The following is a 57,671-nucleotide window of genomic DNA, read 5'->3' as shown; positions in this document are numbered from 1 at the left end:
CATACTGATGCCGTCGTGCTTTCCCATAATCGGTGGGCCGTTGCGGAATGTCGGGCGCCCGTCTGGACGCCCCCGGATGTTCCGTGGCCAACCAAGATCCATCGACGTTGATAATGGCAGCGAGGGCGTTGCTTGATACGACCCCCACGATCCGGGGCGCTGCCGAGCAGCACCCCTACCATGTCGTTATCGTACACCCGACCCGGCCGCCTGCCAAATAATTTTTTTCAACAGCTTGAGCGGTGCAGCACAATCGCCCGGGGAATTCGCGCCAGATCGAGCCGAAGTGACACTGTCAGGCCTGCTTCCCCGGCCAATGCACTGACATAGTTGGCCTGACCGCGGCCGAGTTCAAGGATCGCCACTCCATCAGGCTCGAGGTGCCGCGGCAGTCGGGGCAGGATCGTGCGGTAGGCGTCGCAACCGTCGGCGCCGCCGTCGAGCGCGCGCCGGGGTTCGTGTCGGGCGACATCCGGCATCAGGGTCTCGATTCCGGCCGCCGAAATGTAGGGCGGATTGCAGATGATCAGATCGAACTGACTGGATATCGCATTGGTCCAATCAGCGACGATGAATTCGGATCGTTCGGCTAGACCAAGCTCGACAGCGTTGCGTTGCGCCAGGGCGGCCGCCGGTGGGCTGAGGTCCAGCCCGACGCCCCAGGCGGCGGGGAACTGGTGCAGCAGGGCCAGCAGCAGGCAGCCGGTGCCGGTGCCGAGATCGAGGATCGTGGCCGGCGGGGCACGGTTGGCGAAGGCGGCGACGGCGGCCTCGATCAGGGTTTCAGAGTCGGGGCGTGGGATCAATGTGGCGGCGGAGACCTGGAAGGGCAGGCTCCAGAACTCCCGCTGTCCGAGGATCAGCGCGATCGGTTCGGTTGCGGCGCGACGGGCCAGCAGGGTGCGGAACCGGGCGGGATCGATCGGGCGCGCCGGGTCTCGGATCAGGTCGTTCTGGGTCAGGCCGATTGCGTGGGCCAGCAGCAGTCGGGCTTCGAGGCGGGGGTTGTCGGCAATCGGGGCGAGTTGGGCGGCGCCGTCGCGGATTGCTTGGGCGATGGTGGTGGGGGCGATGGTGGTGGGGGCGATGGTGGTGGGGGCGATGGTGGTGGGGGCGATGGGCGGGCGCCGGGTCATTCCTCGGCGGCCAGCCGCGCGGCCTGGTCCTCGGCGGTGAGGGCGTCGATGAAGTCGTCCAGGTCGCCCTGGATGACCCTGTCGATCTTATAGAGGGTCAGGTTGATACGGTGGTCGGAGACGCGGCCCTGGGGGAAGTTGTAGGTGCGGATCCGTTCGCTGCGGTCGCCGGTGCCGACCTGGGACTTGCGATCGGCGGAGCGGGTTGCGGCCAGGGTCGAGCGCTGCTGTTCGTACATCCGGGCGCGCAGGATCTTCATCGCCTTGGCGCGGTTCTTGTGCTGGCTGCGTTCCTCCTGCATGGCGACGATGATGCCGCTGGGCAGATGGGTGATGCGGACCGCGCTCTCGGTCTTGTTGACGTGCTGGCCGCCGGCGCCGGAGGCTCGGTAGACGTCGATCTTGAGGTCGTCGTCGTTGATCTGGACGTCGACCTCCTCGGCTTCCGGCAGCACGGCGACGGTGACGGTTGAGGTGTGGATGCGGCCCTGGCTTTCGGTGGCCGGCACGCGCTGCACGCGATGCACGCCAGATTCGTATTTCAGCCGGGCGAACACGTTGCGGCCGGTGATTTCAGCGGTCGCGTCCTTGATGGCGCCGAGGCCGGTGTCGGCGTAGTCCAGGATTTCGAACCGCCAGCCCTTGGCGTCGGCGTATTTCTGATACATCGCGTACAGTTCGGCGGCGAACAGTCCGGCCTCGTCACCACCGGCGGCGGGGCGGATTTCCAGGATGGCGGAGCGGGCGTCGGCCTCGTCCTTCGGCAGCAGGGCCAGGCGGATTTCGTGTTCGAGTGCGGGGATCTGGTCTTTCAGTTGATAAAGCTCGGCTTCGGCCAGGTCTTTCATTTCGGGATCGGTGAGCAGCGATTCGGCCTCGGACCGGGCGCGTTCGGCGGCGCGCAGGTCGCCAATGCGGGCCACCACGGGCTCGATGTCGGACAGTTCGCGGGAGGCCTTTACGTAGGCGTCACCGGAGAGGGCTTCGGACAGCATGGCGCGCAGTTCGTCGGCGCGGGCGGCGATGCGGTCGAGCTTGAGGGCGAGATTCATTTCAGCCGGGACGGGAGGTGAGCGAAGGGGATGGGTTCCTGGCTACCGGTGGTGAGGTCCTTGACCTGGGCGACACCGGCGGCGAGGTCGTCATCGCCGAGGATGACGGCGGAGCGGGCGCCGGCGCGGTTGGCCCGCTCCATGCGGCGCTTGAGGTTGCCGCGATAGGCGATTTCGGCGCGGATGCCGTTGGCGCGGAGCGATTGCAGGATCTCGATGGCGGTGGCCTCGGCGGCGTCGCCGACCGGAATGACGGCGACCGGGGCGGGGACGGACGGGGTGGTGGGCATCAGCATGGCGAGGCGTTCGATGCCGGCGGCCCAGCCGACGGCGGGGGTCATCGGGCCGCCCATCTCGGCGATCAGGCCGTCGTAGCGGCCGCCGGCCATCACGGTGCCTTGAGCGCCCAGCCTGGCGGTGACGAATTCGAAGGCGGTGTGGCTGTAGTAGTCGAGGCCACGGACGATGCGCGGGTTGGTCTGGAACGGCACGCGGAAATGGATCAGGTGCTGGCGCAGTCTGTCGTAGAAGCTGGCGGCGGCGCTGGTGAGGTAGGGCTCGATGGTGGGGGCGTCAGCGACGATGCGGCGGTCGGCGTCGTGCTTGCTGTCGAGGATGCGCATCGGGTTGCGGTGCAGGCGGTCGAGGCTGTCCTGCGACAGGGCGTCGCGGTGGGCGGTGAAGTAGGCGAGGAGGGCGTCACGCCAGGCGGCGCGACTTTCGGCATCGCCCAGGGTGTTGATTTCGAGCACGGTGTCCTCGGCGACGTTGAGCGCCTTGAGGATGTCCCAGCCGCAGGCGATGACCTCGGCGTCGGCGAGCGGTTCGGCTGGGCCGATCAGTTCGGTGCCGATCTGGTGGAACTGGCGGAAGCGGCCTTTCTGCGGCCGTTCGTAGCGGAACATCGGGCCGGCGTAGAACACTTTGCGGGGCAGCGACTGGGTCAGGCCGTTGGAGACCAGGGCGCGACAGACCCCGGCAGTGCCCTCGGGCCGCAGGGTGATCGAGTCACCGCCGCGGTCATCGAAGGTGTACATCTCCTTCATGACCACGTCGGAGGTTTCGCCCAGGGTTCGGGCGAAGACGCGGGTGTCCTCGAAGATCGGGGTGATCCATTCGTCGAAGCCGTAGGTGGCGGCGACGCGGCGGGCGGTGCTGACCACGCGGTGGAAGCGGCGTTGGTCGTCGCCGATGAAGTCGTGGGTGCCGCGGGCGGGCTGCAGGTCGGTCAAACGTGAGGTCCTTGGTGTCTTGGTCGGTTTTGGGGGTCGGTTTTGGGGGTCGTTCTGTCTTCGCTTATATAGGGTGATGCGGATGGGTCCTATCGCGCATCGTCGGCTGGCGTCAGGTTGGCGCGGCGACGAGACCTCGCGAAGAAGTGTCAGTGTTTGTTGACGCTGCGAGCCGCAGGCGGGGCCGTCGCGATTGCGGTCTTGCGGGGTGAACCAATAATTCATGCAGTATTCGGGCAACAGATGGTAACGCCAATTACCAGGCACTCTATCGCCAAGCCAGGATAAGCAGGTCGCCGAACACGTCTCGGAGTTTTGGCGTCGTTCCGGATGCGAAAGCCTTTAACTGTAAACGGGGAGATCAAGCAATGTTCGATGCGACCAAGCTATTGGGTGCGCTGCTGGAGGGCCGGGCGCCAGCCTCGATGCCTGGACGCCTGGACGCTGCTTCGAGGCAGGGGCAGCAGGGCGGGTTGATGCAACAGGTGCTGTCGCAGCTTGGCGGCGCCAGTGCCGGCGGCGGGCTGGGGTCGCTGATCGGGGGCATGTTGGGCGGGTCGGGGCAGCAGGCTCCAGGGAGGCAGCAAGCGGGCGCGCAGCAGGCCGGCGGGGGATTTCTGAATAATTTTGGCGAGTATGCGCGCCGCGCGGCGGCGTCGCCGCGGGACCAAGTGGCACAGAACAACCCTGCGGCGATCGGCGGTCTGGGGGCGCTTGCCGGTGCGGTGCTGGGTGGCGGACGCGGCGCCATTGGCGGGGGAATCATGGCGATGCTTGGCAGCATTGCCTACACAGCGTTTCAGAACTCCTCGGATGGGTCGAGTGCGGCGCCGGCGTCTACTTCGGCGCCGGGCGGGCCTGCCGCCGCTGCCGGCGGGTCTGCTACGGCCGCGGGCGGGGCGCCGGCCAAGACCTTGGCGCAGGTTCCCGGTTACTCGGATCCGGCGGAGGTGCAGCGCAAGGCGCGATTGATGATTCGCGCCATGGTGCAGGCGGCGAAGGCGGACGGCACCGTCGATCAGGCCGAGACGGCTCGGATCACCGGCCACATCGATCGCGGCGGCGACGGGCCGGAGGCGCGGGCGTTCGTGGAGCACGAGCTGCGTCAGCCGGTGGACCCGGCGGCCCTGGCGCGGGATGTCAAGAGCCGGCAGGAGGCGTTGGAAGTTTACGCCGCGTCGGTGATGGCGATCGATGTCGATACCGATGCCGAGCGGGATTACCTGGCGAAATTGGCCAAGGCGCTGACGCTGCAGCCGGAAGCGGTTGCGCAGATCAACGCGGCGTTGAACGTAAAAGGCTGAGGGCGGTCGCCGCGGGGTCGAGGGCTGCATTGCCGTGGGGGCGGGGGCGTTGAGAGCCGGGGGGTAGACGAGGCGCGCGGGCTGCGCCACCCGGCGGAAGTGTGTTCAGCAACGCCGAACGGGATCCGAGACGTTCGGCTTTCACGTTTTGGCTTTCACGTTTTGGCTTTCATGGGGGGGTCCGTTATGTCGTCAGCGGTGCAAATCGGCCAGCCGATGCGTTACCTGGACAAGGCACTGGGTGCGTTGCGTGACCTGGGCATTCCGCTGCCCGAGGCGAGCAGTGCCGAGAGCCCGATGACTGGGCTGCTGAGCAAGATATCGTCGCTGGATGAAGACCGCGTGGCGCTGATCGCCAGGGTGTTGAACCAGGCGTCGATGTTCAACGAGGTGGTGCGCGAACAGATCCGCGGCATGCATATCGGCAACAGATACGAGACAATAACGACGGCGTTCAACTCCATCCGTGACGACGCGCGTGAGATGGTCAAGCAGGTCGAGGATGGCCGGATCAGCACGTTCGAGCGGTTGTCGAACGTGTGGCAGAAGGTGACCCGGGGCGATATCGCCGACCGGTTCGCCAAGATTCGCACGACCTATGTCGAGGTGTCGCGCGATACCAAGGACCAGATCGAGCGTGAGCACGCGATCCTGAATGCTTATCTGGATTTCCGCGGCGCGATGAAGGAAGCCGAGGTGATGGCGCTGGAAGTGCTGAAGAAGGCCGAGGCTTCGCTGGAGGTGGCAAAGGCGGGCACCGATGCGGCATCGCGCAAGATCGAGGCGGCGGCGGATGCCTCGGCGGTGGAGCGGGCGCGGCTGGAGTTGCTGCGCGACGAGGCGGTGCGGGTGCTGCAGGGCGAGGACGCTCGTTACCAGGTGGCGAAGGACCTGTCGGACAACATGACGGTTTCGTACAACGCGTCCGACGTGGTGATGGCGCGGCTGACGCAGACCACGGCGGCGAAGGAGCGGGTCTACCAGCAGTCGGTTTCGTTCTTTTCTACAAACGATACGGTCTTGACGGCTTTGACCGCGTCGTTCACCGGGATGCATGGGCTGGCGGAGAGCACCAAGACGCTGGACAGCATGAAGGCGGGGGTGAACCAGAGCCTCGAGGTGCTGGCCGAGATTGGCGGTCAGGTGCAGGAGGCGGCGATCCGTGCCGGCTATGGGCCGACGATCCGAGCGGATGCGGTGAAGCGGCTGGTGGATTCGGTGCTGGCGTATCAGCAGCGCTCGCACGAGATCATCGCCGAGATGCGGCAGGCAGCGACCCAGAACAGCGACGAGATCCGCCGCACGGTTGAAGACAGCCGGCGTCAGATCGCGCGTCTGGCGCAGGATGCGACGCTGTTGCCGGACCCGGTCGTCAAAGCGCCGCCGCATGCCGTCTGAAGCGGCCGAACTAGACTCGGCGGCGACCGCCGCGGACCCGCCGCCGCTGAACGACACGATGTTGGCGATGGACGTGGTCGATACGCTGCGTCACGCCGAGGGCCTGGTGGAGCGGGAGCTTGGGGCGGATCAGCGGGCGTCGGCATTGAAGCAGCGGCTGCGGGAAATCTACCGCACCCAGGGTATCGACGTACCGGAGCACATCCTGGATGAGGGTGTGGCGGCGCTGGAGCAGAACCGCTTCGTCTATCAGCGGACGCCGGCGAGCTTTTCCCGGCGGCTGGCGACGGCGTGGGCGACCAGGGCAGCGTGGGGCCGGGCGCTGGGGTTCGCGCTGCTTGCCATTGTCCTGCTGGGTGGCGGCTGGTGGTTCGGCATTCACCAGCCGGCGGAGCGGCGGCTGGTGGCCCAGCAGCAGGAACTGACAACGGGACTGCCGCGGGCGCTGACGGCAGAGGTCGATCGGGTGCGGGCGGCGAGTACCCTGCCGGATGTGCGGGCGCGGGCGGATCGGCTGGCGGCGGAGGGGCAGGCGGCGGCTCGGGCTGGCTCGCTGGGTGATGCCCGGGCCAGGCTGGCGGCGCTGCAGGCGCTGCAGCGGCAGGTGTCGCAGGCCTATACGGTGCGCATCGTGTCGCGGCCGGGGATGCCGTCGGGGGTGTGGCGGACGCCTTCGGAGAATCCCCGAGCGCGGAACTTCTACCTGATCGTCGAGGCGGTCGACGGCGCCGGCCGTCCGGTGTCGGTTCCGGTGACCAGCGAGGAGGATGGCCGTACCGCGAATGTCAGCATGTGGGGAGTCCGGGTCAGCGCCGACACGTTCGAGCGGGTGCGGCAGGACAAGATGCGCGACGGGGTGGTGCAGGATCCGATCGTCGCCACCAAGAAGGCGGGCGAACTGGATCCGCGCTGGAGCATCGCCACCAGCGGCGGCGCGATCCTGAAATGGTGAGGCGGCAAATGGTGAGGCGGGGGCGGGGGCTGGGATGATCAACGGTCTGCAGTTGCTCGACAATGTTGACCAGCGGCTGCGCCAGATCGAGGGCGAGGCGGCGGCGGGGCAGTCGGAGCTGGAATGGCTGATCGCGCGGCGCGACCAAGCGCGGGCCGAGGAAGCGGCGGCGCTGCGGGCGCTGGCCAGGATCCGGCTGGCCGCGCTGGGCGAGGGGTCGGTCGATCTGCGGCGGCTGGATGAGGCGGACGCCAAGGCGGAGGCGCTGCTGTCCAGGCGTCGGGCGGAGATTGCCGCCGCTCGGGAGGCGTTGCACGCGCGCGAGCCGGCGTTGGCGGCGGCGGAGCGGGAGCGGGAGCGGATTGCCGGTGCGCTGCGGGATGCCGACGCCAACGCCGAACGGGCGTTGTTGGCGGCGAAGGATGCGGTGCTGGCTGACCCGGAATGGCAGGCGAGGCAGCAGGCTGCGGAGGCGGCGTCACGGGTGGCGGAGCACGCCGAACAGAAGGCCGCGTTCGCGCTGACGGACAGCGAGGTGAAGGGCCGGCCGTATCTGGCGGACCCGCTGTTTGCCTATCTGTGGCGGCGGGGATTTGGCACTCCGCGTTATCGTTCCTGGCTGCTGGTGCGGTTGATCGACCGCTGGGTGGCCCGGGTGGCGCGGTTCGACGTTGCCAGGCGGGACTATGCGCTGCTGACGGATTTGCCGAAGCAGCTTGCGGCGCATGCCGAGCGGATGCGGGGCGTGGCGGGGACCGAGGCGGCCGAGGTGACGGAACATGCTCGCCGGATCGCCGGTCTGCCGGCGGCGCACGAGGTCGAGGCGCTGCGGCGGTCGATGGACGAGGCGGACACCAGGCTGGAGACGGAGCGGGCGGCGGTCGAGGCGGTGCGGGGCGATGTGACCTCCGCGGCGGCGGGTGAGGACTCCCTGACCCAGGAAGCGATGGGCGCGCTGGAGGCGGCGCTTGGGCAGCGCAGCCTGCAGTCGCTGCGGGCCGCGGCGGCGCGGACTCCGACGCTGGAGGATGACGCGATCGTTGCGTCGCTGGAGCAGGCGGGCGCGGTGCGGGCCGAGGCGGAGCAGATGCTGGTGCAGCGCCGGGCGGGGGTGAAGGCGGCGCAGGACCAGGTGCGGGAACTGCGCCAGGTGCGCGGCGAGATGCGTCAGCGCGGCTACGGGCAGAGCCGCTGGAATTTTGGCGACGGGGCGATGGTGGGGATGCTGCTGGGCGAGTTGCTGCGCGGTGCGGTGAGCCGGGGCGGGTTCTGGGACCAGATGAACCGGCGCCAGGTTCCCGACCCTTGGGGAGGTGGTGGCCGGGGACGTCAGGGGTCGGAGGGTGGCAACCGCCAAGGGCCGTGGAACCTGCCGCCGATGCATGATCCTTGGGGTCAACTCGGTGGCGGGGGGCGCAGCGGGGGGTTTGGTGGCGGCGGCTTCCGCACCGGCGGGCGGATTGGCGGCGGTGGTGGGGGCTTCAAGACCGGGGGGTCGTTTTAGAGCATGATCGGTTCAGGTCGAGCGATTCACGCTTTTGGTTATGCCACCCAAAGCGATCGCACTTTAGCGCGGCAGGGCGATCATCTCGGCCTCGACGATGCGCCGGAAGGCCGGGTCAAGGGCAGCGAGGTCGACGATGTCGACCTTGATCGTCAGGTCGGAGTCCGTCAGGGCATCCTGTAACCGGGAGATCGTTTCGCGATTGACTGGTGGCGTGCCGGTGAGCGCGAGATCGAGGTCGGAATAGCGGCGCGCGGTGCCGGTGGCGCGGGAGCCGAACACGAAGACCGCGGTGTCGGGCGGCAGCAGATCCGCAAGAATGGGTTGAAGGATCGCCAGGTCGTGTGGCGTCAGGTCGATCGTCTGGGTCACGCCAGCCGCGCGAGCAACTGGTCGCGGAGATACTCGGCCTCGGCGAGGAACGTCGGGATGGAAGCGGCGACCTGGCGGGCGGTGTCCGCCTGATAGGTGTGGCTGGTGAGTGCGCGCAGGTCGCGATAGCGGTGCCAGGCGGGCCAGTCTCCGGCCAGCAAGGCTTGCTGGTTGGCGGTGCGGATCAGATCCTGAAATGTCATTCGATCGACATCTTCGGGAGAGGCGGCGGTGCGCCGGATGTAGCGCCGCAGCAGGCGGTGGCAGAGTTCGTAGGTGAATTCAAAGCGCTGAATCAGGCCGTCGCGTAGCTGTTCGTCGGCTGGGTCGCGATGATGGCGGGCGAGACCCTCTTGCAGACGCGCGACGGCGTTGACCAGCGGCGTGATGTCAAGTTTGGCGGCGCTTGGGGGCAAGGGGCTATTCCGCGGCGATCTTGTCCTGTTCGGCGGCGGCCTTGATGGCGGCGGCCTTGGCTTCGACCAATTCGACGATGTGGTCCACCATCGAGGCGCCGTCGATGGTGTGGTCGGTCTTGCCGGCGCTGTAGATCATGTGGCGGCCGTTGCCGCCGCCGGTGACGCCGAGGTCGGTCATCAGCGCCTCGCCGGGGCCGTTGACCACGCAGCCGATGATCGACAGGGTCAACGGGGTCTCGATGTGGCCGAGGCGGTCTTCCAGGGTGCGGACGGTTTCGATCACGTTGTAGCCCTGGCGGGCGCAGGACGGGCAGGAGATCACCTTGACCCCGCGATGGCGGATGCCGAGGGTCTTCAGCATGTCCCAGCCGACGCGGACCTCTTCCTCGGGTTCGTCGGACAGCGAGACGCGCAGGGTGTCGCCGATGCCGGCCCACAGCAGCGAGCCGAGGCCGATCGCGGACTTCACGGTGCCCATGCGGCGGCCGCCGGCCTCGGTGATGCCGATATGCAGCGGGTGGTCGCAGACCTCGGCCAGTTGCTGGTAGGCGGCGACGGCCAAGAACACGTCGGATGCCTTGACGCTGATCTTGAAGTCGTGGAAGTCGTGCTGTTGCAGGATGTTGGCGTGATACAGCGCGCTTTCGACCAGCGCCTCGGGGTTGGGTTCGCCGTACTTTTCCAGCAGGTGCTTTTCCAGCGAGCCGGCGTTGACGCCGATGCGCATCGAGCAGCCGTTGTCGCGGGCGGCCTTGATCACTTCCTTGACGCGTTCGTCGCTGCCGATGTTGCCGGGGTTGATGCGCAGGCAGGCGGCGCCGCTGTCGGCGGCTTCCAGCGCGCGGCGGTAGTGGAAATGGATATCGGCGACGATCGGCACCTCGATCTGGGGCACGATCTGCTTGAGCGCGAGGGCGCTTTCCTGATCGGGGCAGGAGACCCGGACGATGTCGACGCCGGCGGCCTCGGCGCGCTTGATCTGGGCGACGGTGGCGGCGACGTCGTGGGTCAGGGTGTTGGTCATGGTCTGCACGGTGATGGGGGCGTCGCCGCCGACCGGGACCTTGCCGACATAGACCCGGCGCGACTTGCGGCGGATGATTTCCTGGTAGGGTCGGTAGGACATCGGGGTCTCCTGTCTGGTCGGACGCGCGCGCCCTGAGTCGGGCACGGGCGTTGTCGAGGATTCATCGGGCCGCGACATCATTGGCCTGAGTGAGGGCGGCCTGAGTGAGGGCGCCGCGGCGAGGCCCTGGGTTGACGGCCTTATTATGAGCTGTCCGGCGGCAATTCGCTACTGCCTGGGCAGCGCCGCTGCAAGTGCGGGCAGCGCGGACACGCCCGCGGGGCGAAACGGTGGCATGATATCATGCCCACCGACGGACCGCGGCGCTTCGTTGACACGCTGCCGATGGCGGAGAAAAATTTGCCGCAGGCAGCGTGATCGACGACCTGCCGTCGGATCAAGTCCATACCGTTACAGGCCCCGCCGAAAGCCCCGGGATTTCCAATCGGACTGGGCATCATTCGGTCTGTCTGGCGCGGCCAGTCTGTCCGGCGCGGCCAGTCTGTCTGGCGCGGGCAGTCTGTCTGGCGCGGGGAAAATATATCGAACAGTCCGCTGGTGGAGCGGACCAAAGCGTGATCTTTCGAACGATGAACCCAACCGGCATTTTCATACCCCGCCATTGGCCACCACCCTGCGATGAGGGTGCCGCGACCAGGCTCCTCGAGCGGTTTCGAGAGGTCGACGAAAACCGGCTGCTGAGCATACCGGGCGTTCTGCCAATGCTGCGGTGCCTGGGAGGCAATAGCCCGTACCTCGCTTCATTGGTGACGCTGGAACCCGGCCTGATCCATCTTCTGGTGACCGCGGGGCCCGCTGCCGCGCTGGCGCAAAGCCTGTCCGCCCTCGACCAGGTGTCTGTCTCCGCGGGGCGGCCCCAGATTGCCGCGGCGATCCGCCAAGCGAAGCGGCGGGTGGCCCTGATTGCCGCGATCGCTGATATCGGTGGGATCTGGCCATTGGAAAACGTGGCCGGGTCGATGTCGACTTTGGCGGAGTCGACATTGCGCCTATCGGTTCGCCATCTGTTCCGCTCGGCTCACGACGGCAGGGAAATACACTTGCAAGACCCCGGGCGACCCGATCTGAACTGTGGTTTTGTCGTGCTGGCGATGGGGAAGCTCGGCGGGGCAGAGCTGAACTACTCGTCCGATATCGACCTGATCCTGTTATACGACGGTACGTCCAATACCTATGCACGCGGCACCGCGGCGGCGCGGATCGGTTCGTTCACGTCCCGGTTGGCGCGGAATCTGGTGATGCTGATGGAGGCACGCGACGCCGACGGCTACGTGTTCCGCACCGATCTACGGCTGCGGCCGGATCCGGCGGCGACGCCGCCCGCGGTGTCGTTACATGCGGCGCTGGTTTACTACGAGACCATGGGCCAGAATTGGGAACGTGCGGCGATGATCAAGGCACGTCCCGTTGCCGGCGATGTTCCGCTGGGTCATCGCTTCCTTGAAGCGATCCGGCCATTCGTCTGGCGACGCGGCCTCGATTTCGCGGCGGTGGCGGACATTCACGCGATGAAACGGCGGATCGACGTGGCCGGGGGAACCGCGCTGGTCGGGATGGCGGATCCGGTGGCGCGCATCGCCGGCCATGACGTCAAGCTGGGCGGGGGCGGGATTCGGGAGATCGAATTCCTGGTGCAAACCTTGCAAATGATATGGGGCGGGCGGGACCCGACGCTGCGCATAAAGCCGACATTGCCGGCGTTGGTTCGGTTGACGCAAGTCGGCCATTTGCCGCGGGCCGCGGGCCGTCAATTGGCGGAGTCATATCGGTTTCTCCGGCGGGTTGAACATCGCATTCAGATGGTGAACGACCGCCAGACCCATAGATTGCCCGAGCCGGTCGAGGAGTTGGTCCAGATCGCCTGCTTCCTTGGGTATCAGGACGCCAACGCCTTCGCACTCGATTTTCTGCGCCATGTCAGCGTTGTTCGAGCCAACTACCGGGCGACCTTCGAGCAGGTTCCCGATCTGGCGGGGACCGAGGCGGTGGGGCCTGATCTGGACTTCCGAGGTGACGATCCGCAGCCCGCCGCGACGGTCACGGCGCTGCACGGCCTTGGGTATCAGGATGCGACGCGGATCATCATGGCTGTGCGGCAATGGCTGGCCGGGCGCGTCCGCGCCTTGAGGTCGAGCCGGGCTCGGGACTTGATGACGACCATGATACCCACGATGCTGATCGCCCTGGGGCGCCAGCCGAATCCGGACGAGGCGTTCAACCGCTTCGACCGTTTTATCAGCGCGTTGCCGGCGGGCGTACAGCTGATGTCGCTGTTCCAGCGCAATCCGATCCTGCTCGAGCGCATAGCCGCGGTGCTTGGGGCGGCCCCGATACTGTCGGAGCACCTTGCCAGATATCCAACCGCGCTGGAGGGACTCCTGGAGACGGAGAACGCCGACCCCAGGCGTCTGGTTCGCTCTCAGATGGCGAATGCGGTGACGTTGGAGGATGCTGTCCTGGCGGTACGAAGGACGGTGAAGGAGCGGGATTTCTTTCTGTCGGTGGCGACCCTGGAAGGGCGATTGGACGCCGATGCGTCCGGGCGGCAGCGGACGGCGCTCGCGGAGGCGGTTTTGTCTACACTGGTGCCCCGAGCGATCGCCGATTTCGCCTGCCGATTCGGCCATGTTCCCGGCGGCTCGCTTGCTGTCGTGGCAATGGGCAAAGCGGGTGGTCGAGAAATGATGGCTGGGTCGGATCTCGATCTGATGTTTATCTACGACTATCCCGTTGGAGTGGACGAAAGTCGTGGCGGCCGCAGCCTGCCGAGCGGCCAATGGTTCGGGCGAGCGGCGCAGGCCTGCATTGCCGCACTCACCGCGCCAGGAGCCGAGGGAAGGATGTATGATCTCGACATGCGCTTGCGACCATCGGGCAGCAAGGGACCGATCGCTGTGTCGCTGGGGGGATTCAGGCACTACCACGAATGGGATTCATGGACCTGGGAGCGCATGGCCCTGACCCGGGCTCGCGTGGTGGCGGGGCCGCCCGCGCTGCGCCGGCGGGTCAACGAGGTGATCGAGAGTGCGATACGGCGGCAACGGAATCCGAGGCAAATTCGGATCAACGCCCAGAAGATGCGGGAACGCATGGGGCGAGACTTCCGGTCGGACCGGCCCTGGGAGGTTAAGCTGCGCGTCGGGGGATTAGTCGATATCGAGTTCATCGCGCAGACGTTGCAACTGATCCATGCGGACGATTCCGGTTTTCGCCGCAGCCAGACCACTCGCGTGGCGCTCAAGCGATTGATGGACGTCGGCGCGATATCGAGGACAGATGGGAGCTTTCTGATCAAAGCTGAACGTCTGTGGCGCACGATCCAGGGCATGCTTCGGATTACCGTCGGCCGCGTTGAAACCGAGACCTTGCCGCATGCGTCAGCGATACCGTTGCTGCAAGCGACGGCAAAAGCAGGTGTAGCGGTGAGTGACGCTGACGATCTGTTGGAGAAATCGGATAAGATCGCGAAGGACGTACGAATGATGTTTGAGCAGTATGTGGGGGGGCCGGACCAATGACCGTGAAGGAAGGCGAGGCGGCGCCCGATTTCGACTTGCCGGCGACGGGCCAGCGCAGGGTCAGATTGAGCGATTACAATGGTAAACCGTTCATTCTGTATTTTTACCCGAAAGCGGATACTCCCGGCTGCACGAAAGAGGCCTGCGCCTTCCAAGAGGCGAGGCCGCAGTTCGAGGAAGTCGGAATAGACGTTGTTGGCGTGTCGGCGGATCCGATAAAGGCGATCGAGAGATTCGCGACGAAGTTTGGCCTGACATTCCCGCTGGCTTCGGACGAAGGCCATGTGATTGCGGATCGCTACGGCGCCTGGATCGAGAAATCGATGTATGGGCGGAAATACATGGGGATGGATCGATGCACGTTCCTTATTGGACCGAATGGCAAAGTGCTGAAAGTCTGGCGGAAGGTCAGTGTGACCGGGCACGCTGAAGCGACGCTGAAAGCAATGCGGGAATCCAACTCCGGTGCGGCCGGGTAAAGCTGAAAGCGGCGTATCGCCGTCGTCCTTGCATCGCCGGTGAGCGTCGTCTTTTGCCGATGCCGCCAAAAGCGATCGCGCGCCAGCCTGGCGGATCAGGCAATGATTGCTTGTTCGCGCGCCCAGGTGGCAAGTGCCTCGCGCAGCCCGAATCCCTGGGCGCGCCTGATCGAGGCCAGCACGGAGCGGAAGGCGCGCATGTCGATCTGGGCGAACATCGCCTTGATCGGCAGGATGGCGCTGGCCGGCATCGATAATGTGGTGACCCCCAGTGCGGCGAGCACCAGCGCCTCGAGCGGGCGGGAGGCGGCCTCGCCACAGATCGAGATCGGGACCCGGGTGGGCTTTGCGGCAATCACCAGTTGTTCGATCATGTCGAGCACCGGTTGTGACAGGAAATCGTAGCGGTCATAGAGCGACGGCGTGCCACGGTCGGCGGCGAACAGGAATTGCACCAGGTCGTTCGAACCGAGCGAGATGAAATCCACTGTCTGCATCAGTTGGGGGAGCTGCCACATCAGCGCCGGCACCTCCAGCATGGTGCCGATATGCAACGCCTGGGGGGCGGGGCGCACCCGCTTCGCCTCGGCCAGCAGCAGCGCCTTGGCGGCGGCGAATTCGCCCACGGTGGCGACCATCGGAAACATCACGCTGAGCTCACGGCCGCCGGCGGCCAGCAGCAGGGCGCGCAACTGGCGGCGCAGCAAAGCCGGGCGGTCGAGGCCGACGCGCAGCGAGCGCCAGCCCATCGCCGGGTTCTCCTCCTCGGTGACGGTACCGGGCAGCAGCTTGTCGGCGCCGAGATCGAGGGTTCGGAACACCACCGGCTTGCCGCCGGCCTCGTCTAGGACGCGGGCGTAGATCGCGGTCTGTTCGGCCACATCGGCGACCGAACCGCGGGCCAGCATGGCGATTTCGGTGCGGAACAAGCCGATGCCGTCGGCGCCGGTGCGGGCGAGCTGGGGCAGTTCGAGGCTGAGGCCGATGTTGAGCATGAGCCGCAGGTCGATGCCGTCGGCGGTGACGGCGGGGCGGTCGCGCCAAGTCGCCAGTTCGGCGTATTTGGCGTTGCGGGCGTCGAGCGCCCGGATGTAGGCGAGGCGAACCTCGGCTTCGGGGCGCAGGATGAACTGACCTTCGTCGCCGTCGACCACGGCAACGTCGCCTTGTTCGGCGCTGTCCAGCATGCCGCGCAGGCTGCCGATGGCTGGGATGCCAAGGGCGCGGGCCAGGATCGCGGCGTGGCCGGCGGGGCTGGCTTCCTCGACCGCGACGCCGGCGATGCCGCGGGCGTGCCAGTCCAGCAGTTCGGCCGGGCCGAGGCGGCGCGCCAGCAGGATGGCACCTTCCGGCACCGGGGCGCGGGGCGGGTCGCCGAGCAGGGCGGTAAGCAGGCGGTTGGCGAGGTCTTCCATGTCGGCCAGGCGTTCGCGCAGGTAGACGTCGCTGATCCGGCGCATGCGGTCGTGCAGTTCGCCGGCGACGCGCTGCACGGCGGCCTCGGCGGTCATGCCGCCGCGGATCACCTCAGCCACGCGGCGCAGCCAGCCGGCGTCGGAGGCGACCAGGCGGTAGGCGTCGAGTACTTCGCGTGAGGCGTTGACGTCGGCGGCGCGGCCGTTGCTGGGGACATCGGCGAACAGGTCGTCGAGGCCGCGCTGCATGCGGTCCACCGCCTGGTCGAGCCTGGCCTGTTCGGCGGCGAGATCCTCGGCGATCATGCGCACGACCCGGCGGGCGGAGCGCAGCAGGACGATGTTGCCGACGGCGAGGCCGCCCATCAGCGGGGCGCCGGTGAACACCCGTGGCACGGTGGCGTCCAGGCCTTTGGGTGAGGCGTCGGTGGCGATGGTTCCGGCCAAGGTCTCGGCCAGCAGCATGGCGACGGTTTCGAGGTCATCGACCTCGGGTTCGGTGAAATTGCGCGGGGTGCGGTTCTGCACCACCAGCACACCCAGGGTGCGGCCGGAGCGGCGGACCGGCACGGCGAGCAGGGAGGCGAAGGGTTCCTCGCCGGTTTCGGGGCGGTAGGCGAAGGCCGGGTGGTTTTGCGCGTCGGGCAGGTTCATCACCGAACCGGTGGCGGCGCAGAGGCCGACGATGCCTTCGCCGACGCGCAGCCGGGTGCGGCCGATGGCGTTGCGGTTTAGCCCCTCGGTGGCGGTGAGTTCGAGGATGTCGCCGGGGCGCTGGACGTAGATCGAGCAGACCTCGCTGAGCAGTTCTGAGGCGACCAGCCGGACCATGGCCGAGAGCGGGGCGGAACCATGGGCGCGGAGATCGCGCAGCCGGGCGAGCAGTTCCCGGTGACCGGTCATCGGGCACGAGCATTGGCGCCGGTCGGGATCGACGGGCCGTTGGTTACGGTTTCGTTGGCCGGCGGGGCGGCGTTGAGGTGCATGGCCAAGGGAGGGCGGTCCCGTGCTGGGTGGGCGGACAAGTTAGCAAACACCGGGCACTGGCGCACGCCGTTCAGCCAGCGTCGCGGGCGAGGGTTTCGGCGCGGCGTTCGGTGACGCGGATCATGATGTCGTGCAGCAGGTAGGCGAGACGATCGCGGCACCAGGGCTGGCCGGACAGCGCGTCGTAGTGGTCGGGCATCGCCAGGCCGGCCGGGGCGGCCGCGGTGAAGCCGGCCTGGCGCGCGTTGGCGACGCAGCGGAACAGATGATCGGCGAAGGCGATCACGCCGACGGTGCCGAGCGATGGCGGATCGGCCAGCAGGGCGATCGCATCGAGGACGCCCGCAGTGCTGAGATAGACCGGCTCGCCGCGGTCGTCGCGAATCGGGTTGATGGCGACGAGGCTGGCCTGGGGCATGCGGGTGCCGATCGCGTCGGCCACTTCCCATTGCGCGAACACCCGTGCGTTGGTGGCTTCGTGCAGTTGCAGCGTCAGGTCGGCGAGTTGCTGGTTCACCGGGCCGGGTGAGCGATTGCCGTTGGCATGCAGGCGGTTGCCGAAGGTGAAGGCGACGATGGTGTCGATGTCGCCGGCGGCGACCGTCGGTGCGGTCCAGTCGAGGCTGCACTGCCGCATGGCGGCGGCGAGTTCGGCGGCCATCCGGGGGTCGCGGAGTTCGCCGGTGAGATGATCGGTGAGGGCCCTGGCGAGGTCGCTGGTGGGGTCCCTGATCAGTTCCTTGGGCGGTGACAAATTGCGTCTCCGGTATGGGTCGAGGTGGAGGGAATGGTTGTCAATGGCCGTGTCGGACAGTACAACCGACGACAAACGCTTTCGGCGAATGAAGCGTGGCGGGGCGAAGCGATTTCGCGGGATCCCGGACAAGATAATGTGGGAGGGACGACATGCCAAGCAATACGCGTGGCCTGCGCCGCCGGCGTGTTCTGGGTGGCGGCGCGGCGGCCGGTGGCGTGATGATGCTGCCGGGCCGCGCGCCGGCGCAGGGCGGCAAGCGACCGCTGGACGGGGTGACGCTGAACGTATCGTGCTGGAGCGCGGCGTATCCGAAATACCTGGCGGCTTACATTCCGGAGTTCGAGCAGGCGACCGGCGCGAAGGTGAACTACGAGACGCCGTCGTTTCCGATCTACAACCAGCGCATGGATCTTGAACTGTCGACCGGCAGTTCGGCGTATGACGTCGTCAATATCACGTTCATCTTCATCGGCCGTTGGATCGGGGCGGGATGGGTGACGCCGCTGGATGAGTTCATCAACGATCCGAAGCGCACGCCGGCGGACTGGGACGCGGGCGATCTTCTGGCCGGCGTGGCCAACGCGTTCAAGGACAAGGCGGGGCGGGTGTATGGCATTCCGTGGATTGCCGACGTCTATATGGCCGGTGCCTCGCGTTATGACCTGATCAAGCAGACCGGCCACGAGATGCCTGGTGATTTTACCCAGCTCGAGGCGATGCTGAAGGCGGTCAACGACAAGAACGGCATTCCGGGCTTCCTGTGCGAGAACCACTATGGCTGGACCTGGATCGCCTACCTGCAGGGGTTTGGCGGCAACGTGTTCCGTCACCCGCCCGACGACCTGATGCCTGTGCTGGACAGTGCCGAGTCGATCGAGGCGGCGGATTATTTCGGCAGGCTGTTGCGGAATTACGGTCCGGACGGGGCGTTGTCGTATGTTTATGATCAGGTGCTTGCGACGTTGAAGCAGGGGCGGGCGAACTATTCGACCAATAACGAGATGTTTCTGGTGCAGCTTGCCGGAAGGGACAGCAAGGTGGCCTCGACCTGCGCGTTCTCGACGATGCCGGGCGGGCCGGCCGGGCGGTTCCCGCAGTTGGCGACGCATGGCTGGGGGATTCCGGTGGGATCGAAGAACAAGGACGCTGCCTGGCAGTTCATCCAATGGTCGATGTCGAAGCAGATGGTGGGGCGGATGTTCAGCGAGCGTGGCTATAGTTCGGTGACGCGTCGCTCGGTGATCGACTCGCCGGCGTTCAAGCAGAAGCTGATGCTGAACGGTTATGACGTGGCGAAGATCTACCTTGACTCGATCGAGCGCGCCGGCAGCGGCTACATGGCCTATCGGACGGTCCCGGTGTATCCGCAGGTGGATCGCGAGATCGATGCGGCGATCCAGGCGATCGTTTCGCAAGAGAAGTCGGCGAAGCAGGCGATGCAGACGGCGCAGGCGAATTCGATCGAGCAGATCAAGCGCTCCGGCGTGAAGCTCTGAGCATGACCGCGGTGCGGGGCTGGGAGGCCGAGCGCCGGCGGGGTTTCATGCTGGGGCTGGTTCCGGCGCTGGTGGTGCTGGCGGCGACGACGGTGGTGCCGGCGGTGTATCTGGTGGCGACCAGCCTGACGCCGTTTACGCCGGTCAACCCCGGCAGCGGGCTGGATTTCTCCGAACCGTGGCGAAACTATGTGGCGGCGATGCAGGATGCGCGGTTTCTGCGTTCGGTTTGGATCCAGGTGCAGCTGTCGGCGGTGACGGTGATCCTGCAACTGGCGATCGGCCTTGGGCTGGCGCTGCTGCTGGACATTCCGTCGCGGCTGCTGGAGGCGGTGAGGACGGCGTTCCTGCTGCCGATGGTGCTGCCTCCGATCGTGGTGGCGATCATCTGGAAGATCATCTACGCACCCGACATCAGTCCGATGCATCGGATGTTGCGGCTGGTGGGACTGCCGGTGCGATCGCTGGTTGCCAACGCACACACCGCGCTGTGGGCGGTGGCGGCGGCGGATACCTGGGAGTGGTTTCCGTTCACCATGCTGATGATGCTGGCGGCGTTGCAGATGGTTCCGAAGGAGCCGATCGAGGCGGCGCAGATCGACGGTGCCAACCGGGTTCAACTGTTCTGGTTCGTGCGGCTTCCTTATATCGAGCAGGCGCTGCTGGTCACCGCGCTGTTTCGGCTGATCGACAGCATCAAGGCGTTTCCGCTGATCTACATCCTGACCGATGGCGGGCCGGGCCGGGCCACCGAGGTGACGAACTATTACGACTTCGTGCAGACCTTCAACTTCTCCTACTGGGGCTATGGCAGCGCGGTTGCCACGTTGATGGTGGCGGGCGTTTTCGTATTGAGCTGGATCGTCGGGCGGTTCGCGGGCGATGACGGCATCGACCGCTGAGGTGGGGCGTTCGGGCGCGAGCCGCCTGGCAGTGCGCCGGGCGCGGCGGCGGCATCGCGGTTGGATGGTGCATGCGGCGGCGCTGCTGCTGCTGCTGATTGTGCTCTTTCCGGTGCTGTGGATGCTGCAGATGTCGTTCCGGTCGAGCGATGACGTGTTGTCGCCGGCGCTGCTGTTCACACCGACGCTGGAGAATTACCGAGGGCTGTGGACCGGGAACTTTCCAGGGTCGTTCGGCAACAGCCTGGCGGCGAGCAGCGCGGCGACGGTGTTGTCGCTGCTGCTTGGGGTGCCGGCGGCGTATTCGCTGTCGCGCTGGCGGCTGCGCGCCAGGCGGCGGATCGCGCTGTGGATCCTGGTGACCCGGATGGCGCCGCCGATCGCGTTCACGATCCCATTCTTCCTGGCGTTTCGCTACCTGCATCTGTTCGATACCGTGGCCGGGCTGGTGATCATCTACCTGACGTTCAGCCTGGCGCTGGTGATCTGGACGATGCGCGGCTTCTTCGACGGCGTGCCGCGTTCGCTGGAGGAGGCGGCGTGGATCGACGGGGCCGGGGTCTGGCAGGCTTTCCTGCGGATCACGCTACCGCTGTCGGCGCCTGGGCTGTCGACGACGGCGATCCTGTGTTTCATTTTGTCATGGAACGATTTCTTCTATGCGCTGATCCTGACCCGCACCCGGGCGATGACGGCGCCGGTGGCGATCGTTAACTTCATGCAGTACGAGGGCTGGGAGTGGGGCAAGATTGCCGCCGCCGGGACGCTGGTGATGCTGCCGGTGGTGGCGTTCACCGTCGTGGTGCGCGGGTACCTGGTTAAGGGTCTGATGGCGGGCGGCATCAAGGAGTAGGCTCGCTGCCGCCCGGCGCGATCATGCGATCGTTCGGTCGGATGATTGACGCGCGCTTTGGGCGTTCCGCCCGGCGCGATCATGCGATCGTTTGGTCGGATGATTCACGCGCCTTGGGCGTTCCGCCCGGCGCGATCATGCTCCGATCATCGTCGCCACCAGCCGCGTTTTGGCTCTGGCGGGGGTTCGCCGCCGGCGCCGATCAGGATCGGCCTGACCAGCGGTTCGGCAGGGGGCGGTTCGGCGGGGGGCGGTTCGGCGATGATGTTGGCGGCGTTACCGTTGGCTGGCGCGGCGCGCGGTGGCACCTTGTCGGGTGCCGGTTCGGTCGGCGGCAGTGGCGGTTCGGCGGCCGGTTCGGGGGCGCCTGCGTTCATGATCTCGGCCGCGGTCGGTTGCGCCGCGCGCGGATCGGATGCGGCGGGATGGGGGATGGCGGGATCGGGCGACGCGGCGCCGATGGTTGCCGGATCGATGTCGGAGGCTGCCGGATCCGGCGCAGTGATGTTGACGATTTCGGCGGCCGAGGCGGCGCGCTGCGGCGGCTGGGCTTCGGCCGCGCGTTCGGCCTGATCCATCACGTCGAAAATGTCGAACGCGCGTCCGCCGAACGGATCGGCCGGGGTGGGGCCGGCGTAGACCGGGGTGAGGTCGGGTTGATCCGCGCCCGGCACGGCCATCGGCGGCAGCTCGGGTTCGTTGTCGCGCCGCCGGCGGCGTCCGCCGCGCCGGCCGCGGCGACGATTGCGCGGATCGTCGTCGAGCCCGTTTGCGGCCCCGGCGGATGTCTCTGCAGGTTCGGCTGGTGCGTCGCCAGCGGGTTCGCCGGGATCATGCGATTCGGCGGGGCCACCCGATAGAGCCAATTCCGCGGCGGCGGACTCCGCCTCGGCCGGGTCGCCGGCGGTGTTGTCCTCGAGGTCGCTGCCCGCTGGCTGCTGGTCGTCGCGGCGGCCGCCACGGCGGCGGCGGCGGCGGCGTTTGCGGCGGCGGTCGGCGTCGTCGCCGGTGCCGCCATCCTCGGCGCGCTGTTCGGCGCTGTCGTCCTCGGCCTCGTCGTCATCGTCCTCGGCGCCTACGGCCTCCGCCTCGTCCTCGTCGTCCTCGGCGACGGCGGGGGGCGGCATCGGGCGTTCCGCGCTTACCGCGGCGGCTACCTCGTCGGGGGAGCGGGTGCGCAGTTTCTCGATGCGGAACTGCGGCGCGATCTGGGCGTCGTCGGCGGCGACGATGACGCGCATTGCGTAGCGCAGTTCGATTTCCTGCAGCCGCTCGCGCTTGTGGTTCAACAGATAGAGCGCGACCGGGGTAGAGACGTGGACGACGATCTCGGCGGAGCGGCGCTTGCTGCCCTCGTCCTCGATACCGCGCAGCACGTGGATGGCGGCGTTTTCGGTGCTGCGGACGTGGCCGGTGCCGCCGCAATGCGGGCACAGGATGAAGCTGGTTTCGGCGAGCGAGGGGCGCAGCCGCTGGCGGCTCATTTCCAGCAGGCCGAAATGGCTGATATGGCCGACCTGGATGCGGGCGCGGTCGTTCTTCAGCGCCTCCTTGATGCGGCGTTCGACCATCGCGTTGTGTCGTTTCGATTCCATGTCGATGAAATCGATCACGATCAATCCGGCGAGGTCGCGCAGGCGCAACTGGCGGGCCACTTCGTCGGCGGCCTCGAGGTTGGTGCGCAGCGCGGTTTCCTCGACATTGCGCTCGCGCGTGGACCGTCCGGAGTTGACGTCGATGGCGACCAGCGCCTCGGCCTGGTTGATCACCAGATAGCCGCCGGAGCGAAGCTGCACGGTGGGCATCAGCATGCCGTCGAGCTGCGCCTCGACCTGGTTGCGGGCGAACAGCGGCTGGCCGCCGTCACGCCACAGTTGCACCTTCTTGGCGTGGGTCGGCATCAGCATGCGCATGAAATCGTGCGCGGCGTGCCAGCCGTCCTCGCCGTCGACCAGGATTTCGTCGATGTCGCGCGAGTAGACGTCGCGGATGGCGCGCTTGATCAGGCTGGCCTCTTCATAGATCAGCGCTGGGGCGACCGACTTCATGGTGTGGTCGCGGATGTCGTCCCACAGCCGCAGCAGGTATTCGCAGTCGCGCTTGATCTCGGGTTTCGGGCGGTTGGCGCCGGCGGTGCGCACGATCATGCCCATGCCGCGGGGGATATCGAGTTCGGCCATCACCTCCTTCAGCCGGCGGCGGTCGGTGGCGGAGGTGATCTTGCGAGAGATGCCGCCGCCGCGCGGGGAGTTGGGCATCAGCACGCCGAAGCGGCCGGCCAGCGAGAGGTAGGTGGTCAGCGCGGCGCCCTTGGTGCCGCGTTCCTCCTTGACCACCTGGATCAGCAGGATCTGGCGGCGGCGGATCACTTCCTGAATCTTGTAGTTGCGCATGAAGCGCGGCGGCATGCGACGTTCGCGCTGGTCGTCTCCGGATTCGTGGTCGGCGCCGCCGACGGTTTCGGGCGGCGGCAGCGCCTCGATCGGGTCGCCGTTGGCATCGTCGTGATAGTGGTCTTCGGTGTCCGGATCGTCCTCGATAATCCGTTCGGCGGCGATCCGTTCGGGGACGGCCGCGGGTGGCGGCGTAGTTGGTTCGGCGAGCAGCGGCGGGACGGACGGTGTGGCCCAGGCCTCGGTGGCCGGCGCACGCGGGGAGGGTGGGGCGAACTCGGAGAGCGGGTCGGCGGCGATCAGCGGCGGGGTTGCCGCGAACGCCCAGGGTTCGGCGGCCGACGCTTCGGTTGCCTGTGCCGCCCCGACGTGGTCCGCCCACGACTGGTCCGCCCACGACTGGTCCTCTGGCGACTGGTCCTCTGGCGACTGGTCCTCTGGCGATTGGTCCTCTGGCGCGGGCGGGGCTTCGGACTGGGTTGCGCCGGGCGCGTCGACCGCGTGGGTCAGCGTCAGTTCGAGGTCGTCTTCCTCTTCCTCGCGGCGGGCCTCCTCGGCCTGCATTTCGATCAGACGTTGGCGGTCGGCGACGGGGATCTGGTAGTAGTCGGGGTGGATCTCGCTGAATGCCAGGAAGCCGTGGCGGTTGCCGCCATACTCGACGAACGCCGCCTGAAGGCTTGGTTCGACGCGGACGACCTTGGCTAGGTAGATGTTGCCCTTGAGTTGGCGCTTGGTCGATGTCTCGACATCGAAATCTTCAAGTCGGGTGCCGTCCAGCACCACGACGCGGGTCTCTTCCGCGTGCGAGGCGTCGATCAACATGCGTTTCGTCATTTAGTCGTGAACTCCGGTACGCCGCCGTGACGCTGAAGCCGGCCCTTGGATGGGTTGCGGTCAGCGAACGGCTGGCAAGGATTGCGGGAAGGGGCCCGCCCGAAGTTTCAGGACAGCGATGGTAATCGGAACACGCGGCGCAATGACCCCCGAAAGATCTGGCGAAAGATCTGGCCCGGGGGGGGCTGAAAGCGCTGCCCGGGTCACCCGGAAAGCCGGGTGGCGGTAAAAATCCGGGCAGGCGTGGCGCGACGTGCTTCATCAGTCCCTGGCGTTCGGATGGCGCGTTCCATGGAAACGCTGCCCCGTGTGAAAGTCTGGCGCTGGAGCTGCCTGCATGGCGGATCGGGCCGCGGCGGACAGGACCCCGGCGCGCCACGAAATCCAAGATGGCGGGCGCGACGCGGACGGCGACGTGGCCGCGGCGGAGCGGATCCTTCCCCACACCTGCCGGGCTGGCTCCGACCAGACCGTGCAAGGGACCACGCGCCGCCGGAAAAAAGCCAGGGAACCACGATTACGGGCGGTCCCCGGTCATCGCCGGAGCGGTATGACCATGAAGCAAACCGACCCGCGCCGCAAGCACATCGTTCAGCGGCGCCATTAAGCGATCGCAATCAACATTTAAGCTGCGGCTCTGCATCCGATATGTTAAGAGCGAACATGGTTTTCACGGAACCGTTCGCACGTCGGTTGCTGCTGCGCCGTTTCGCGGCGGGCGGGTCGGTGTTCGGCACGTTCCTGCTGCCCGCGGCGTTGCATCGGGCGATGGCGGGCCCGGCTCTGGCGTCACGGCGGGAAAAGCGGCCGCACGAGGCGGCTCGGCCGCCGCCGCTGATCATGCTCGATCCCGGGCACGGCGGGCGCGATCCCGGCGCGATCGGGCTATCGGGGACGTATGAGAAGCATATTTCGCTGGCCACCGCGCTGGAGCTGAAGCGGCAGTTGGAGGTGGGCCGGCGCTATCGGGTTGCGCTGACTCGCGCCGAGGATGTTTTCATTCCGCTGGACGATCGGGTGGAACGGGCGCAGCAGCGCGGCGCGGCGCTGTTCGTTTCGATGCATGCGGACGCGCTGGTGGATCACGCGGTGCGCGGGGCGTCGGTCTATACCCTGGCGCAGACCGCGTCTGACGTGCAGACTGCCGCGCTGGCGCGCAAGGAGAACAGTGCCGACCGCTTCATCGGGCGAAGCTGGCAGGGCACCTCGCCCGAGGTGGCGCAAATCCTGGCCAGCCTGGTGCGGCGGGAGACCCGGGCCGGATCGGCGCGGATCGCTCACAGCCTGGTCGACTGCCTGGACCAGGACCTGCCGATGCTGGAGAATCCGGATCGTCATGCCGGGTTCGTGGTGCTGAAGGCGGCCGACATTCCGAGTGTGCTCGTGGAGATGGGTTTCATGTCCAACCCGCGCGACGAGGCGGCGTTGCGCCGGGTTGATCACCGCCGGCTGGTGGCCGCGGCGATGCACCGAGCGATCGAGGCGTATTTTGCCGGGGTTGGCCATGTGGCGGAAGGATCCGGTCGCGGGCTTGGGTAGGATCCAGACGTTCGAGGCGCGCGATGCGTCGGTTTCGTGCGAGGCGGCAAGAGGCTACCAAAATGTGTGATCCGGTGGCTGGCGATTCGCCGCAAAAGCGTTCATATCGCGACCATGACAGGACCCCTGAGAGCCGGCGAGAAGCTGGCGCCGTCCGGCCGCGTTAAATCCGAGCGGGTAAATTCCGAGACGGGCGGTCCGCACGGCGGCGGGCCGGGAAAACCGTCGAAACGGCGCGCGGGGGTATTGGTGCGAGCGGCGCGCGGCATCGTCGGCGCGGTGCTGGGCGTGGTGTTGCTGGTCGGTGTGCTGGGTTCGGCCGGCGCCTACATAGCCTACAAGCATTTTAGTGCCGATCTGCCGGATGTGGACGGGTTGCGCAACTACCGGCCGCCGGTGATGAGCCGGATCTATGCGGGGGATTCGCGGCTGCTGGCGGAGCTGGCGTCGGAACGCCGGATCTTCGTGCCGGTGGCGGCGATGCCGGCCATCGTCAAGCAGGCGTTCATTTCTGCGGAGGATCGGAATTTCTACACTCATGGCGGGATCGACCCGATGGCGATCCTGCGCGCGGCGATGTTCGACCTGGCACATGCCGGGCAGGGGCGTCGGCCGCTGGGTGCGTCGACGATCACTCAGCAGGTTGCCAAGAATATGCTGCTGGACGGCCAGATGACGCTGTCGCGCAAGATCAAGGAGGCGATCCTGGCGATCCGGATCGAGCAGACCTTGAGCAAGGACCGCATCCTGGAGCTGTACTTGAACGAGATCTATCTTGGGCAGGGTGCGTATGGGGTGGCGGCGGCGGCGCAGACCTATTTCAACAAGCCGCTGGACAAGCTGACCCTGGCGGAGGCGGCGTTCCTGGCGGCGCTGCCGAAGGCGCCGAACAACCTCAATCCGTTCAAGTATCCTGAGGCGGCGAGGATTCGTCGCGACTACGTGCTGGACAGACTGGCCGAGGACCACGTGATCACTCCGGTGCAGCAGGCCGAGGCCAAGGCGGCGCCGCTGGTGCCGTCGGAGTTTCGGCGGCCGCCGCCGATCCCGGGCGCTGATTGGTTCACCGAGGACGTGCGGCGTCAGTTGGTGGCTCGGTTTGGCCAGGACGACACCACGCAGGGTGGGCTGATGGTGCGCACCAGCCTGGACCCTGCGCTGCAGGTCGCGGCCGAACGGTCGTTGCGGGACGGGCTGATGAACTATGATCATCAGCTTGGCGGCTGGCGCGGGGCGGTGGCGCACCTGGATCTGCCGGCGGTCGGATTCGAGACGCAATGGCCGGCGGCGCTGAACCAGCAGCCGCGTCCGCCCGGCATGCTGGCGGCGTGGAAACTGGCGGTCGTCGCGGCGGTGTCGGAAAGCACCGCGAAGGTGGAGTGGCTGAACCATCTGGGCGCGCGGCGGGCGGCGATGCTTGCGCTGCCGGATGTGGCCTGGGCGCGGGTGGTGCGGGACGGCAAGCCGGGTCCGGCGCCGCGGCGGATGGCCGATGTCGTGCGGGTGGGCGACGTGGTGATGATCAAGCCTCCGGCGGTGCAGGCTGAGCCGCAATCGGGTCCGGTGGTGCGGGTGCGAGGGCGGGTGCCGGCGGCGCCGATGCCGGCGGCGGCCAATCGGGCGACGTTGTGCCAGGTGCCTCTGGTGCAGGGTGCGATGGTGTCGCTGGATCCGCAGAGCGGGCGGGTGCTGGCGATGGTGGGGGGCTGGAGCTACGAACAGAGCCAGTTCAACCGCGCCACGCAGGCCTATCGTCAGCCTGGATCGAGCTTCAAGCCGATCGTCTATCTGACCGCGCTGGAGAAGGGCGTGTCGCCGAGCCAGCGGTTTCTGGATGCGCCGATCGTGGTGGACACACCGGATGGTCGCTGGCGGCCGGGCAACTACGAAGGCACGTTCGGCGGCCCGACCTCGCTGCGGGTGGCGCTGGAGCAATCGTTGAACCTGGTGACGCTGCGGGTGGCCCAGCAGGTCGGCATGAAGGCGATCGCCGACAATGCGATCGCCTTCCATGAGGTGGATTCGATGCCACTGGTGCTGCCGGCGGCGCTGGGCGCGGTGGAGACCACGGTGCTGCGCGAGGCCGGTGCCTATGCGTCGCTGGCGATGGGTGGGCGCGAGGTCATTCCCAGTCTGATCGACAGCGTGCAGGACGAGGATGGGCACGTGGTGATGCGCGCGCCCGGGTTGGACTGCGGCGGCTGCTCGGATCCATCGAAGCCGCCCGACGTGGTGGATACCAGGGCGCAGATCGCCGACCCCGACAGCGTGTTCCAGTTGGTGACGATGATGCAGGGGGTGGTGCAGCGCGGCACTGGCAAGCCGGCCGGAAAGGGGTTGAACCGGCCGATCGCCGGCAAGACCGGCACGACACAGGATTTCGCCGATGCCTGGTTCGCAGGATTCACTCCGGACCTGGTCACCGTGGTCTGGGTCGGCTTCGATACGCCGGCCAGTCTGGGCGACGGCGAGACCGGCGGCGCGGTGGCGGCGCCGATCTGGAACAGCTACATGACAACCGCGTTGGCGGGCCATCCGGTGCTGTCGTTCCCGATGCCACCGGGGGTTACGATGGCGCCCTGGGACAGCGGCCGGGGCGGGACGGTTATCGACGCATTCAAGGCGGATCAGGTTCCGGGCGCCTCGGCGCCGTTAGGCATGGGACTGGCCAGCGCGCCGACCTCGGATGCGGCGCAGCAGCCTTCGGGACTGCACGGCGGGGTTGATAGCGGGCTGGGCGGGCTGTATTGACGCAGCCCGTCCAACTTGAGCATCCGCTTAGCCATGTCCGCTGAATCCGACGCCCTGAACGAGCAGATCAAGCAGTCGATCGCGCTGCTGAGGAGGCATCTTTGACTGGGATGTCGCCGAGGCCCGCCTGGCTGAACTGAACAACCGCGCCGAGGACCCGGGCTTGTGGAACGACGCCGCGTCGGCGCAGCAGCTAATGCGGGAGCGCAACCAGATCGCGTCGTCCATGGATGCGGTGCGGGCGCTGGAAAGCGAGGTCGCCGACGCCGGGGAACTGATCGGGCTGGCCGAGGCCGACGGCGACGCGGCGATGGTGGCCGAGGCGATGACATCGTTGCGGGCCGCCGCCGAGGAGGCCAAGCGACGGGAGACCCTGAGCCTGCTTTCGGGCGAGGCGGACGGCAACGACTGCTACATCGAGCTGAACGCCGGCGCCGGCGGTACCGAGGCGCAGGACTGGGCCGAGATGTTGATGCGGATGTATATGCGCTGGGCCGAACAGCATGCCTACAAGGTGCAGTTGATGGAGGCCAGCGAGGGCGAGCAGGCCGGCATCAAGTCGGCGACGCTGCAGATCACCGGGGCCAACGCCTATGGCTGGCTGAAGACCGAGGGGGGCGTGCACCGGCTGGTGCGGATCAGCCCGTTCGACGCCAATGCGAGGCGGCAGACCAGTTTCGCCTCGGTCTGGGTGTATCCCGTGGTGGATGATTCGATCGAGATCGAGATCAACGAGGCGGACCTGAAGGTGGATACCTATCGCGCCTCGGGGGCCGGCGGACAGCATGTGAACAAGACCGAGAGCGCGATCCGCATCACCCATGTGCCGAGCGGGATCATTGTGGCGTGTCAGACCGATCGGAGCCAGCACCGCAACCGGGCGACGGCGATGGCGATGCTGAAGGCGCGGCTGTACGAGGCTGAGTTGCAGCGGCGCGAGGCGGTGACCGCGGCGCAGGAGAACGCCAAGACCGATATCGGGTGGGGGCACCAGATCCGCAATTACGTGCTGGCGCCGTATCAGTTGGTCAAGGACCTGCGGACCGGGTTGGAGAAGGGCAATCCGGACGCGGTGCTGGACGGGGACCTGGACGAGTTCATGGCGGCGGCGCTGGCGGCGCGGTCGGGGGCGACGCGGTCGGAGGCGAGTGCGCAGGCGCGGTAGGTCGATCCACCGGTCATTGATTGCCCTGGTTGGGCTGCGTCGCTCCCTGCGTCTGTAATGAGACTGGAATGAGAGCTGCCACCATCTGAGCAACTGCTGAGGTCTTCAGCGGACATCACGGCTGTGGATACATGGTCTGATCCAATGATCGAAGTTCTTGAGCGGTGGTCTGGCTGGATACTCGAAAGTAACGAGATCACGGCAGTTGTTCTTCCGGTATTTGCCACAATCGTCCTGAAACAGGGGGGAGGTGCCTAGGCCAGAAATCGTCCGCGCCCGCGCGGTCAAACGCACGTGGTGCAACCCGTTCTCGTACGCGGTGAAGCCTGGGATGTGAATGCGTTCACTCGAATTTATCAACTAAGGATAAATTTGGGCAGGCCCAACATTGCGATAGCTTACCGGCTTGATCGGACTTTGAGAGTCAGCGATCCAGTTGATTGCGGCACCATGTGGGTTCGCCCAGGCTACCGGATTTCCGTTGACGGAAAGCAGAAAGCGCCCGGGTAGACCTCCGTGGCCTGCCTTTTGCGCAATGGACGGGAAGACGCTCGGGGACTCGTTCGCGATCCAAAAGTCACACAGCGACGTGACCGAGGCGGCAAAGTCGTCGCGGTCGGTTTGCTCAGGCACGCAGGCAAGTACAGCGGTGTGGAACACTACAAGCGTCATGCCCCGTGGCGCCTCGGCGGCGAGGCTCGTAAGATCCTTCCGCAAATCCCCACGCACTATCCTTGGCCGGGCAGCCCGGGCCACGCGTATCGCGGCCTGGAGACTTGCCAGCCGTTGCTCCTGCTCAGGCCACACCAATGTTTCGAGCCAGGCCGTCTGCTCGGCATCGGTGACATCCAACGGGTTGAGGTCCAGCCCTGCCCGCCAAGCCACCCACGGTAGCGTCTCCGGTACTGGTGTCGCATCGTCCACCTGACACGAGAAGACGGGAATTTCCGCCGTCCGATTTGCCGGACCCAGTGCTTGGCCGCCATAGTCGTAAGCATAGTGGTCCGGCAATAGGCATAGGCCGGCCGAGGCGCCCACTTCGATCAGGGCCAGAGGTTGGGGAAGTTGTGCAAGAATCGGCAGAAGCGTCGCGCAGCGTGCGGGTTCGTTAGTCTGCGTCGAATGATCAAGTATGATGGCTTGAACCGACTCCCATTGTGCCCCGATAGCGTTGCGGAAGCTGCTCCAGCCTGCGGACACCCCAGCGATATGGCGGACCGCAACAAGCAGCAGGTTGGGTTGCCGCTTTGCAGGAGGCAGGGTAGCGAGGAGCGCGAGCACCTCCGGGTCGGCAGCCACCGCGCGAGCCAGCGTCTCATACAAAGGCGAGTGACCTCGGGCTTCCTCGTCGGCGAAGCGGCGGTACGAGGCTGCGATTCGGTCGTTCTCTGATTGTGTCACGCTATAATCTCACGCCGGCGCAAAGTGTTGGTCAACGGCTGCCGTGCTTTGACGTCCGCTGCGGTTGGCTTCGCGGGACACTAGACCTGAGGGCCCATGGCAGGGCAGAGTTCCCAGGCTCGAACTGAACGTCCAAACCGGCGGCAGGGTCGGCGGAACGAGGTGCGCGAAGATGCACCCAAGGGAGAACGTTATGGCTTCGACTTTGACATCGACTCCGGCGGCTGAGATCACCGCGCGGCTGGACCGATTGCCGATGACCCGGCACATGTGGATGCTGGTGCTGCTGATCTCGCTGGGCGGCTGGTTCGACACCTATGCGATCTTCCTGACCGGGTCGATCGCTCCGGGCATGTTCGCCGATAAGATCTTTACCCCGACGACGGTTTCGCTATTTGGGTTCACCGGGTTGGCGTCGTTCATCGCCGCGCTGTTCGCCGGACTGTTCATCGGCACGATGTTCTTCACCCAGGCGGCGGATCGGTTCGGCCGGCGCACCGTGTTCACCTATTCGCTGGTCTGGTACTGCATTGCCACCCTGGTGATGGCGTTTCAGTACACCGCGAACGGGGTGAACCTGTGGCGCTTCATTGCCGGGGTGGGCATCGGCGTGGAGCTTGTCACGGTCGATACGTTCATCTCGGAGCTGGTGCCGAAGCGGGCGCGGGGCAAGGTGTTTGCGATCCAGCAATCGATCGGCTTCATTCCGGTCCCGGTGGTGGCGTTGCTGGCCTGGTTGCTCAATCCAACCATGCTGTTTGGATTGTCGGGTTGGCGTTGGGTTGTGATCATCGGGTCGGTCGGCGCGATCATCGTCTGGTTCGTGCGCTTGCGGATGCCGGAATCGCCGCGCTGGCTGGCTCAGCAGGGGCGGGTGGATGAAGCCGACCGGGTGATGCGTGCGATCGAGGCGAAAGTGACGGCCGAGGCTGGCGGCACTCTGCCGGCGCCGGAGCCGCCGGTGGTGGAGGACCCGCGCAAGGGCAAGCTGTCGGAGATCTTCAACCCGACCTATCGCAGCCGGACGATCATGTTGTCGGTGGCCAATTTCTTTCAGACGATCGGCTTCTACGGCTTCGCCAACTGGGTGCCGACGTTGCTCATCGCCAACGGGGTCCATGTGTCGCAGACGTTGGAATACTCCTTCATCATCGCCTTCGCCTATCCGCTGTTTCCGCTGTTCAGCAGCATGTTTGCGGATCGCATTGAGCGCAAATGGCAGGTGTGCCTGTCCTGCATCGGGATCGCGGTGTTCGGCGTGGCGTTCGCGTTCCAGACCAGCGCGGTTCCGTTGATCATCATCGGCACGGTGCAGACGATGATGAACGCCTGGCTGTCGTTCTCGGCGCATAATTACCAGGCGGAGCTGTTTCCGACCCGGATTCGAGCCACCGCGGTGGGGTTCGTCTATTCCTGGAGTCGGTTCAGCACGATCTTCACCGGCTTCATCATTGCCGCGACTTTGCAACGGTTCGGCGTGCCTGGGGTGTTTCTGTTCATTGCCGGGGCGATGGCGGTCGTGGTGCTCTCGGTGGCGCTGTTTGGCCCGCGCACCAACCGGCTTTCGCTGGAGGAGATTGCTCGGCCGGTGGGCCAGGAATCATAGGTTGGAGAGGGTCGGCCGGTTCGCCGCGGTATCGCAGCCGGTGCATTGGTCAGCGAACGAGCGCGGGTTCGGCCGATGGACGAGGTCGGTGGAGCGCGATCCGTCCAGCACCTGGACGGTCATGGCGGCGAACACCGCGGCGACGAACATGCTTCCGGCGGCGATCGCGGCCCGTTCGGTCCAGGCGCGGAAGGCTGAAGATCGGTAGGCCAGTGCTAGTTGCCAAATGCCATAGCCAGCGAAAAACGCGCTCAGGATTCCGAGCACGACGGAGCCGATTTGATGGGGCATAGTGATATTACGTGGGGCGGGCGATGTCTGGATCACCCGGAACGGATCACGAAACGACGCCGCGGGTGCGGGGCTATGGCGCCGGTGCGGCTAGCGCGGGCCGTCTAGCCGGGGTTCGGAGCGCTGCGGGCGGATGATCTGGGGTTCGCGCCGGGGCGGGCGCATGTTCGGCGGGGGCGGCGGTCGTTCCTGCGGGTCGTCGTCATAGGAATGCGGGGTTGGGCGAAGATCCGGGGTCGGGCGAAGATCCTGAGTCTGGCGAAGATCGGGGGTTTGGCGCAGATCGGGGGTTTGGCGCAGATCGGGGGTTTGGCGAAGATCGGGGGTTTGGCGAAGATCGGGGTTCGATCGGAAGTCCGGGTTCGGTCGAAAGTCCGGGTTCGGGCGAAGGTCCGGGGTGGGGCGAAAGTCCTGGGCGGGAAAAAGATCCTGAGTCGCGGGCGGGATCGGCGGGCGGTCGGGGACCGGGGGGTCTCGCCGGCGCGGCTTATGATCATCGTATAGGTCGCGGACCGCGGGCGGGATCGGCGGGCGGTCACCGGCCGGGTTGTCGCGCCGCGGCGGCTGCGCGAGCGGGGCGTAGACATCCTCAAAATCCACCGCTTGCGGGCCGATCGGCAGTCGCAGCGCGACATGGCGGATTTCCTGCTGGATTTCGTCCAGCCGCGCCTCGATGACCTCCAGGCGGGTTTTGACGCCGAGCACGCTGAACGGCATGAACAGGAATGCGAGCGCATAGAGCAGCGCGGGCACCAGGAGCACGAGCGGCACCCACCAGGGCACCCAGTCGGGCAGCGCAAACGGCATGTTCATGCCCGAATCGTAGCATGGAAGGTTCCCGGCATGGGTGGATTTCTTGGCCCCTGCGTGCGAGTTTCGCCCGATGTTGCTGCTGATCCCCGGTCCGGTGACCACCCGTATCGAAGTCCGCCAGGCGCTGACGCGCGACATCGCGCCGTGGGACAACGCGTTTCGCGATTTCCTCGCGCGCCTGCGGGGCCGCATCCTGCGGCTTGCCGGGGGCGTCGAGGGCCAGCACGCGGTGCTGCCGCTGCAGGGCTGCGGGCACTTCATCACCGAAGCGGCGCTGCGCAGTTTCCTGCCGCCGGGCGGGCGCATCCTGGTGCCGGCGAGCGGGGCCTATGCTGATCGGATGATCCGGCTGGCGCGTGAGGCCGGGCGGGTCGCGGTGACGCTGCCGGTCGGGTTCGGGGAGCCGACCGATCCGGCCGCGGTTGCCGCCGCGCTGCGGGCGGACCCGACGCTGAGCCATGTCGGCATGGTCTATTCCGAGACCGGCAGCGGGGTGATTCACGACGTTCGGGCGGTCGGTGCCGTGGTGCGCGATGCCGGCAGGCGGATGATCATCGATGCGGTCTCGGCGTTCGGCGCGCTGCCGCTGGAAATCTCGGCCCAGCCGGAGGTCGATGCCCTGGTATTCACCACCAACAAATGCCTGGAGGCGCTGCCGGGCGTGGCGTTCGCGGTGGCGCGGATCGGCCGGTTGGTTGCCTGCGCAGGGGGTGCCGGCAGTTGGTCTTTCGATCTAGCGAGCATTTACGAGCATGCGGTGCGCAGCGGCTGGGGCAGCTTCCGGTTCACCCCGCCGGCGCAGATCCTGGCCGCGCTAGACGTGGCGCTGGACTACCTCGATGCCGAGGGTCAGGCGGGTCGGCTGGCGCGTTATACCGCCAATATGCGGACGCTGTACGACGGGGTGCGCGATCTTGGCCTGACGCCCTGGCTGCCGGCCTCGCGGCAGGGACCGGTGATCGTCAACGTGCATGCTCCGGCGGATCCGGCATGGGACCTGCAGGCCTTTGTCGACGCGTTGAAATCCAAGGGGATTCTGATAAGCAATTTCCATAACACGCCGTCTCCCACATTTCGCGTCGGCTGCATTGGGGCGATCACACCGGCCGACATGGCGGGCGCGGTCCGAGCGATGGATCAGGCATTGCGGGAAATCGGCATAACCCACCGGGAGGCTGCCGTTCCATGAACACCGACCTTGAGATCGCCCGCGCCGCCCAGCTTCGTCCGATCCAGCAGATCGCCGACCGGCTCGGCATTCCCGAGCGGGCGGTGGAGGCTTATGGCCGGCACAAGGCGAAGATCGGTCTGGGCTTCATTCGGGGCCTGGAATCACGCGCTGATGGTGCTCTGGTGCTGGTCACCGGGATCAGCCCGACGCCGGCGGGCGAAGGCAAGACCACCACGACGGTGGGCCTGGGCGACGCGCTGAACCGGATCGGCAAGCGGGCGGCGATCTGCCTGCGCGAGCCCAGCCTGGGTCCCAGCTTCGGCCTGAAGGGCGGCGCGGCGGGAGGCGGCCAGGCCCAGGTGGTGCCGATGGAGCAGATCAACCTGCACTTCACCGGCGATTTCCACGCCATCACGTCGGCCAACAATTTGCTGGCGGCGATGATCGACAATTCGATCTACTGGGGCAATCCGCTGGGGATCGATGCGCGCCGGATCAGTTGGCGGCGTTGCGTGGATATGAACGATCGGGCGCTGCGCAGCATCACCGGCAGCCTGGGCGGGGTGGCGAACGGGTTCCCACGGGAGGATGGGTTCGACATCAGCGTCGCCTCGGAGGTGATGGCGGTGTTCTGCCTGGCCAGGGACCTGGCTGACCTGCAAGTTCGGCTGGGCCGGATGATCGTGGCGCAGACGCGCGACGGCAAGAACGTGACCGCCGCCGACCTGAAGGCGGATGGCGCGATGTCGGTGCTGCTGAAGGACGCGGTGGCGCCTAATCTGGTGCAGACGCTGGAGGGGTCGCCGGCGCTGGTGCATGGCGGTCCGTTTGCCAACATCGCGCATGGCTGCAACTCGGTGATGGCGACGCGGTTGGGGCTGAAGCTGGCCGATGTGGTGGTGACGGAGGCGGGTTTCGGGGCCGATCTGGGCGGCGAGAAGTTCCTCGATATCAAGTGCCGTTCGGCTGGGTTGAAACCGTCCTGCGCGGTGGTGGTGGCGACGGTGCGGGCGCTGAAGATGCACGGCGGGGTTGCCCGCAACGCGTTGGGGCCGGAGGATGTCGAGGCGGTGCGGCGTGGCACCGCGAACCTGCGGCGGCACGTCGAGAACCTGCGCAAGTTCGGCCTGCCGGTGGTGGTGGCGGTCAATCACTTCACGTCCGATACCGAGGCCGAGTTCGCCGCGATCAAGGATGCCATGGCGGCGGTCGGCACCGAGGCGATTTCGTGCACGCATTGGGCGGACGGTGGGGCCGGCGCGGAGGCGCTGGCCAAGGTGGTGGTTGGCCAGATCGAGGCAGGCAAGGCGGCCTACCAGCCGCTGTATCCGCTGGAGCTGAAGCTGGCTGAAAAGATCCGCAGAATTGCCGAGGAGATTTACCGGGCGGGGGAGATCTCGGTGCCGGACGCGGTGGCGAGGAAGCTGAAATCGTTCGAGGATGCCGGGTTCGGGGATGTTCCGGTGTGCATTGCCAAGACGCAGTATAGTTTCTCGGCCGATGCGACGGTGATGGGCGCGCCGACCGGTCATGTGCTGCCGGTGCGCGAGGTCCGGTTGTCGGCGGGGGCGGGGTTCGTGGTGGCGATCTGCGGCGATGTCATGACGATGCCGGGACTGCCGCGGGTGCCGTCGGCGGAATCGATCCGCTTGCGTGAGGACGGGGAGGTCGAGGGATTGTTCTGAGTGACGGTGAGGTCACGGGGTTGTTCGGATTGGTGATTTTGCCGGATCGTTCGCTTGGGGTGGTTCTGGCCGGTGGGGTGGTAGCTGGTGTTTTTTGGCACCAGCATTTTTGTTGTTTCTACCGATTGAAATTAGCACGAAGGACGAACGAGTAGCACGGAGCCACACGGAGGCCGCGGTAGGGGGTCATCTTCCCTGTGGGTTTCGTGGTGGGATTCAGGCATCGGCGGATCGAGACAAAAACCACGGCTGTTGCGGCTGTGAGGCATGGTCTGTTTGCGGTGTCTTGGCCCTGGCGAAACTGCCGCAACGCTGATTTGGCTGATCGTAACGGTTAAAAAACGAGATGCAGGTCCGGCACGGCGAGGGGCCGCGATGATCGGCGGAGCGGTGATTTGGTGCGGACCTGGCGGTGCTACGGTCGCGCTTTTTGGGGTGCGAGGGGCTTTCGCATGAACAGGGTGCCGACGATGGGGGAGGCGTAATAGGGCGGGACGACCTCGAAACCCAGTTGGCGGTATAGGGCGTGGGCGGCGAGCATCGTTGGCAGGGTATCGAGGCACATCGTGCGGTAGCCGGCGCTTGTGGCGGCGTGGATCGCGGCTTCGGCGAGTGCCCGTCCGATGCCGGCGCCGCGGGCGTTGGGCCGGGTGTGCAGGCGCTTCATCTCGCAGGCGCTGGGGCCGACCCCGGGGGTTATGAGCGGGCGGACGGCGACACATCCGAGCGCCTGGTTTTGGTCAGAGAGGGCGAGCAGCAGGGCGCCGGCGGGCGGCGCGTAGGCGCCCGGGAGGCCGGCGCATTCCTCCGCGAAGCCCTGGTAGGACAGGTCCACGCCCAGGCCTTCGGCGTATTCGCGGAACAGCTCGGCGATCGTTGCAATGCGATCGGCGCGATCGGGGGCGATGCGATCGGGGGTGGCGGGCTCGACCCGGAAGTTGGGCACGGTCAATGCCTGGCGAAGTCGATCAGCGCGGCGAAGCCGGTTTCACTGCCGACCGCCAGCGTGGTGCCGTCCGGGCTCCAGGCCAGCGTGCTGATCGGGCCATGCTGGGGCGGCACGACCGGCAGGATGCGGGATGAGTTGATATCGGCGACCACGACCAGGCCGTCGGTGAAGCCGCCGGCGACGATCTCGTCCTTCGGGTTGCAGGCGAGCTGGGCGCAGATGATGCCATCGCCGCCCGCGAGTTCCAGTGGCGCCTTGCCCATCGGGCCGCCGCCGAAGAACGGCCAGATCACCATCGCATCGGCGCCGCTGCTGGCCATCCATTTGCCGTTGCGGGTGAACGACAGGCTGGCGGTCTTGGCGGGGTAGCCGCTCATGCGCATGTGCGCGCCGTCGGGCAGCTTCCAGCCGTGCAGGGCGTTTTCCTGCATCGCGGTGACCACGGCGTCGCCCTCGGGATGGATCAGGATGGTGGTGTGGCTGCCTTTCCACTCCAGTTTGCGGGGCGTATCGGTCTTCGCGGCGACGAACCAGAGCGAGGCGCCGTTGTAGTGCGAGGCGCCGATCCGCTTGCCCTTGGCGTCGAACACCAGGCCGGTGACGGTGGAGGGGTGGGTGAGTTCCTTCAGCACCCGCCCGGTGGTGTCGAACAGCCGCACCAGTTTGCCGGCGCTAGCGGCGATCAGGCCCTTGGTGTTGTCGATCGGGTAGGTGGCGACGTGCTCGACCCATTTGGTGCCGAAGTCGGCGACGCCGGAGATGGTTGCGTCGGCGGCGACGCGGACGAGTTTGCCATCGTCGCCACCGGAGATGAAGCCGTTGCCGGTGGGGTCGGCGGCGAAGTCGAGGGGGGCGCCGTCATGGGCGGTGACCTGGGTCCAATCGGTGGATGATCCAAGCGGGGCCAGCCATACGGTGCCGTCGCCGAGGGCGAAGCCGACGTGGCGTCCGTCGCGGGAGAAGCGGGCGGCGACGACGTAGGCGTCGAGGTCGCGGGAGACGCCGCGGGAGTTCAGCAGAAAGGCGGCATCGGCGGTTTGGCTCATGGCGCGACGTTGTCGCTTTTTGCCGCGGCTTGGCAAGGTCGGGTTGGCCGGCCCGGACCAAGCGCGACCATGCTGGCGCTGACCGGCCCGCAGCAGGCCGCCGCGGATGTTCCTCCGGGCCGAGCGGCCTACCCGAGCGGGTTCAAAAGCGAGCGGAACCGGGGGGTTTTTGCTGGAGAGCGCAGCCTGATTTGCCAGCCGTGTTGGGTCGCAAGGCGGCATACAAAGATCTATTGCTAAATCGGTATGGACTGGATAGGGCCTATTGGCGGGGAACGCGGTGAGATGACGGCGGTGCTATGGTGCGGACTGTCTCAACGAGCGGCGCCTCGCTTTTCTGGATGATCCGGCACCTATGGTTGCCATTCGTACGTACTTGTCGTTGGGCGAATGTCGGCGGAGGGACTGCCCAGTCTACAGCTACCCGCCGGCGTCGTCCCGCAGGGGGCCGGTTGAGTGGCCTAGGCGCTGGGTGCGGCCAAAAATAGACGGCTGCGAAGGAGCCAAGCGATGCTTCGGTGGGCGAGGAAGCGGCCAGCTACGACAACCGTTCGGCCGGGATCGACAGCCGTCTAACTACATTGACCTGGATGACGGGGACCAACGTTGCTTCAACGACCGCCGTTCTGTTCAAGCTGTTTCACTAGAGTCGAGCCCTGTTGGAAAGCTATCCTCACGTGGCCCTGATTCTCACCTCTTCTTCGTTTGAAGGTTGAATGCGGCCCGCGCCTCAACGATGTTCTCCAAGTCTTCGGGAGCATTCCTGGCGACTTCTGTTCTCGATTCTGAAGGCACGGTTTGCCGGGAGCGTCACCAATCGGCGGGATTCCGTCGAGTGATTGGGAGCTTATAGCCGACGCGCTCCGATTACCGGCCGAAGCCAAGCTGGCCTGCTTCAGCTACATCGAGGGATGCCTGTGCGGCTGCGTTCTGGCCTGGGCTACCAATCGCCGATGACCTACGAAGCAAGCCTGCAGCCCGAACAGCCGCCTAAGTCCACAAACCGTCCACGAGACGCTCCAGAAGATCGGCGTCGGAAAGCGTCTGGGCGGATGGCGGAGGGGTATACCAAGCGTATTAGCCCGCCGTTGAGATGCCGAGCACGGGCACTTCGGCGGCCGCGCGCACCTGTAGCAGATCATGCGGGCTGGCCGCCGCGAAGGCTTTTGCTGCCAGTCTGATTTTTTGCAGTAACTAGTTTGATATCGTATTAATACTCAAATGATAAAGAACTTTTCTGATGTCAAATAGGGTTTTCTTGAAAATCGATGTTGCTTTTTCGGTGCTGTTATCAGAAACAATCTTAAGTTGAGGTAACGCCAAGCGATACACGCAAACTTAGAGGAAAGCACAATGGGAACCAGACGCCACCTGCTGACCCGAAGTGGATTGGGCGCGGCCGCATTCGGCGCGGCGGCATCGCTGAGTTTGATCACCTCGAAAAAAGCAAACGCTGATGCGTTGAGCGACCTCGGCTTTAGCCCCGATACCGGCCCGGGCACGGTCACCTCGGATTATAACATTCTGAACTTCGCCTTGAATCTGGAATATCTGGAGGCCGAATTCTACCAGCGTGCGGTCACAGGTGCCGGTTTGTCGCCCGCCGATACTTCTGGAATCGGCACAACGGGCGTCGTCACAGGTGGCTCGCCTGTGCCATTCGCGACACCAGCGATCGCGCAATATGCAGCCGAAATTGCCGCCGACGAGTTGGCCCACGTGCGATTTCTGCGCGCCGCTCTGGGTCCCTTTGCGGTGGCGGAACCAAATATCGATCTTTCCACAAGCTTTACGACCGCGGCTGTCGCGGCAGGCCTGATTCCGCCGGGCGCGACGTTCAATCCGTTCGCGGACGAGACAAGTTTCTTGCTCGGCTCTTACATCTTTGAAGATGTTGGCGTCACCGCATATCACGGTGCTGCTTCGCTAATTCAAAGCAAGACATATCTCGATGCAGCAGCCGGCATCTTGGCGATCGAAGCTTATCATGCCGCGACCGTGCGCACGCTGTTGTTGCAAATGGGACAGGCCCCCGCCACCGCGGCGATCTCGGCTTTGCGGGCAGCGGCATCAGGCGCGGATGATGATCAGGGCGTCACCTTATATGGCGCCGCCAATATCTCGTTGGGGGACGGCAACGCGATTGCCTACAGTCGGTCAACAGCCCAGGTCCTCAACGTGGTCTATCTGGGCGGAGCCAGCGGCGGATATGGGTTCTTCCCTGCTGGGTTGAATGGCGCCATCGCCTAGGGTCGTTTGCCTTTTGGGCTCACGCCGTTGATCGGGACGCAGCCACCAAAATCCCGATCGCCGGCGCCTGACGGGTGTTGCCGTGATCGCCGCTGTCTCGCGGGGCAATCGCGGGTTGCTGATAGGGAAAGGTGCAAAACTGCTATTCGAATATTCGAAGGCTTTTGTTCCGAATCAGGCAGCGCCTCGACGTGTTGGACCTGCGAATCAGCTGACCCCCGAGATCAACTGTTACTTCCGGGTGACAGGGGGAGTGCAAAAGATGGGCGCATGAGCCACGCCGCTTCCTACACCCGTCTTCCGCATTTAATGCTGTCTGCGAAGAACCGAAAGGTGAGATCATGAAGTTCAGGCACGCACTTTTAGGCGCAACACTGCTTTCGGTGCCGTTAAGTGCCGAAGCTCAGCCTGCGAATCCACCGCCCGTAACCGGGCTCTATGTAAGTATCGGTGGTGGCGGTAATGCTCTGATGGACGAGCATTTGCTGGGAACCTCGGGTGCGGCATCGAACGCCAGCCTGCGATCACGTCTCGGCGGTGTTGGGGTTGTGGCTTTGGGATATGGCCTTGGAAACGGGATCCGGCTGGAATTCGAAGGAGATTACCGCACCAACCGATTTTCTGAAGGACGCGACTTCGGCTTTCCCGCCGCTGCCGGCGGCAACGAGGTCAAGTTCGGCCCGATGTTCAACGCAGTATATGATCTTACCGGCCTGATTAATTTCCCCTACGCCGCACCGTACGCAGGCGTCGGTGTGGGATATCAGTGGGCGCACTTTGATCAGGTCCATGCCTACAGCGGAACAACTGGTTTTCCACGCCTTGATTCCGACGATACGCGGGGCGCCCTCGCTTATCAGGCGATCATCGGCGCGGTCATTCCTTTCCGATTCCTTCCGTCCCTTGCAACGACGATCGAATATCGCTTTCTCGGGATGGCAGATCGGGATTATGACTTCACCGCTACCGCCGGGCCGGGCGCGGCGACGCCCGGCAAGTTGAAGTTTGGCAACGATTTTAACCATTCTTTGCTGATTGGCCTGCGATACAATTTTGGTGCACCACCGGCCCCAACACCGGAAACGCCGATGCCCGTAGCGGCGCCGGCGCCGGCCCCCGCACGCTCTTATCTTGTGTTTTTCGATTGGGATAAGTCTTCGTTGACAGATCGCGCTCGTGCCATTGTCAAAGAGGCAGCCGACGCTTCCACGCACGTGCAGACGACCCGCATCGACGTCAATGGCTACACCGATACATCGGGGACGCCGAAGTACAACCAGGGCTTGTCTGTCCGCCGCGCCAAAACCGTTGCGGCCGAACTCGTCCGGGACGGCGTGCCGCAAAGTGCTATTTCGATCCAGGGGCTTGGCGAAACGCATCTGTTGGTCGAGACAGGCGCCGGCGTTCGTGAACCGCAGAACAGGCGTGTAGAAATCGTGTTCCACTAACCTGATAGACCGTTACGACGATATAGACCGTTACGACGATCCGGCGGTCGGTCATCCGGGCTGGTAGTCACGCTGGTAACGACGTTGGTTGGAGGGCATTCGGAAGGGAAATTGGAGCAGTGGCTGGCGCAACTGGGCAAGCCGAAGCTGCTAGACCTGTAGTTTGCCGGGTCTGAAGTTCGCCGGCTGTTCGGTCCGCGCTACAGTTCGGAAACGGCCGACCTCGCGCGTAAGCCCAAGGTGCACAAGTCGGCCTCGATTCGAATTCCGGGGCACATTGTTTCGCTTATCGGTCGACAAGACCTCCAAGGGTCGCCTCGGTGCCACGAGGCGCGCTCAGGCATCAATCCGCGGCGCAGCTTTCGAAGCCTCGGCGCAGTTGCGGGCGGTTCAGGTTGCGGCCGATGAACACCAGGCGGCTGGTCCTGGGGTCGGCGGTTTTCGACGGCGGGATGAAGTCCCCGTCGGCGATCATGTGCACCGCCTGGAAGGCGAAGCGGCGGTCTTCATTGGCGTAGTGCAGGATGCCCTTGGTGCGCAGCAGGTCGGCGCCCTTGTCCTGCAGCAGCACGCCGATCCAGGCGTTGAATTTTTCCGGGTCGATCGGCTTGTCGAGCTCGAAGCTCATCGACGACACGTCGTCGTTGTGTTCGTGCTCGTCGTTGTCGAGGAAATCGGGATGCAGCGCCAGGATGCGCGACAGGTCGAAGGCACCGCGGTCGAGCACCTGGGCGATCGGCAGTTCGGCGCGCTGGGTGCGGTGGATGATGGCGAAGCGGTTGATCGAGCGGATGGTGGCCTCGACCGCGTCGAGTTCGGCCGGCGTCACCAGATCGGTCTTGTTCAGCACGATGACGTCGGCGAAGGCGATCTGGTCGGCGGCCTCATGGCTGTCGGCGAGGCGGGCCGGCAGGTGCTTGGCGTCGACCACGGTGACGATGGCATCGAGGCGGGCCTTGGCCTTGACGGTGTCATCGACGAAGAAGGTCTGCGCGACGGGTGCGGGGTTGGCGAGGCCGGTGGTTTCAATGATGATGCCGTCGAACTTGTCGCGCCGTTTCATCAGGCCGCCGACGATGCGGATCAGGTCGCCGCGCACGGTGCAGCAGATGCAGCCGTTGTTCATCTCGAAGACTTCCTCGTCGCTGTCCACGACGAGGTCGTTGTCGACGCCGAGTTCGCCGAATTCATTGATCACCACGGCGTATTTGCGGCCGTGCTGCTCGCTGAGGATGCGGTTGAGCAGGGTGGTCTTGCCGGCGCCGAGGTAGCCGGTGAGCACGGTTACCGGCACCGGAGGGTTGGCTTCGGCCATGGGATTGGCTCCTGAGCTGTCTGGGGCACCAATATAGGTGTGGCGAGGGGCGTCAACCAGCGGCGGGGAGCAGGTCGCGACGCAGGGCTGCCAGTTGGGCGGCGATTGCCGCGACGTCGAACTGTCGGGCGCGCTGGCGGCCCGCCTCGGCGAGCGCGGCCCGCCTTGCCGGGTCGGCGGCGAGGCTGCGGATGGCGGCGGCGATGGCTTCAGGGTGGTCGGGATCGGCGTAGAGCGCGGCGTCGCCGGCGACCTCGGGCAGGCCGCCGCGGTCGGAGCAGATCAACGCCGCGCCGCTGGCCAGGGCTTCCAGGGCGACCAGGCCGAACGGTTCGGGCCAGCGGCTGGGGACCACGACGATGGCGGCGCGGGCCATCGCGGCCAACACCTCGGGGTGGTCGCGATAGCCCGACATGCGGACCCCGGCGGTGGCGGCGGCGGCGCGGATGGTACGGACGAAGCCGGTGTCGGGGCTGTCCGCGCTGAAGCGGTCGGCGCCGATGATCTCGGCGGTCCAGCCGGGCAGGTCGGGCAGCGCGGCGGCGCAGGCGGCGACGAAGGCGTCGGGGGCCTTGTCGGCAACGACGCGGCCGGCGAACAGGATCAGGTTTTCGCGCGGGCGGTTTGGTGGCAACCGGGCCAGGTCGAGGCAGTTCGGCAGCACCACCGGGGGGTGGGCCGGCGTAGGTGCTGGCCGGGACGAGTTGGCCGGAGGGTTCCTAGCGGGGTCAGCGGCGAGGTTCCGCGCCGGACCGGCGACAATTTGCCGCGCCGCATCGGCGACGCTTTCCCGCGCCGCATCGGCGACGCCGTCAAGCAGGCGTTGGCGCAGATAGTCCGAGGATGTCATCACCCTGGCGAGCCGGCGGAGTAAATCGGTGCGTTGCGCCGGGGTGGCGGCGTCGCGCATGGCTTGGGGGTCGTTGTTCAGGATGAGGCTGACCGGGATGGCGGGGAGCCGGCGGGCGAGAGCGAGGGCGATCTCGGGGCGATTGTGGACCTCGATCAGCGCGGGCATAAGGTGTTTCAGGATGACGGCGACGGCGGCGGCGTAGCGCCGGTTGGTGTTGCCGAGGGTCCAGGGCTTCGGATTGACCGGGCGGAAGTCGATATCGGCGAACACCGGGCCTTGCTGTTTGCCGCCGAACACGACGGTGCGGAAACCTTGGGTCTGCACCAGGCGTTGCGCCAGCAGGCCGATCGCGCCGGTTCGGCCGGGTCCGAACCCCTCACGCGGGGGCAGCACCACGGCGACGATTGGCGAGGCTTGGGCGCCGGGAAGGCGGCAGGGTGGCGTGTTTTGCGGGCCGGGTGCTGCCACGGGACAGGGTCAGCTTCTCGGTTGGGCGCGCGATTCCGCCATCGCCCAGCCCAGCAGCAGGAAGAACCAGCCGCCGACCGGCATGCTGGTGAAGGCGGTGGTGGACTGGATCGGCCAGAGTTGGATGAAGATCGCGGCGAACAGTGCGACCCGGCGTGGTTCGGGGTCGAGCCACAGACCGCGGCCGAGCGGCAGCAGCCACGCCACTGCCATGGCGCCGAACAGGGCTAATCCGATGAAGCCGCCGTCGTCGAGCGCCTGCAACCAGTAGTTGTGCGGGTGGTCCCAGCAGATTTTCGCGCCGCCGCCGTTGGGCTCGCTGCCGTCGAAGCTGGGGCGGAAGTTGGCTGGCCGCGGGCAGCCGGTTGCGAAGCCGTCGAATCCCATGCCGGTGAACGGGTGGTTCAGGCCGACCTGCCAGGCTCGGGTGTAGAGCTGCCCGTACGGCGAAACGGCGAAATGCTCCATCTGCGCCGAGAATTTCTCGACCAGGCGGAAATAAGCGGACGGCGCCACGACCGGGGAGGCGGCGAGCAGCAGCGCGCCGGCGATTGCCGCGGTCAGCACCAAGGGGCGCAGGCGGCGGATCAGGACGGCGACGATCAGCAGGCCGAACAGGGTCAGCATCAGCGGCATGCGCTGGCCGATCAGCACCATGATGACGACGCTGCCGAGCAGCAGGGCGTAGGCGGCGGCGGTGGCGGCTTTGTCGCGGCGCTGCAGCAGGTTGGCGGCCGGGGGCAGCACCGCGGGGATGATGATGCGCGCCATCGGCGGGCCGGCGCGGGCTTTACCGAACGGGCCGGTGAGCACGCCCTCGCCGGCGGGTGGCAGGCCCAGCAGGTTGCGACCGAAGATGTCCTGGATGACGCTGTTGAGCACGATCCAGGCGGCGGAGGCGGCGACCAGGCGCCAGATCCAGAGGCGGGCGGCGGCGGTGCGCAGGACGAACCACTCGAGCGCGGCGACCAGCAGCAGGAAGCGAACGGTCATCAGCGCCTGGAGAAGCGAGCGGGGGCCGCCTTCGCCCAGGGTGGTGCCGGAGATCGGCAGCGAGCAGAACACCAGCCAGCCCCACCAGGCGGTGGCGAACCAGAGCCATCGGGTTCCCAGCCACGCCCAATCGCGGGTCATCGTGGAGCGGGCCAGGAAGCACAGATCGACCACGGCGATCGCGACCTCGGCGATGCCGTGGGCGTGCAGCAGCAGCAGCGGCAGCAGCATGACGCCGACCAGCGCGGTGCGCTCCAGCATCGAGATGGGGCGGGATTCGGTCGTGCCGGGCATGGCGCGGGTGGTGCCAGACAAGCGGCCGGGCGGCAAGTCGAGACGACCGGGCGGAGAGGTCGGGATGAGACGCTCAGATGGGACGCTGATGGTTCAAATCAGGCGGACAGTGCCGCCTGATTTGAACCACTGGTTCCTGATTTTGTAGGCCAATTCACCTTTCCGCATGGGATGCTTCCATCGGGATCGGACCACGAGATGGAACGGGTGCCGATCGGCGTGCGATTTGTCCGACCGAGGATCCAGGAGGGTTTGCGATGAGTATTGCGATTATCGTCGTCGTGGTGGCGGTATTGTTGGTTCTGGGTCGGTCGGTGCGCATCGCCGCGGAATGGCAGCGAGCGGTGATCTTGCGGCTTGGGCGGTTTCACGCGGTCTCCGGCCCGGGCATCTATCTGGTGTTTCCGCTGATCGATTCGGTTGCCCAGGTCGTCGACCTGCGGATTCAGACGACGATGATCACTGCCGAGCAGGCGCTGACCCGCGACACGGTGGCGGTCGGGGTCGATGCGATCGTGTTCTGGCAGGTGGTGGATGCCGAGGCGGCGGCGATCCGCATCGCCAACTATCGCGAGGCGATCGAGCGGGTGGCACAGACCAGCCTGCGCGAGATGATCGGCGCCACCGACCTGTCGAGGCTGCTGTCGGACCGCAAGGCCGCCGACGAGCAGCTTCGGGTGACGATCAGCACGAAGACCACCAGTTGGGGGGTGACGGCGAGCAGCGTCGAGATCAAGGACGTGGCGATTCCACGGGAGCTGCAGGACGCGATGAGCCGGCAGGCTCAGGCGGAGCGAGAGAAGGCGGCGCGGGTGACGCTGGCCTCGGCGGAGCAGGCGATCGCCGAACAGATCCTGGAGGCGGCGAAGCTGTATGGCAGCGATCCCAACGCGCTGAAGCTGCGGCAGATGAATCTGCTGTATGAGATGAACAAGGATCGCGGGACGACGGTGCTCATTCCGACCGATATGGCGAACAGCCTGGGGACGGTGGTGGCGCTGGGGCGGGCGGGGCAGGAAAATTCTGCCTGATTGGCGGGCATTGAGGGGAGCGGCCGGCTAGGTTGCCCAATTATGTGGCGTAAATGTCACAAAATGGTCAGACATTTAACAAATGCTGCGTCGCAGCAAAATAGCTCTTGCACTCGGCGCGTGCAAAGGCCACAGTGTGATCTGCAGGCGCGTTTCGACGCCCTGCTTTCTTGGACGTTTCCTCCCTAAACTTCGGCGGTGCCAAAAGCACCGCCGTTTTTTTGTGTGCTTTTTTGTGTCTGGCCGTTTGCCGGGCGGCGCGGCCTTGGCGTGCGCGATTTGCCCGTTGGGGCGGGGTTGAAGCCAGTGGCCCGATCCCGACAGAAGTATCCCATGCGGTCGGGTGAATGGGCCCACAAAATCAGGGGCTGGTGGTTCAAATCAGGCGGCACTATCCGGCTGATTTAGAACCACTAGAAGGTATCGTCGGAGCCGCCGCCGCCGCTGTCCCAGCCGCCATCGCCGCCGCCGCCGCCGGTGTTGTCCCATCCACCGCTATCGCCGCCGCCGCCGGTGTTGTCCCATCCACCGCCGTCGCTGCCGCCGCCGGTGTTGTCGGTCCAGGACGGGTCATTTCCCTGGCTGGACTGATCCCAGCTTCCACCGTCGTTCGAAGCCTGATTGTCGGGCGCCGCCGCGCCGGATTGATCCCAGGTTCCGTTATCGACGTAGTCCTGGGCCGAGGCGGCCGGATTTGCCCATGGGCTGGCGGCGGCCTCACCGCCGAGGCCGCCGGCACCGAAGCCGCCGCCCAGGCCGGAGTGCGGCGAGAACAGGTTCATAAGGGCGTTTCCCGCCACCATGCCGCCGGCGACTCCGGCGGCGGTGGTCAGGGCGGAGCCGAGGAAGCCGGAACCGCCGCGCTGCTGGAACATGCCCTGCTGGTAATTGGGCGGATATTGCGGCGGTGGCGCGGATTGCTGATAGTTCGGCTGTTGCTGGCCGCCGGGATAGCCGGGTGCGCCTTGCGGGCCGCCGCCTTGGCCGCCGCCCCCTGGGCCGCCCCAGCGCGGATCGCCTTGCGGCTGCGCGCGGTTGCCGCCGCCGAACAGGCTGCTGAAGAAGCCGCCGCCGCCGCTGCGCTGGCCGAATTGCTGGGCCTGCTGGGTGGCCTGCTGCGCCTGTTGCAGTTCCCACTGCAGGCGCTGGATGCGGTTCTGCGCCTCGACCAGGGCATGCTCCTGGACGAAGGCGAGTTGGGTGATGCGGTAACGCGCTTCGGGGTTCTGGGTAAAGGCCTGGCCGATGAATTCATCGGCCTCGCGATCGATCGGCGGCAGCGCTGGCTGGGTTGTCGGGACCGATCCACCGGGTACCGATCCACCGGCGCCGAAGGACGGCTGCGGAGCGCCCCCGACTCGGGCGATGAACTGGCTGATGATCTGGCGTTCTTCGTTGGTCATGAGGTGCCCCCTTCGAGGTCAGGCAAAGTTGACCCGAACGGCTGCTATGTGGCGCCAAGGACGGTTTTGTTCAATGGCGGGGGATGATCGGGCCAATGCGGCGGTTCTCGATCACCGGGCAGCGATCCATCACCACCGTGAGGCCGGCGGCGCGGGCTCGTTCGGCGGCGGCCTGATCGATCACTCCGAGTTGCATCCAGATGGTTTGCGCGCCGAGGCGGACGGCGTCGTCGACCAGGGCACCGACATGGGCGGATGCGCGGAACACGTCGACCATGTCCAGCGGTGCGGCGGCGGCCAGGTCGGCGACGACGGGCTGGCCGTGGATGTCCTGGCCGGCGAGGCTAGGGTTGACCGGGGTGACCTGGTAGCCGCGGTCGAGCAGGAACCGCATCACCTCATAGGAGGGGCGCCATGGCTTGTCGGAGGCGCCGACCAGGGCGATGCGCCTCGTGCCGGCCAGGATGTCGCGGATGGTGGCGTCGGATTGGCCGTCGGTCATTGTTAGTCCGTTGGCGTTGTCAGTCCGTTGGCGTTTTCAGTCCGTTGGCACTGTCAGTCCGTTGGCATGGTGAGTCTGTTTGGCGGGGTCAGAGCAGCTTGTCGAGGGTAATCGGCAGGTCTCGGATGCGTCGCCCGGTGGCGTTGTGGATGGCATTGGCGACCGCGGCGGCAACGCCGGTGATGCCGATCTCGCCGATGCCGTGGGCGCCGAGCGGGGCGTGTGGGTCGGGACGGCCGGTCCAGATGATATCGATGTGCGGTACATCCAGATGGGCGGGCACGTGATACTCGGCGAGTGAGGGGTTCATGATGCGGCCGCTGCGTTCGTCGAACTGGGTCTCCTCGGTGAGCGCCAGGCCGATCCCCATGATGATGCCGCCGCGGAACTGGCTGGTGGCGGTGAGTGGGTTGAGGATGCGGCCGGTGTCGAACGAGCCGAGGAAGCGGCTGACCCGGGTTTCGCCGGTGATCGCGTTGACCCGCACCTCGCAGAACTGCGCGCCGTAGGAATGCATGGAGTGTTCCCCCATCTCGGTCGGCATCGGCGCGTCGGCCTGGGCCGAGACCTGCTCGCGGCCGGCGCGCGCCAGGATCGAGGCGTAGCTTTCGAAGCGGGCTGGCTGCTCGCGGTGGCCCAGGCCGGCGTCGCGCGGTTCCACCTGATCGGGCTGCAGGCCGGCCAGGGGTGAGGCGTTGCCGGCGAGTTGCAGCAGTTGGGCGACCAGTTCGCGCGTGGCGGCGGCGACGGCGGCGGCGATCGAGGCGGTCTGCGACGAACCGCCGGCGAGCGTGCCGGACGGCATGGCGGTGTCGCCGTACTCGAAGGTGACGTGTTCCGGTGCCACGCCGAGGCAATCGGCGGCGACCTGGGCCTGCGCGGTCGCGGTGCCCATTCCCATCTCGTGACTGGCCATCTCGACCCGGGCGTGTCCGTCCTTGGTCAGGGTGATGCGGGCGGCGCCGCCGGGCATGCGGTAGTATGGATAGGTCGCGGTGGCGACGCCCATGCCGATCAGCCACTCACCCTCGCGGCGCGATCGGGGGACGGGATTGCGGCTGGCCCAGCCGAAGCGTTCGGCGCCTTTGGCGTAGGCCTCGACGAGGTGGCGCGAGGAGAACGCCAGTCCGCTGGTCGGGTCCTTTTCGGGTTCGATCCGGCGGCGCAGTTCGATCGGGTCAATGGACAGGGCCTCGGCAAGTTCGTCGAGCGCCGATTCCAGCGCGAAGGTGCCGACCGATTCACCGGGAGCGCGCATGAAGGTGTTGGCGACCATGTCGATGTCGGCGACGCGCTGCTCGAGGCGGAAGCTGTCAGCGGCGTAGAGGTGTTTTGCCGGGAAGGTGAACTGTTCGGGACAGTTGTTGTGCGTAGTCATGGCGACGGTGCCGGTGTGGATCAGGGCGGCGAGGGTGCCGTCGGGTCTGGCGCCGAGGGCGACCCGCTGGCGGGTGGTGGTGCGGCCGCCGGTGATGCGGAACACGCCGCCTCGGGTCAGGCCGATGCGGACCGGGCGGGCGACCAGTTTGGCCGCGGCGATCGCCAGGATCTGGTGGCTCCACAGCCCCTTGCTGCCGAAGCCGCCGCCGACGAACGGCGAATGGATGCGAATCTGGTCTTCCCGCAGGCCGAAGATACCGGCCAGGGTCCAGCGAGTTGCGTTGAGCATCTGGGTGGCGTCGTGGACGATCAGTTTGTCACCGTCCCACATGACCGTCGCGGCGTGCGGCTCAATGGCGGCGTGGCTATGGCGGGGGGTTTCGTAGATGCGGTCGACCTTGTGGGTTGCGGCGGCGAGCGCGGCCTCGGCATCGCCGATCTCGAGCAGCGGCGGTTCGCCCATGACGTTGTCGGGGTGTCGGGCGTGGGCCGCGGCCTGGTCGAACGAGAGGCTGGCCGGTTCGGTTTCGTAGGTGACGTCGATCAGCGAGGCGGCGTGGTCGGCCTGGTCCTGGGTCTCGGCCAGCACCAGGGCGACCGGCTCGCCGTTCCAGTGGATTGCGGCGTCCTGCATGACCGGCAGGCTGCTGGCGCCGCCGGCGAGGGGTTCGGTGAAGAACAGCGCCGGGGGCGCCATGGCTGGGGCGTTGCGGTGGGTCATCACCAGGGCGACGCCGGGGGCGGCCTCCGCGGTGGAGGTGTCGAGCGTGGCGATGCGGCCGCGGGCGATGGTGGAATAGACCAGGGCGGCGTAAAGCATGTTGTCGAGGGGCACCTCGGCGGCGAAGCGGGCCTCGCCGCGCACCTTGCGCGGGCCATCGACGCGCGGCAGAGCGTTGCCGATCGAGCCGTGCTTGGTGGGGTCGAGGGTGGTGACCGGCGTGTAGCCGACCGTGTCGGGGGCGGTCATGCGGCGTCTCCCTGCCTCAGTGTGTCGAGTACGGCGGTGATGGTGCGTTTGGCGAGTTCGACCTTGAAGCCGTTGTGGCGCAGCGGTGCGGCGTTGGCGAGTTCGGCGTCGGCGGCGGCGCGGAAGCTTGCCTCGGTGGCGGGCTGGCCGCGCAATGCCTGTTCGGCGGTCGAGGCGCGCCAGGGCTTGTGGGCGACGCCACCGAGTGCGAGGCGGACGTCGCGCACCGATCCGTCATCGGCGAGGTCGAGGGCGGCGGCAACCGACACGAGCGCGAAGGCGTAGCTGGCTCGGTCGCGGACCTTGCGGTAGGTGGAGCGGGCGGCCAGGGGCAAGGCGGGGAGTTCGACTGCGGTGATCAACTCGGCGGGGTCGAGCACGGTCTCCTGATCCGGTCGGTCGCCGGGCAACCGGTGCAGGTCGACCAGCTTCAGGGTGCGGACGCCGGAGCGCCCGCGCAGGTGGACCACGGCGTCGAGCGCGGCGAGGGCCACGCACATGTCCGAGGGGTGGGTGGCGACGCAGGCGGGGGACGCGCCGAGGATGGCGTGAATGCGGTTGAAGCCGTCGATCGCGTCGCAACCGGCGGCGGGGCTGCGTTTATTGCAGCGCGCGGCGTGGTCGTAAAAATAGGCGCATCGGGTGCGCTGCAGCAGGTTGCCACCGACGGTTGCCATGTTGCGGATCTGTCCGCTGGCGCCGGCCAGGATGGCTCGGGCGAGGACCGGATAGCGGGCGCGGATGGCGGGGTGGCCGGCGACGGCGCTGTTGGTGGCGGCGGCGCCGATCAGGACGCTGCCGTCCGGGCGCGGTTCGATGGTGCGTGACAGGGTGGTTACGTCGATCAGGGCTTGGGGCTGCTCGACGGTTTCGCGCATCAGGTCGACGAGGTTGGTGCCGCCGCCGAGGTATTTGCCGCCGGCGGCGGCGGCGAGGCCGATCGCGTCGATGGCGTCGGTCGGGCGGGTGTAGCTGAACGGGATCATGGCGCGGAGTCCGCGGCACAGGTTTCGGCGATGGCGGCGATGATGCCGTTGTGGGCGCCGCAGCGGCACAGATTACCGCTCATGCGTTCGCGCAGTTCGTCGTGGGTCAGGCTGACGGTGTCAGCCGTGAGATCTGCGGTGACGGCGCTGGGCAGGCCGCGCTTCGCCTCGTTCGCCATGCCGATCGCGGAACAGAGCTGGCCGGGTGTACAGTAACCGCACTGGAAGCCGTCATGCTCGATGAACGCCTGCTGCAGCGGATGCAGTTCGCCGGATTGCGCGAGTCCTTCGACCGAGGTGATCGAACGGCCGTCGTATTGCACCGCGAGGGCCAGGCAGGAGAGGATGCGCTCGCCTTCGACCAGGACGGTGCAGGCGCCACAGGCGCCCTGGTTACAGCCTTTCTTGGTGCCACTGAGGTGGAGGCTATCGCGCAGGAAGTCGAGCAGCGACGTGCGGGGATCGGTGGGGACCGCGACGTCCTGGCCGTTGATGGTGATCGGCATTGTGCCTCCGGCTGGTGGGTTTCTGGCGATGTGCTGGGCTCAACGCCCTGACGCTGGGGCCGTGACCCGGGGTTGCCGTGACCCGGGGAAGTTTTTTGCGGTGTAGGGGCGTCCGGCGGTTTCTTGAGCGATGCCCACTGCGGCGTCGAGATGGCGGTGCGTGGCGCTATTGCAAGGTGGTCAGGGTTTGAGCTCGCCAGCCAGCGTGGGCACCAGTTCGCAGACGGTCGGGTGGATGTGCATGGTGTGCGCCAGCGTGGTGGCGTTTCCGCCGGTTTGCATGATGTCCAGCACGGTGTGGATGGCCTCGTCGCCGCTGGTGCCCAAGAACGCGCCGCCGAGGATTGCGTCGGTGTCGGCGTCGACGACGAGTTTCATGAAACCGATGGTTTCGTCTTTTTCGACAGCGCGGCCGACCCGGGTCATCGGCCGGTGGGCGATGCGGACGTGGTGTCCGGCGGCGCGGGCTTCGGTCTCGGTCTTGCCGACGCGCCCCAGCGGCGGGTCGGTGTAGAGTGCGTAGCAGGGGATGCGGTCGGTCAGCTTGCGGTTAGCGGCGTTGAGCAGATTGTCGGCAACTATTTCGTAGTCGTTATATGAAGTGTGAGTGAAGGCGCCCTGGCCGTTGCAGTCGCCGAGCGCCCAGATTCCGGCGGCGGTGGTTTCCAGCCGGTCGTTGACACGGATGTAGCCACGGGTGTCGGTATCGACACCCGCCTTGTCCAGGCCCAGGTCGTCGGTGTTCGGGCGCCGGCCGACCGCCAGCAATAGGTGGCTGCCGATTACCGTGGGGTCACCCTGGGAGCAGTCGATGCCGACCGCGACGCCTTGTTGGTGCGGCGCCAGGTGGATGCAATCGGCGTTGGTGCGAACGGTGATTGCTTCGGCCTGCAGGAAGGCGTGGATGGCGTCGGAGACCTCGGGGTCCTCGCGTCCGATCAGGCGTGGGCCTTTCTCGATGACGGTCACCTTGGAGCCGAAGCGGCGATAGATCTGGGCGAATTCCAGGCCGATGTAGCTGCCGCCGATGATCACGAGGTGATCGGGCAGCGCATCGGTCGCGAGCAGCGAACTGTTGGTGAAGTAGGGCACGTCTTTGATGCCGGGCATGTTGGGGACCAGAACGCGGGCGCCGACATTGAGGAAGATTTGCTCAGCCTCGAGTAATTCTTCGTTGACGCGGACGGTTCGCGCGGACTCCAACCGAGCGTGGCCGAACAGCAGGGTGCAGTGCTGCATCGACTGCAACCAGGACTGGTTGCCGTCGCGGGCATCGGTAGAGACCTTTTGCGAGCGCGCGTGAACCCGTGCCATGTCGATCCTGACGTCGCCCGTGACGATGCCGAAATTCGACCCGCGGCGGGCGAGGTGCGCGGCGTAGGCGCTGGCGACAAGGGTCTTGGTCGGCATGCAGCCGGTATTGACGCAGGTGCCTCCGACCAAATGGCGCTCGATGACGGCGACCGTCTTGCCGGCGGCGGTGAGCCGCGCGGCGAGGGACGGGCCGGCCTGGCCGGTGCCGATGACGATGGCGTCGAAACGCCGGGTCATGGCGCGAGAATGGGGGCGGCGGAGTGCATCAGCTTCTCCTTGCAGGGAACTGAAGCACTCAACTGTTCGGGCGATCGAAGGTTCCGGCCGGCGGGCCGCGGATCGGATGCTATCGGTTGACGTGCTGCATGATCTTGGTCCAGCGGTCGATCAGCGGTAGGACCTTGTCGGCCTTTGCCGGTGGGAACATCGGGACGACGCGTGCGACGCCCAGATCGGCGAGGCGCTTGACCGCATCGGCGTCGTCGCCGAGGCCGAACGAGCTGACCTGCAGTGAATTGGGATCGCGGCCGGCTTCCTGGGCCATCTGGCGGAACTTCGGCAGTTCGACGCTGAGATCTCCTCGGGCCGTCGGGATCCACCCGTCGCCGTAACGGATTGCCCGGCGGGCACCTTGCGGGAATGCGCCCCCGACATGGATCGGCGGGTGGGGCTGGGTCACCGGTTTGGGACGGGCGATGATCGCATCGAAGTCGACCAGCTCGCCGTGATATTCGGCATGTTCCTTGGTCCAGATTTCCTTCATGGCCTCGATGGTTTCACGCATGCGCTTGAACCGCGTGGCGAACTTGGTGCCGTGGTTTTCCATTTCGTCCTGGTTCCAGCCGCCGCCGACGCCGAACAGGAAGCGTCCCTGGCTGGTCTGGTCGATCGAGGCCACGAGCTTGGCGGTCTGGATCGGGTCGCGCTGCTGCACCAGCAGGACGCCGGTGCCCAACTTGATCTTTGTTGTCACCTGGCTCGCTGCCGCCAGCACGACGAACGGGTCCATAGCACCGTAGTATTGCTTGGGCAGGTCGCCGCCGCCGGGAAACGGGGTCTTGCGTGACAGCGGGATGTGGGAGTGTTCGGGTGCCCAGACCGATTCGAAGCCGCGCTCTTCCAGGGCGCGTGCGAGTTCCATGGCTGACATCGAATAGTCGGTGAAAAACATTGCGCCACCGAACAACATGGCCGTCTCCTTCAGTTCACCCTTGTAGGGTAGGCCGAGCGGTTGGCGGGTGCCAGGGGTGGGGGCCTAAGAAGACCCGATGTCGGTATTGGCCTTGGCGTAATCGTCTTCGGTGACGGACTGGCCCCAGGTGGTTCCTTCCGGGGTGCTTTCCAACAACGAGATATGCCCGAACAACGAATTCATGGCCGCGCCATGCCAATGATCGATGCCGGGCGGAACGGTGGCGACGTCGCCGGGGCGCAACGCCTGTGCCGACTCGCCTCTGACCTGAAGCAGCCCGAGACCGGTGGTGACCACGAGGACCTGGCGCATGTCGTGCGTGTGCCAGACGGTGCGGGCGCCTGGCACGAAGGTCACGGTGGTGGCGTTGGTCTTTGACGGGCCTTCGGCCCTCGCCAGCGGGTCCTGGAATACCGCACCGGTGAAGTTCGCGGCTGGAGCGATGCGTGCCTGGCGCGACGCGGCTGATCGGACGTTCATTGTCGCCTCCTGTTGTTCTGGGCGCCGATTTCGCGGCGTTCGCGCCAAGTGTGAGCCCGAGCGTTGGAATATTTAAAGCAGCGCCGCCACTCCCTTGGTTTCGGTGTATAGTTCAATCGCCTCATAGCCCATCTCGCGGCCCCATCCGGATTGCTTGAAGCCGCCAAACGGCAATGCGACGTCATTGAAGTTGTGCACGTTGATCCAGACGGAGCCGGCCTTCAGCTTCTTCGCCAGCTTGTGCGCGATGCCGATGTCGCGGGTCCAGATCGAGGCCGCGAGACCATACTCGGTCTGGTTTGCCTGCTTGGCGATGCGTTCCAGGTCGTCGTCGTTGTAGGGCATGGCGCAGACCACGGGGCCGAAGATTTCTTCCTGGACGACTTTCATCGTCGGGTTGGTCTTGGCAAGCACAGTCGGTTCTACAAAGTAACCTTCATTGCCGTGACGCTTGCCGCCGGTCACGACTTCGGCACCTTGCTGACGTCCGCTCTCCAGGTAGCCGGTCACGCGCTGGAACTGTTCATCGGAGACCAGCGGACCGATGCGCGTTTCCGGATCGAGGCCTGGGCCAATCTTGAGTTTGGCCGCTTCGTCGGACAGGCCGGTCATCATCTTGTCGAAGATGCGTTCATGCACGAAGAGCCGCGAGCCGGCGGTGCAGCATTGTCCCATGTTGAAGAAAATGCCTGACGCCGTGCCCGGGATTGCGACGCTGAGATCGGCATCGGGAAACACGATGGCCGGCGATTTGCCGCCGAGTTCAAGCGACACTTTCTTCAAGTTTCCGGCGGCGGCCTGTACGATCAGCCTGCCGACCTCGGTGCTGCCGGTGAAGGCCACTTTGTCCACATCCGGATGCGCGGCGATCGCCGCGCCGGCCGACCCGTCGCCAGTGATGATGTTCACCACACCTGGTGGAAAACCAGCCTGCTGAATCAGCTCACCCAGGCGGATCGCGGTCAGTGGTGTCTGCTCCGCCGGCTTCAGCACGATGGTGCAGCCGGCGGCCAGGGCAGGGGCGATTTTCCACACCGCCATCAGCAGCGGGAAATTCCAGGGCACGATCTGTCCGACGACGCCGACGGGTTCGCGGATCGAATAGGCGTGCCAGTCGCCCGGAGCCGAGATCGGAATGCTTTGGCCGGTGATTTTCGTGGACCAGCCACCCATGTAGCGCAATAGTTCGCAGCCGAACGGGATATCGATGGCGCGGGCATCAGTGACCGGTTTGCCGTTATCGAGTGCCTCCAGTTCGGCCAACTGGTCAGCATTCGCTTCCAGGACGTCACCCAGGCGCCAGACCATCTTGCCTCGCTCGACAGGGCTCATTTTCGGCCAGGGGCCGGCTTCGAAAGCCCGTCTGGCCGCGGCGACGGCAGCGTCCACATCCTGAGCGCCGCCTTCGGCGACTTGGGCGATCTGCTGGCCGTTGGACGGATCGAACACCGCGAATGTCTTGCCGGATTTGGCATCAACCCATTGTCCGTCGATCAGCAGCTTGTGGCGACGAGCGATGAAATCGCGCCCTGACTGGCTCAGGCGGCCGATTGAGGTAGAAATGTCCATGTTGTCCTCCCGACGCTATGTCCATTCATGCATAGCGCGGCGGTTGTCCCGGAGTCCAGGGGGGCGAGTCCAGGGGGCGCCGGATCCGCATTTTACAGCGGTCCGGTCAGCATGCTTTGACCAGGCGCGGATGGCCGGCGTGGAGCGCATTATTTTTGCCGGCAGCAAGCACGTGTTCGGCTGCTATCCGATTACTGAGCGGGTATC

Annotated in this window: 44 protein-coding genes; 18 read left to right on the top strand and 26 right to left on the bottom strand. The window is 66.3% G+C overall.

The features are described from left to right. Window positions 1–227: 227 nt before the first annotated feature. From prmC to hisS, 3 genes are read right to left on the bottom strand one after another with little or no spacing between them, the layout of a single operon-like run. The gene (gene prmC / locus ACQY4Y_RS25545) at window positions 228–1,136 is read right to left on the bottom strand and encodes a peptide chain release factor N(5)-glutamine methyltransferase (RefSeq protein ID WP_428493370.1); all 909 of its coding nucleotides are present in this window, start codon (window positions 1,134–1,136) and stop codon (window positions 228–230) included. Beyond that, a complete protein-coding gene (prfA, locus tag ACQY4Y_RS25540) occupies window positions 1,133–2,188 on the bottom strand; it encodes a peptide chain release factor 1 (RefSeq protein ID WP_428493369.1) in 1,056 nt (351 codons plus the stop codon). The genes prmC and prfA overlap by 4 nt, the downstream gene beginning before the upstream one ends. Beyond that, window positions 2,185–3,420: a histidine--tRNA ligase gene (hisS, locus tag ACQY4Y_RS25535; protein WP_428493368.1), complete on the bottom strand. Its 1,236-nt coding sequence runs from the start codon at window positions 3,418–3,420 to the stop codon at window positions 2,185–2,187. The genes prfA and hisS overlap by 4 nt, the downstream gene beginning before the upstream one ends. A 368-nt stretch (window positions 3,421–3,788) precedes the next feature. Here hisS and ACQY4Y_RS25530 point away from each other — a divergent pair, with 368 nt between their 5' ends. From ACQY4Y_RS25530 to ACQY4Y_RS25515, 4 genes are all read left to right on the top strand, one after another. Continuing rightward, window positions 3,789–4,724 carry a tellurite resistance TerB family protein gene (locus tag ACQY4Y_RS25530; protein ID WP_428493367.1) on the top strand — a complete coding sequence of 312 codons (936 nt, stop codon included), beginning with the start codon at window positions 3,789–3,791 and terminating at the stop codon, window positions 4,722–4,724. A gap of 186 nt (window positions 4,725–4,910) precedes the next feature. After that, entirely contained in the window at window positions 4,911–6,122 is a 1,212-nt protein-coding gene (locus tag ACQY4Y_RS25525) for a hypothetical protein (RefSeq protein ID WP_428493366.1), read from the top strand. Further along, complete coding sequence (locus tag ACQY4Y_RS25520) at window positions 6,112–7,074, top strand: DUF6384 family protein (RefSeq protein WP_428493365.1); 963 nt, start codon at window positions 6,112–6,114, stop codon at window positions 7,072–7,074. Before ACQY4Y_RS25525 ends, ACQY4Y_RS25520 begins: the two co-directional genes overlap by 11 nt. Before the next feature lie 34 nt (window positions 7,075–7,108). Beyond that, the gene (locus tag ACQY4Y_RS25515; protein WP_428493364.1) at window positions 7,109–8,578 is read left to right on the top strand and encodes a hypothetical protein; all 1,470 of its coding nucleotides are present in this window, start codon (window positions 7,109–7,111) and stop codon (window positions 8,576–8,578) included. A 63-nt stretch (window positions 8,579–8,641) separates the two neighbouring features. Here the strand turns inward: ACQY4Y_RS25515 and ACQY4Y_RS25510 are convergent, their stop codons facing one another. The 3 genes from ACQY4Y_RS25510 to ispG are packed head-to-tail and all read right to left on the bottom strand — an operon-like array spanning window position 8,642 to window position 10,495. Beyond that, window positions 8,642–8,950, bottom strand: coding sequence for a nucleotidyltransferase family protein (locus tag ACQY4Y_RS25510; RefSeq protein ID WP_428493363.1), 309 nt, complete (start codon window positions 8,948–8,950; stop codon window positions 8,642–8,644). Beyond that, the gene (locus tag ACQY4Y_RS25505; protein ID WP_428493362.1) at window positions 8,947–9,366 is read right to left on the bottom strand and encodes an HI0074 family nucleotidyltransferase substrate-binding subunit; all 420 of its coding nucleotides are present in this window, start codon (window positions 9,364–9,366) and stop codon (window positions 8,947–8,949) included. The genes ACQY4Y_RS25510 and ACQY4Y_RS25505 overlap by 4 nt, the downstream gene beginning before the upstream one ends. Window positions 9,367–9,370: 4 nt before the next feature. Then, the gene (gene ispG, locus ACQY4Y_RS25500) at window positions 9,371–10,495 is read right to left on the bottom strand and encodes a flavodoxin-dependent (E)-4-hydroxy-3-methylbut-2-enyl-diphosphate synthase (RefSeq protein ID WP_428493361.1); all 1,125 of its coding nucleotides are present in this window, start codon (window positions 10,493–10,495) and stop codon (window positions 9,371–9,373) included. A gap of 530 nt (window positions 10,496–11,025) precedes the next feature. Between ispG and ACQY4Y_RS25495 the strand changes: the two genes are divergently transcribed. Both ACQY4Y_RS25495 and bcp read left to right on the top strand, forming a co-directional pair. Continuing rightward, complete coding sequence (locus ACQY4Y_RS25495; RefSeq protein WP_428493360.1) at window positions 11,026–13,974, top strand: bifunctional [glutamine synthetase] adenylyltransferase/[glutamine synthetase]-adenylyl-L-tyrosine phosphorylase; 2,949 nt, start codon at window positions 11,026–11,028, stop codon at window positions 13,972–13,974. Continuing rightward, complete coding sequence (gene bcp / locus ACQY4Y_RS25490; RefSeq protein WP_428493359.1) at window positions 13,971–14,453, top strand: thioredoxin-dependent thiol peroxidase; 483 nt, start codon at window positions 13,971–13,973, stop codon at window positions 14,451–14,453. Before ACQY4Y_RS25495 ends, bcp begins: the two co-directional genes overlap by 4 nt. Window positions 14,454–14,548: 95 nt before the next feature. On the opposite strand, the gene ptsP is transcribed toward bcp, so the two are convergent. Further along, entirely contained in the window at window positions 14,549–16,771 is a 2,223-nt protein-coding gene (gene ptsP / locus ACQY4Y_RS25485) for a phosphoenolpyruvate--protein phosphotransferase (RefSeq protein ID WP_428493358.1), read from the bottom strand. A 154-nt stretch (window positions 16,772–16,925) separates the two neighbouring features. After that, window positions 16,926–17,609, bottom strand: a complete 684-nt coding sequence (locus ACQY4Y_RS25480) for a hypothetical protein (RefSeq protein ID WP_428493357.1) — start codon at window positions 17,607–17,609, stop codon at window positions 16,926–16,928. Between the two features lie 152 nt (window positions 17,610–17,761). Between ACQY4Y_RS25480 and ACQY4Y_RS25475 the strand changes: the two genes are divergently transcribed. From ACQY4Y_RS25475 to ACQY4Y_RS25465, 3 genes are read left to right on the top strand one after another with little or no spacing between them, the layout of a single operon-like run. Further along, window positions 17,762–19,108, top strand: coding sequence for an ABC transporter substrate-binding protein (locus ACQY4Y_RS25475; protein ID WP_428493356.1), 1,347 nt, complete (start codon window positions 17,762–17,764; stop codon window positions 19,106–19,108). Window positions 19,109–19,110: 2 nt separating this feature from the next. After that, window positions 19,111–20,010 (top strand): carbohydrate ABC transporter permease, encoded by a 900-nt coding sequence (locus tag ACQY4Y_RS25470; RefSeq protein ID WP_428493355.1) that lies wholly within the window; start codon window positions 19,111–19,113, stop codon window positions 20,008–20,010. Continuing rightward, entirely contained in the window at window positions 19,991–20,863 is an 873-nt protein-coding gene (locus tag ACQY4Y_RS25465; protein ID WP_428493354.1) for a carbohydrate ABC transporter permease, read from the top strand. The genes ACQY4Y_RS25470 and ACQY4Y_RS25465 overlap by 20 nt, the downstream gene beginning before the upstream one ends. A 146-nt stretch (window positions 20,864–21,009) precedes the next feature. Here ACQY4Y_RS25465 and ACQY4Y_RS25460 read toward each other — a convergent pair whose 3' ends face one another. Next, window positions 21,010–24,093 (bottom strand): Rne/Rng family ribonuclease, encoded by a 3,084-nt coding sequence (locus tag ACQY4Y_RS25460; protein ID WP_428493353.1) that lies wholly within the window; start codon window positions 24,091–24,093, stop codon window positions 21,010–21,012. A gap of 663 nt (window positions 24,094–24,756) precedes the next feature. Here ACQY4Y_RS25460 and ACQY4Y_RS25455 point away from each other — a divergent pair. The 3 genes from ACQY4Y_RS25455 (at window position 24,757) to prfB (ending at window position 29,548) form a co-directional block, all read left to right on the top strand. Next, the gene (locus ACQY4Y_RS25455) at window positions 24,757–25,632 is read left to right on the top strand and encodes an N-acetylmuramoyl-L-alanine amidase family protein (RefSeq protein WP_428493352.1); all 876 of its coding nucleotides are present in this window, start codon (window positions 24,757–24,759) and stop codon (window positions 25,630–25,632) included. Window positions 25,633–25,746: 114 nt separating this feature from the next. Continuing rightward, window positions 25,747–28,383, top strand: coding sequence for a penicillin-binding protein 1A (locus tag ACQY4Y_RS25450; RefSeq protein WP_428493351.1), 2,637 nt, complete (start codon window positions 25,747–25,749; stop codon window positions 28,381–28,383). Window positions 28,384–28,416: 33 nt separating this feature from the next. Then, window positions 28,417–29,548 (top strand): peptide chain release factor 2 gene (prfB, locus tag ACQY4Y_RS25445; protein ID WP_428493350.1). Its coding sequence is split into 2 segments (ribosomal slippage): window positions 28,417–28,485 and window positions 28,487–29,548, totalling 1,131 coding nucleotides; the frame shifts between segments, so codons are not numbered across the junction. 360 nt (window positions 29,549–29,908) lie between these two features. On the opposite strand, the gene ACQY4Y_RS25440 is transcribed toward prfB, so the two are convergent. Next, window positions 29,909–30,949, bottom strand: a complete 1,041-nt coding sequence (locus ACQY4Y_RS25440) for a DUF2332 domain-containing protein (protein WP_428493349.1) — start codon at window positions 30,947–30,949, stop codon at window positions 29,909–29,911. Between the two features lie 193 nt (window positions 30,950–31,142). Here ACQY4Y_RS25440 and ACQY4Y_RS25435 point away from each other — a divergent pair, with 193 nt between their 5' ends. Beyond that, on the top strand, window positions 31,143–32,555 hold the full coding sequence (locus tag ACQY4Y_RS25435) for an MFS transporter (RefSeq protein WP_428493348.1): 1,413 nt from the start codon (window positions 31,143–31,145) through the stop codon (window positions 32,553–32,555). Here the strand turns inward: ACQY4Y_RS25435 and ACQY4Y_RS25430 are convergent. Together ACQY4Y_RS25430 and ACQY4Y_RS25425 are read right to left on the bottom strand one after the other, a co-directional pair. Continuing rightward, a complete protein-coding gene (locus ACQY4Y_RS25430; protein ID WP_428493347.1) occupies window positions 32,550–32,882 on the bottom strand; it encodes a hypothetical protein in 333 nt (110 codons plus the stop codon). The two genes, ACQY4Y_RS25435 and ACQY4Y_RS25430, sit on opposite strands and share 6 nt — an antisense overlap. A 54-nt stretch (window positions 32,883–32,936) precedes the next feature. Then, window positions 32,937–33,659, bottom strand: coding sequence for a hypothetical protein (locus tag ACQY4Y_RS25425; RefSeq protein WP_428493346.1), 723 nt, complete (start codon window positions 33,657–33,659; stop codon window positions 32,937–32,939). Between the two features lie 70 nt (window positions 33,660–33,729). Here ACQY4Y_RS25425 and ACQY4Y_RS25420 point away from each other — a divergent pair, with 70 nt between their 5' ends. Next, a complete protein-coding gene (locus ACQY4Y_RS25420) occupies window positions 33,730–34,848 on the top strand; it encodes a 2-aminoethylphosphonate--pyruvate transaminase (protein ID WP_428493345.1) in 1,119 nt (372 codons plus the stop codon). Further along, entirely contained in the window at window positions 34,845–36,515 is a 1,671-nt protein-coding gene (locus ACQY4Y_RS25415; RefSeq protein WP_428493344.1) for a formate--tetrahydrofolate ligase, read from the top strand. Before ACQY4Y_RS25420 ends, ACQY4Y_RS25415 begins: the two co-directional genes overlap by 4 nt. Before the next feature lie 415 nt (window positions 36,516–36,930). Here the strand turns inward: ACQY4Y_RS25415 and ACQY4Y_RS25410 are convergent, their stop codons facing one another. Further along, the gene (locus ACQY4Y_RS25410) at window positions 36,931–37,461 is read right to left on the bottom strand and encodes a GNAT family N-acetyltransferase (RefSeq protein WP_428493343.1); all 531 of its coding nucleotides are present in this window, start codon (window positions 37,459–37,461) and stop codon (window positions 36,931–36,933) included. A 2-nt stretch (window positions 37,462–37,463) separates the two neighbouring features. Continuing rightward, window positions 37,464–38,510, bottom strand: a complete 1,047-nt coding sequence (locus ACQY4Y_RS25405; RefSeq protein ID WP_428493342.1) for a WD40 repeat domain-containing protein — start codon at window positions 38,508–38,510, stop codon at window positions 37,464–37,466. 1,353 nt (window positions 38,511–39,863) lie between these two features. On the opposite strand from ACQY4Y_RS25405, the gene ACQY4Y_RS25400 reads away from it, so the two are divergent. Together ACQY4Y_RS25400 and ACQY4Y_RS25395 are read left to right on the top strand one after the other, a co-directional pair. Further along, on the top strand, window positions 39,864–40,760 hold the full coding sequence (locus tag ACQY4Y_RS25400) for a ferritin-like domain-containing protein (protein WP_428493341.1): 897 nt from the start codon (window positions 39,864–39,866) through the stop codon (window positions 40,758–40,760). Window positions 40,761–41,101: 341 nt separating this feature from the next. Further along, window positions 41,102–42,208: an OmpA family protein gene (locus ACQY4Y_RS25395; protein WP_428493340.1), complete on the top strand. Its 1,107-nt coding sequence runs from the start codon at window positions 41,102–41,104 to the stop codon at window positions 42,206–42,208. Window positions 42,209–42,551: 343 nt separating this feature from the next. Here ACQY4Y_RS25395 and ACQY4Y_RS25390 read toward each other — a convergent pair whose 3' ends face one another. From ACQY4Y_RS25390 to ACQY4Y_RS25380, 3 genes are read right to left on the bottom strand one after another with little or no spacing between them, the layout of a single operon-like run. Continuing rightward, the gene (locus ACQY4Y_RS25390; RefSeq protein ID WP_428493339.1) at window positions 42,552–43,523 is read right to left on the bottom strand and encodes a CobW family GTP-binding protein; all 972 of its coding nucleotides are present in this window, start codon (window positions 43,521–43,523) and stop codon (window positions 42,552–42,554) included. 52 nt (window positions 43,524–43,575) lie between these two features. Beyond that, entirely contained in the window at window positions 43,576–44,844 is a 1,269-nt protein-coding gene (locus tag ACQY4Y_RS25385; RefSeq protein WP_428493338.1) for a glycosyltransferase family 4 protein, read from the bottom strand. Between the two features lie 9 nt (window positions 44,845–44,853). Next, a complete protein-coding gene (locus ACQY4Y_RS25380) occupies window positions 44,854–46,131 on the bottom strand; it encodes an O-antigen ligase family protein (RefSeq protein WP_428493337.1) in 1,278 nt (425 codons plus the stop codon). A 257-nt stretch (window positions 46,132–46,388) separates the two neighbouring features. Here ACQY4Y_RS25380 and ACQY4Y_RS25375 point away from each other — a divergent pair, with 257 nt between their 5' ends. After that, window positions 46,389–47,162 (top strand): slipin family protein, encoded by a 774-nt coding sequence (locus tag ACQY4Y_RS25375; RefSeq protein WP_428493336.1) that lies wholly within the window; start codon window positions 46,389–46,391, stop codon window positions 47,160–47,162. A gap of 413 nt (window positions 47,163–47,575) precedes the next feature. On the opposite strand, the gene ACQY4Y_RS25370 is transcribed toward ACQY4Y_RS25375, so the two are convergent. The 9 genes from ACQY4Y_RS25370 to ACQY4Y_RS25330 all read right to left on the bottom strand — a co-directional run bounded on the left by ACQY4Y_RS25370 (window position 47,576) and on the right by ACQY4Y_RS25330 (window position 57,464). Then, a complete protein-coding gene (locus ACQY4Y_RS25370; RefSeq protein WP_428493335.1) occupies window positions 47,576–48,565 on the bottom strand; it encodes a DUF2076 domain-containing protein in 990 nt (329 codons plus the stop codon). 70 nt (window positions 48,566–48,635) lie between these two features. Beyond that, on the bottom strand, window positions 48,636–49,067 hold the full coding sequence (locus ACQY4Y_RS25365) for a CoA-binding protein (protein WP_428493334.1): 432 nt from the start codon (window positions 49,065–49,067) through the stop codon (window positions 48,636–48,638). An 88-nt stretch (window positions 49,068–49,155) separates the two neighbouring features. After that, window positions 49,156–51,417 carry a xanthine dehydrogenase family protein molybdopterin-binding subunit gene (locus tag ACQY4Y_RS25360; RefSeq protein WP_428493333.1) on the bottom strand — a complete coding sequence of 754 codons (2,262 nt, stop codon included), beginning with the start codon at window positions 51,415–51,417 and terminating at the stop codon, window positions 49,156–49,158. Beyond that, window positions 51,414–52,403 carry an FAD binding domain-containing protein gene (locus ACQY4Y_RS25355; protein ID WP_428493332.1) on the bottom strand — a complete coding sequence of 330 codons (990 nt, stop codon included), beginning with the start codon at window positions 52,401–52,403 and terminating at the stop codon, window positions 51,414–51,416. The genes ACQY4Y_RS25360 and ACQY4Y_RS25355 overlap by 4 nt, the downstream gene beginning before the upstream one ends. Next, the gene (locus ACQY4Y_RS25350) at window positions 52,400–52,909 is read right to left on the bottom strand and encodes a 2Fe-2S iron-sulfur cluster-binding protein (protein ID WP_428493331.1); all 510 of its coding nucleotides are present in this window, start codon (window positions 52,907–52,909) and stop codon (window positions 52,400–52,402) included. The genes ACQY4Y_RS25355 and ACQY4Y_RS25350 overlap by 4 nt, the downstream gene beginning before the upstream one ends. Window positions 52,910–53,089: 180 nt before the next feature. Then, window positions 53,090–54,460, bottom strand: a complete 1,371-nt coding sequence (locus ACQY4Y_RS25345; protein WP_428493330.1) for an FAD-containing oxidoreductase — start codon at window positions 54,458–54,460, stop codon at window positions 53,090–53,092. Between the two features lie 109 nt (window positions 54,461–54,569). After that, window positions 54,570–55,412 carry an LLM class F420-dependent oxidoreductase gene (locus ACQY4Y_RS25340; protein ID WP_428493329.1) on the bottom strand — a complete coding sequence of 281 codons (843 nt, stop codon included), beginning with the start codon at window positions 55,410–55,412 and terminating at the stop codon, window positions 54,570–54,572. A 66-nt stretch (window positions 55,413–55,478) separates the two neighbouring features. Further along, entirely contained in the window at window positions 55,479–55,895 is a 417-nt protein-coding gene (locus ACQY4Y_RS25335) for a cupin domain-containing protein (protein WP_428493328.1), read from the bottom strand. Between the two features lie 72 nt (window positions 55,896–55,967). Further along, complete coding sequence (locus ACQY4Y_RS25330) at window positions 55,968–57,464, bottom strand: aldehyde dehydrogenase family protein (RefSeq protein ID WP_428493327.1); 1,497 nt, start codon at window positions 57,462–57,464, stop codon at window positions 55,968–55,970. Window positions 57,465–57,671 lie beyond the last annotated feature (207 nt).

Origin of the sequence: Rhodopila sp. (genome assembly GCF_965277165.1) — a bacterium.
GTDB lineage: Bacteria > Pseudomonadota > Alphaproteobacteria > Acetobacterales > Acetobacteraceae > Rhodopila.
This window is presented reverse-complemented; position numbering and strand designations above follow the sequence as displayed.

Coding starts and splice junctions, on each gene's coding strand:
- prmC (WP_428493370.1), bottom strand. CDS start 1,136: ATGACCCGGCGCCCGCCCATCGCCCCCACCACCATCGCCCCCACCACC.
- prfA (WP_428493369.1), bottom strand. CDS start 2,188: ATGAATCTCGCCCTCAAGCTCGACCGCATCGCCGCCCGCGCCGACGAA.
- ACQY4Y_RS25530 (WP_428493367.1), top strand. CDS start 3,789: ATGTTCGATGCGACCAAGCTATTGGGTGCGCTGCTGGAGGGCCGGGCG.
- ACQY4Y_RS25525 (WP_428493366.1), top strand. CDS start 4,911: ATGTCGTCAGCGGTGCAAATCGGCCAGCCGATGCGTTACCTGGACAAG.
- ACQY4Y_RS25520 (WP_428493365.1), top strand. CDS start 6,112: ATGCCGTCTGAAGCGGCCGAACTAGACTCGGCGGCGACCGCCGCGGAC.
- ACQY4Y_RS25515 (WP_428493364.1), top strand. CDS start 7,109: ATGATCAACGGTCTGCAGTTGCTCGACAATGTTGACCAGCGGCTGCGC.
- ispG (WP_428493361.1), bottom strand. CDS start 10,495: ATGTCCTACCGACCCTACCAGGAAATCATCCGCCGCAAGTCGCGCCGG.
- ACQY4Y_RS25495 (WP_428493360.1), top strand. CDS start 11,026: ATGAACCCAACCGGCATTTTCATACCCCGCCATTGGCCACCACCCTGC.
- bcp (WP_428493359.1), top strand. CDS start 13,971: ATGACCGTGAAGGAAGGCGAGGCGGCGCCCGATTTCGACTTGCCGGCG.
- ptsP (WP_428493358.1), bottom strand. CDS start 16,771: ATGACCGGTCACCGGGAACTGCTCGCCCGGCTGCGCGATCTCCGCGCC.
- ACQY4Y_RS25475 (WP_428493356.1), top strand. CDS start 17,762: ATGCCAAGCAATACGCGTGGCCTGCGCCGCCGGCGTGTTCTGGGTGGC.
- ACQY4Y_RS25470 (WP_428493355.1), top strand. CDS start 19,111: ATGACCGCGGTGCGGGGCTGGGAGGCCGAGCGCCGGCGGGGTTTCATG.
- ACQY4Y_RS25465 (WP_428493354.1), top strand. CDS start 19,991: ATGACGGCATCGACCGCTGAGGTGGGGCGTTCGGGCGCGAGCCGCCTG.
- ACQY4Y_RS25460 (WP_428493353.1), bottom strand. CDS start 24,093: ATGACGAAACGCATGTTGATCGACGCCTCGCACGCGGAAGAGACCCGC.
- ACQY4Y_RS25455 (WP_428493352.1), top strand. CDS start 24,757: ATGGTTTTCACGGAACCGTTCGCACGTCGGTTGCTGCTGCGCCGTTTC.
- ACQY4Y_RS25450 (WP_428493351.1), top strand. CDS start 25,747: ATGACAGGACCCCTGAGAGCCGGCGAGAAGCTGGCGCCGTCCGGCCGC.
- ACQY4Y_RS25435 (WP_428493348.1), top strand. CDS start 31,143: ATGGCTTCGACTTTGACATCGACTCCGGCGGCTGAGATCACCGCGCGG.
- ACQY4Y_RS25425 (WP_428493346.1), bottom strand. CDS start 33,659: ATGAACATGCCGTTTGCGCTGCCCGACTGGGTGCCCTGGTGGGTGCCG.
- ACQY4Y_RS25420 (WP_428493345.1), top strand. CDS start 33,730: ATGTTGCTGCTGATCCCCGGTCCGGTGACCACCCGTATCGAAGTCCGC.
- ACQY4Y_RS25415 (WP_428493344.1), top strand. CDS start 34,845: ATGAACACCGACCTTGAGATCGCCCGCGCCGCCCAGCTTCGTCCGATC.
- ACQY4Y_RS25405 (WP_428493342.1), bottom strand. CDS start 38,510: ATGAGCCAAACCGCCGATGCCGCCTTTCTGCTGAACTCCCGCGGCGTC.
- ACQY4Y_RS25400 (WP_428493341.1), top strand. CDS start 39,864: ATGGGAACCAGACGCCACCTGCTGACCCGAAGTGGATTGGGCGCGGCC.
- ACQY4Y_RS25395 (WP_428493340.1), top strand. CDS start 41,102: ATGAAGTTCAGGCACGCACTTTTAGGCGCAACACTGCTTTCGGTGCCG.
- ACQY4Y_RS25390 (WP_428493339.1), bottom strand. CDS start 43,523: ATGGCCGAAGCCAACCCTCCGGTGCCGGTAACCGTGCTCACCGGCTAC.
- ACQY4Y_RS25380 (WP_428493337.1), bottom strand. CDS start 46,131: ATGCCCGGCACGACCGAATCCCGCCCCATCTCGATGCTGGAGCGCACC.
- ACQY4Y_RS25375 (WP_428493336.1), top strand. CDS start 46,389: ATGAGTATTGCGATTATCGTCGTCGTGGTGGCGGTATTGTTGGTTCTG.
- ACQY4Y_RS25370 (WP_428493335.1), bottom strand. CDS start 48,565: ATGACCAACGAAGAACGCCAGATCATCAGCCAGTTCATCGCCCGAGTC.
- ACQY4Y_RS25365 (WP_428493334.1), bottom strand. CDS start 49,067: ATGACCGACGGCCAATCCGACGCCACCATCCGCGACATCCTGGCCGGC.
- ACQY4Y_RS25360 (WP_428493333.1), bottom strand. CDS start 51,417: ATGACCGCCCCCGACACGGTCGGCTACACGCCGGTCACCACCCTCGAC.
- ACQY4Y_RS25355 (WP_428493332.1), bottom strand. CDS start 52,403: ATGATCCCGTTCAGCTACACCCGCCCGACCGACGCCATCGACGCGATC.
- ACQY4Y_RS25350 (WP_428493331.1), bottom strand. CDS start 52,909: ATGCCGATCACCATCAACGGCCAGGACGTCGCGGTCCCCACCGATCCC.
- ACQY4Y_RS25345 (WP_428493330.1), bottom strand. CDS start 54,460: ATGACCCGGCGTTTCGACGCCATCGTCATCGGCACCGGCCAGGCCGGC.
- ACQY4Y_RS25340 (WP_428493329.1), bottom strand. CDS start 55,412: ATGTTGTTCGGTGGCGCAATGTTTTTCACCGACTATTCGATGTCAGCC.
- ACQY4Y_RS25335 (WP_428493328.1), bottom strand. CDS start 55,895: ATGAACGTCCGATCAGCCGCGTCGCGCCAGGCACGCATCGCTCCAGCC.
- ACQY4Y_RS25330 (WP_428493327.1), bottom strand. CDS start 57,464: ATGGACATTTCTACCTCAATCGGCCGCCTGAGCCAGTCAGGGCGCGAT.